We start from the raw sequence: 56,356 nt of genomic DNA, 5'->3' as shown, positions 1-56,356 counted from the left end.
CTGTCGCCGTTTTTGTAGTGATCCAGAAATCCGTGATAAAGATAGTAGATATCGGACGCCGCCGAGTTCAGCCCCTTGGCCCCGGTTGGCGGCACGATATGCGCCGCATCCCCGGCGAGAAACAGCTGACCATAGCGCATCGGCTCTGCCACAAAGCTGCGCAGCGGCGCGATGGATTTCTCAATCGAGGCCCCAGTTTGCAGCCCCTCGGCAACCTCTTTGGGCAGGCGCGCCTTCAGCTCTGTCCAGAAGGCCTCATCCGACCAGTCTTCGACCTTATCGGTCAGCGGCACCTGAATGTAATAGCGGCTCAGCACCTGGCTGCGCATGGAACACAGCGCAAAGCCACGCTCATGGCGGGCATAGACCAGCTCGGGCGAGGCGGGTTTGGTCTCGGACAAGACACCAAGCCAGCCAAAGGGGTACACCTTTTCATATTCGCGCAGCACATCCGCCGGGATCGACTTGCGGCTGACCCCGTGAAAGCCATCGGCACCAATAATAAAGTCACAGTCAATGCGGTGCTCTGCCCCGTCTTTTTCATAGGTTACATAAGGGGTTTGCGATTTCAGATCATGGGGCTGCACCTTGTCGGCCTGATGAATGACACTGCCCCCCATGGCATCGCGCGCCGCGTACAGATCGCGTGTCACCTCGGTCTGGCCATAGACCATCACCGTGGCACCATCCGCAGAGCCCGCCAGATCAATGCGGTCCATCCGCCCCTGATGCGCCAGATAGACCCCGTGATGTTCTTCGCCCTCGGCCTCCATACGTGCGGCGCAGCCGGCTTCACGCATCAGCTCGACAAAACCATGTTCAAGCACCCCGGCGCGAATACGCCCCAGCACATAGTCCCGCGTCTGCCGCTCCAGTACCACAGTATCAATGCCCTGACGGTGCAAAAGCTGTGACAAAAGCAGCCCAGAAGGCCCGCCGCCAATGATGGCAACCTGAGTGGTTGTTTGCGACATGAACACGTCTCCCTAAACATGCGGGGCTAGAGTTTGCCCGTGGATCTGCCATCTAATATGCATTGAGAAAATTACTTTGCGAATGGACTGACTGCGCAACTTCTTGTACATTTCACACATGCCCCATGCCTCCCACATCAGCAGCTACAACCTGTTTGGCGAAACCGAAGAACTGGCAGATGTGCTCCATGTCGAGACCATTCGCTCGCGCTCGGCCCTGCATGACTGGCAGCTAAAGGCCCATCGCCACGCCCGGCTGCACCAGCTATTATTCCTGACAGAGGGCAATGGCGCGGCCGAGATCGACGGCAAAACCCAGGCGATTCCAACCGCCAGTTTTGTCAATATTCCGCGCGGCGTGGTACATGGCTATGACTTTGCGCCAGAAACCCACGGCTGGGTGGTAACGCTGACCTCTGACCTGCTGGACCACTGCATCCAGGCCAGCGAGGGGGTGCGGGCACCGCTGGAACGGCCTGCGATCCTGCCGCTGCCCGGGGAGCTGGGCGAGTTGGCCGAACATCTGTTTGATGAATACCACCGACAGGATTTTGCCCGCGCCCAGGTGCTGCGCTCTTTGGCGGGCGCCCTGATCGCCCTGGCCGCCCGCGCCATTTTTGAGGCGGATAGCGCCAATCAGCATCGGGCGGGCAACCAGCTGTTCACCCGGTTTGAGGAAATGATCGAACGGGATTTTCGCACCCGCCGCCCCCTGGCCGGTTATGCCCGCGATCTGGCGATCTCTCCCACCCATCTGAACCGGATCACCCATCAATCTGCCGGACAGTCAGCCTCGCAACTGATCAACGACCGCATGCTGCGCGAGGCGCGCCGGATGTTGATCTATACCAATCTGACCGCAGCGCAGATCGCCTATGATCTGGGGTTTTCCGACCCGGCGCATTTCAGCCGGGTCTTTACCAAGGGCACCGGCACGCCGCCGAAACTGTTTCGCAAAAAGGTCAGCGAGGCCTAGCGCAGGGCTTTTCACCCAGGGGCAGGACCCCTTAATTCTGCGCCGTCATCCCAGACAGGACCAGCTGCAGAATTTGCTCTGCGATCTCACCCTGCGGCACCGGATCAGGCACCCGATTCCAATGGGGGATCCAATTCAAGGCGCCAAAAACCGCCGCCGCCACCAAGCGTGCATCGCAGGGGCGCAGGCTGCCCTCGGCCACCCCCTGGGTGATCAGGCTGCGCAGGTGAAAATCCACCTCGGCCTTGCTGGCGCGCAACGCGTGGCGCCGCTCGGGCGACAGGCTGTGTTCACGGACCATAGCAAGTGTCGCGCCCAGATCGGTGGAAACCCAGGCACAATAGCCCCGGATCAACAGGGCGATACGATCCACCACCGGCAGGGCTTCATCCTGGCTCTGCTGCATGGTTTCGCGCAGAAATTCCAACCCCAGCAGGTGACAGCCAAACAGGATGTCCTCTTTGCTTTGCACATAATAATAGATCGTGCGTTTGGTGATATTGAGCACCGCTGCAATATCCTCCAGCGAGGTTTGCTCATAGCCTTGATCGTTGAACAGGCAGGCGCCGGCCTGCAGCACCGCTTGCCGCTTGGCCTCTCGCTGGGCGTCACGGCTCGCCCCGGGTTTGATCCAGCTGTTATTGCCCATATTGCCGTTCTGCTCTCAACACATTGACCAAAATGCCACCGCCTGCCCGACCAGTTTTTCCCAGAGAACGCCAGCTGACAGCCAGGTGACGCCCGGTAATTACACTCATCAGTTACATGAAACTTGACCTCTTGCCCAGCCCCGGCAAACAGTACGCAAGAAGCAAAATTGCGTCGGTGCGCAACACCTGCGTCCAAAGCATCAGCAAGGAGAGAGACCAATGTCATCAGAGGTACTGGTTGCCGGAGTGGGCATGACCAAGTTTGCCAAACCCGGTCAAAACGCCCCCTATACCGAAATGGGAGCCGCCGCACTGCGCGACGCGCTCGCCGATGCAGGCCTGCCCTATGACGCGGTTGAACAGGCCTATGCGGGCTATGTCTACGGGGACAGCACCTGTGGTCAGGCCGTGCTATACAAAGTGGGCATGACCGGCATTCCGGTGATGAATGTGAACAACAACTGCTCGACCGGTTCGACCGCGCTGTTCATGGCGCGCCAGGCGGTGCAGTCCGGCGCGGTAGATGTGGCGCTGGCGCTGGGGTTTGAACATATGCAGCCCGGCGCCCTGACCTCCCATTGGGACGACCGCCCCAGCCCCTTTGATGCATTCGATTCGGAGACCGACGATCTGGTTGGCCGCCCCGAAATTCCGCTGGCGCTGCGCTATTTTGGCGGCGCCGGTAAATCCCACATGGAGAAACACGGCTCCTCCCTGACCGATCTGGCCCGCATTCGTGCCAAGGCCAGCCGCCACGCGGTGAACAACCCGCTGGCGCTGTTCCGGCAGGAATTGTCACCGCAGGACGTGCTGGACAGCCCGATGATCTGGGAGGGCGTGATGACCCGGCTGATGGCCTGCCCGCCCACCTGTGGCGCCGCCGCTGCCATCGTGGTGAGCGAGTCTTACGCCAAAAAACACGGGCTCAATCAGGCCGTGCGCATCAAGGGCCAGGCGATGACCACTGACTATGCCTCGACCTTTGAGGCCCATGACATGATGCAGCTGGTGGGCTACGACATGACCGCCGCCGCCGCCAAACAGGTACAGGAACAGACCGGCATCAGCATCGACGACGTGGATGTGGTCGAGCTGCACGACTGTTTTGCCCATAACGAGATGATCACCTACGAGGGTCTGGGTCTTTGCCCCGAAGGCGGCGCCAGCAAGTTCATCGCCGATGGAGACAATACCTACGGCGGTAAATATGTGACCAACCCCTCGGGCGGGCTCCTGTCCAAAGGCCATCCCCTGGGCGCCACCGGTCTGGCGCAGTGTTACGAGCTGACCCGGCAATTGCGCGGCACTGCCGGTCCTACTCAGGTCGCGGGCGCACGCACCGCCCTGCAGCATAATCTTGGTCTGGGTGGTGCCTGTGTCGTCACCCTGTACCAGGCAGCCTGAGGAGAACCACATGATCGACAGATCCTTCATTGGCCGCAGCTTTCCGCCGCTGCATGTAGATGTAGAGCCCTTTCAACTGCGCGCCTTTGCCCGCGCCACCGGCCAGCGTGACCCGATCTATTGGGACGAGGAGGCAGCACGGGCCGCAGGCTATCGCGCCCTGCCCGCGCCGTTGACCTTTCTGTTCACCCTGGATCAGGACCGCGAGGACCGGTTCTATTTCATTAACGCCATGGGCATTGAGCTGGGCCATGTGCTGCACGGCGAACAGGCCTTTACCTATGGCGCGCCGATCTGCGCCGGGGACCGCGTGACCCTCACCTGCACCTGCATGGACATCTACGACAAAAAGGGCGGCGCCATGGAGTTTGTTATCCTGAAAACCCAAGCCACAAACCAACTGGGCGAAGACCTGGGCGGCATGACCGGCACCATTGTTGTGAGGGATCCAAAATGAGCGCATTTGCACAGGGCGTAACCTATGCCGGGGTAGACGTGGGCGATAGCCTGCCCGCCGTGACCTCGAAACCCATCAGCCGCACCACCCTGGCGCTGTTTGCCGGCGCCTCTGGTGATCACAACCCGATCCATATCGACATTGATTTTGCCAAGGCCGCAGGCGTGCCGGATGTCTTTGCTCATGGCATGTTGGGCATGGCCTATCTGGGCCACCTGCTGACCGCCTGGGTGCCACAGCGCGCGGTACGGGAATTTTCCACCAGGTTTGTCTCTATCACCCAGGTCCATGCGGTGGTGACCTGCACCGGCCGGGTGGTGGAGAAACGCGAAGGCAATCTGGTCGCCCTGGAGATCCAGGCCGCAGATCAGCATGGCGACGTAAAACTGGCAGGCAAAGCCGTGGTGGAGCTGCCCTAGCGATAGCTGCAGCCCGTCCGCGGACGCAAGCGAAGCGCCCGCCCACGGGGCGGAGGGGCGCTACCCGGCCACAGGCCGGGTGGGCCTTCAACTGAGAATGAACTGGAACTTGAACTATGACCGAACTCACAGGAAAACTCACAGGCAAAACCGCCTATGTCACCGGCGCCGGACGCGGTATTGGCCGCTCCATCGCGCTGAAACTGGCGGAAGATGGTGCCAATGTAGTGCTCAATGACCTAGATGCGGAGCCCGCACAGGAGGTAGTGGCAGAGATTGAGGCCATGGGCGGCAAGGCCCTGGCCGTTGCGGGCTCGGTCACCGCGCCCGGCTTTGCCGATGGTTTCATCCAGGCAGGCATCGACAGGTTTGGCGGCGTCGATGTGATCGTCAACAATGCCGGCTACACCTGGGATGGTTTCATCGGCAAGATGAGCGACGAACAGTTCGACGCCATGATTGATGTGCACCTGAAAGCACCGTTTCAGATCCTGCGCGCGGCAGCCCCCTTTATTGCCGAACAGGTGGCGCAAGAGACCGCAGAAGGGCGCGAGGTGTTTCGCAAGGTGGTGAATATCTCCTCCATTTCCGGCACCGGCGGCAATGCAGGCCAGGCCAATTACTCAGCTGCCAAATCCGGCGTCATCGGGCTGACCAAAACCATGGCCAAGGAATGGGGGCGCTTCAAAGTAAACGTCAACGCCGTGGCCTTTGGCATGATCTCCACCCGGTTGACCGAAGCCACCGATGAAAAGAAATCCATCGAGGTCGAAGGCAACAAAGTTGCCATCGGCATCCCCAAGAAGCTGGTGCAGGGCATGGAAATGATGATCCCTCTGGGGCGCGCTGGCACCGCCGAAGAGGCCGCCGGTGGCGTCTATCTCTTCTGCATTCCCGAAAGCAACTATGTCTCGGGGCAGACACTGATCGTCGGCGGTGGCTACGGCGGCTTCTAAACAACCAGCCGGGGGAGGGGCTGACAGCGGCGCCTCCCCCCACATAGCCCGGCGAAAAACAGACCCAACAGGGAGGGCAGGATGCTCCAAGGGACACGCATTATCGAAGTGGAAGGCCTCGGCCCTGGCCCCTTTGCCGCCATGTGGCTGGCCGATATGGGCGCCGATGTGATCTGCGTCCATCGCAAGGGCGGTGGTGTCACCCCCGGCATGCCAGAACGCTCGGTGCTGGATCGGGGCAAGCGCTCTATTGCGCTGGACCTGAAAGACCCGGAGGACATCAAGACCTTCCTTGCCCTTGTGGCCACCGCAGACGGGCTGATCGAAGGGTTTCGCCCCGGTGTGATGGAACGCTTGGGCATCGGCCCCGAGGCCTGCCAGGCGGTGAACCCCGCGCTGGTCTTTGGCCGCATGACCGGCTGGGGGCAGGACAGTGCCCTGTCTGAGACAGCGGGGCACGATCTGAACTATATCTCGCTTTCCGGCGCGCTTTGGTATGCGTCTAACCCCGGCGACGCCCCCCTGACACCCGCCACGCTGGTCGGTGATATCGGCGGCGGTGCGATGTATCTGGTGGGTGGCATGCTGGCCGGGCTGTTGCGGGCAAAAACCAGCGGTGCCGGCACGGTGGTCGACGCCGCGATCTACGATGGCTCTGCCCATATGATGAACCTCTTGATGAGCATCCGCCAGGCCGGGGGCTTTGGCGAGACACGCGGGCAGAACCTGCTGGATGGCCCCCATTGGAGCCGCTCTTATGCCTGCGCCGATGGCGGCTATATGACGGTGCAATGTCTGGAACCCAAATTCTACGCCCAGTTTCTGTCGCTGCTTGAGCTCAGCGAGGACGCCGATTTCAAACAGCAGTTCGACAGCAACACATGGCCCGTCCTGACCGCGCGGCTGGCCGGGATCTTTGCCGCGCAGCCCCGCGCCCATTGGGCGGCGCTGTTTGACGGCACCGATGCCTGCGTTGCCCCGGTCCTGAGCCCCGATGAGGCCCTGCACCATCCGATGAATGCCCGTGGCGCTTGGGTGGAACATGACGGCGTGCTGCAGGCCGCCCCCGCCCCCCGCTTTGCTGATGCCTCCGCCGGACCGCAGGCGGCCTGGGCTCCGGCAGCCAGCCCCGAACGCGGGGCGCACAGCGCTGAAATTCTCGCCGAACTTGGCCTCAACAAGGATTGATCCACATGACTGCCCATATCTCACCCTGGATGGATGACGAGCTCACCATGTTGCAGGAGTCCTTGCGCGGCTTTTACGCCAAGGAAATGGTCCCACATGAGGACCGCTGGCAACAACAGGGCCATATCGACCGCGATTTCTGGAACAAGGCCGGGGATTTTGGCATTCTCTGCGCCTCGGTGCCGGAAGAATACGGCGGCATGGGCGGGGATTTTCGCCATGAGGCTGTGATTGCCACCGAACAATTCCGCGCCGCGGGGTTTTCAGGGTTTGGCAATTCGGTGCACAGCCAGATCTGCGCGGGCTATATTCTTGACTATGGCTCTGAGGCGCAGAAAAAGCGCTGGCTGCCCAAAATGGCCAGCGGCGAAATGGTCTGCGCCATTGCCATGACAGAGCCCGGCACCGGATCGGATCTGCAAAACATCAAGACCACAGCCCGGCTGGAGGGCAACGAATATGTGGTCAACGGCTCCAAGACCTTTATCACCAATGGCCAACAGGCGGACCTGATCATCGTGGTGGCCAAAACCGACCCGAGCCTCGGCTCCAAAGGTATTTCGCTGATCGTGGTCGAGGCCGCCGAAGCGCCGGGGTTTGCCCGCGGGCGCAATCTGGAAAAACTGGGCCTCAAAAGCCAGGACACCTCGGAGCTGTTCTTTGACAATGTGCGGGTGCCACCGGAGAACCTGCTGGGCGAAACTGAGGGCCAGGGGTTTTATCAGCTGATGAAATCCCTGCCACAGGAGCGCCTGGTGGTCGCCCTGGGCGGCGCTGCCGCGATGGAAAAGGCGCTGGAGGAAACGGTTGCCTATACAGCCGAGCGCATCGCCTTTGGCAAGCCGCTGCTGGAGATGCAAAACACCCGTTTCAAACTGGCTGAGGTCAAGACCATTGCCCATATTGCGCGGGTGTTTCTGGATGACTGCGTTGCCAAACATCTGCGCGGTGAACTGGATGCCACCACTGCCTCGATGGCGAAATGGTGGGTGACCCAGATGCAATGCGACACCATCGATGAATGCCTGCAACTGTTTGGCGGCTATGGCTATATGTCGGAGTATCCGATTTCGACCATGTATGCCGATGCCAGGGTGCAAAAGATCTATGGGGGATCAAACGAGATCATGAAGGAACTGATTGCCCGCAGCTTGACCGCCTGATCACCACCTCAGCGGCGACCTGGGTGACGACCTGGCGCAAGAGTGGAGCAAGGCCCCCTCCCCCGGGTGATGCGCCGGGTGATGCGCCGGGTGATGCGTGGGGGGGGGAGGCAGGCTCAAAGGCAGGCACTTCAGCCTTTGGCTTTGGCCTCGGCTGCGGCTTTCATCCGGGCCAGCAGCGCCGATTTGTCCGCCGTCTTGTCATAGGGATTTTTGCGGCTGCCCTTGGCGTTATGCTCGGCGTGGCGCGGAGCATTGCTGCCCTTTTTGGGGTTTCCGGTTTTTCCGTAGTCCATGGGGCTGCTTTCATATCAGATCATATACGGGATCGTATCTGTGGCGCTGATGCACCAAACCCCGGGTGTTTGCAAGGCAGGCGCGCTAAACGGGGCTCTGCCCCTCTTGGCCTAAAGGCCAATTCACCCCGAGGTATTTCAAGTAAGATGAAAAACGAAGGCCAGTGGTTACCGGGCCTTGGGGCAATAGGTCAGCAATGTGTTGGGGTAGCTCTGGGAGCCGAGGCAAAAGGCGGTCTCGCCGGTGATTTCAAATCTCATGCGCTGGTAAAAGCCGATTGCAGCGGTATTTTCTGAATTGGTGGTGAGCCAGGGCGCCGGAGCCGCTAAATCAGCGCAGCGCTGCAATCCGGCCTGCAACAGTGCCCGCCCCAGCCCCCGGCCATGATGGCGCGGCTGAACATAAAGGGTTGCGATCTCAACCGCCGAACCGAGGCCTGCAGGTGGTGATTGCCCCTCTGAGATGCGGATAAAGCCGTCGATACCCTCAACATTCTGCGAGACGATGAATGTCTCGCTCTTTTGCTGCAGCAGAGATTGGAACCGGGCGGGTGTCAGTTCAGAAAAAACATAGTCAGCAAACAGGCTGTTCACCCCATGGCGCAGGTAGGTGCTGAGCCAGACTTCGATCGACAAAGCCGCCAGGCTCGACGCGTCGTCAGGACGCGCCGGGCGCAGGGTCAGGCCATCTGGGCTGGGATCAGCCGCCACGGACCGTATCGATCATCAGCTGCACATTGTCCGGGTCCGCATCCGGGGTGATGCCATGGCCCAGGTTGAAGATATGGGGACCGTTCTTGAACGCCTGCACAATGGCGCGGGTTTCATCCACCAGATCCTGACCACCGGTCACCATATGGCGCGAGGCCAGGTTGCCCTGCACGCAGCCATCCACCTGCAGGTTCTGCGCCGCCCAAAGGGGATCAACCGAGTTGTCCAGTGCCAGGCAGTCAATTCCGGTTTCCTTGGCAAAGCCCAGGTATTTTTCGCCCGCTTCACGTGGAAAGCCGATGACAGGGATGCCGGGGTGGCGCTGTTTCAGCGCTGCGGTGATTTCGCGGCAGGGCTGAAGCGCATATTTGCGGAAATCGTCCCCTTTCAGCGAGCCTGCCCAGCTGTCAAAGATCTTGACCACTTCGGCACCGGCCTCGATCTGTTTTGACAGGTAGTCGATGGTTGCTTCGGTGATGCGGGCCAGCAGCGCCTCAAACAGGGGACGGTTTTCCTGTTTGAGGGCATGGGCCGGTCCCTGATCCGGAGTGCCGCGCCCGGCAATCATATAGGTGGCCACAGTCCAGGGCGCCCCGGCAAAGCCAATAAGCGTTGTTTCACTGGGCAATTCCCGCGACAGAATTTTCACCGTCTCGTAAATCGGGTTCAGGGTTTCGTGGATGTCCGACACCGGGCCCAGTTTGGCAAAATCCGCCTCGGTGGTGATGGTCGACAGGCGCGGGCCTTCGCCGGTGACAAACCACAGATCGGCGCCCAGCGCCTGGGGGATCAGCAGGATATCGGCAAACAGGATCGCAGCGTCAAATCCGTAGCGGCGGATTGGCTGCAGGGTGACCTCAGCCGCGAGTTCGGGATTGTAGCAGAGCTTGAGAAAATCCCCGGCCTGGGCGCGGGTGGCGCGGTATTCCGGCAGGTAGCGGCCCGCCTGGCGCATCATCCAGATCGGTGGCACGTCCTGTGTTTCCCCTGCCAATGCGCGCAGAATTTTCTTTTGTTCAGCCATGTCACCCTCGATTTCGCCTGCTCGTTTACGTCGCCCATGAGGTCGACCCAAAGCGGCAAATTGTCAAGGGTAGCCTGTGCAGTGCTTGCAACGGCAAATCGCCGCTACTAAAGGTTCTTACATGACACAGAACCTGCCCTCCCCCGCTTCTCCGCTGAAAATTGGCACCCGTGGATCGCCGCTGGCGCTGGCCCAGGCCTATGAGACCCGCCGCCGTCTGGCGGAGGCTTTTGATCTGGCCCCGGAGGCCTTTGAGATCGTGGTGATCAAGACCAGTGGTGACAACCAGGCTTTGATCGCAGCGGACAAGCCGCTCAAGGAGCTGGGTGGCAAGGGGCTGTTCACCAAGGAGATCGAAGAGGATCTGTTGTCGGGCGCCATCGATATCGCGGTGCACTCGATGAAGGACATGCCGGTGGCCCAGCCTGCGGGGCTGCTGCTGGATTGCTATCTGCCGCGCGAAGATGTGCGCGACGCCTTTGTGTCGCCAAAGTTTTCCCGGCTGCAGGATCTGGAGCCCGGCGCTGTTGTTGGCACCTCGTCGCTGCGCCGCCGTGCGCAATTGATAAACCGTCGCCCGGACCTGCAGGTGGTGGAGTTTCGCGGCAATGTGCAGACCCGGCTGAAAAAGCTGAACGAAGGTGTTGCCGAATGCACCTTTCTGGCGATGGCTGGCCTGAACCGGTTGGCGATGGAGGATGTGCCTGCCACCGCGATCGAAACCACTGACATGCTGCCTGCTGTGGCGCAGGGCGCAATTGGCATTGAGCGGCGGGGCGATGACAGCCGGGTGGCCGCGATGCTTGAGGCGATCCATGATGTCACCACCGGCCAGCGGCTGGCGGCAGAGCGCGCCTTTCTGGCCGCGCTGGATGGATCCTGCGAGACGCCCATTGCCGGCCTGGCTGAGTTAGACGGCGGCAGCCTGCGGCTGCGCGGCGAGGTGCTGCGCCCCGATGGCTCCGAAGCGATTGCCGATGCACAGACCTGTGCAATCGAGGACGGCGCTGACCTAGGGCGCGACATGGCGGCAAAATTGCTGGCCACAGCCGGTCCCGGATTTTTTGACTGGCGTCAGTAGCGCCCTAGCCCCGCAGCCACAGCTCCTGCAAAGTGCCGCCACGACATACGCAAAAGTATGACGTGGCGCCCCATTTGACCGCCTCCCCTGATACAGGCGATCCTGTGATCAGGAGGAGCACATCATGACACCCGGAAAATCCTATCTTAGCAGCGACGAGATCCGTCCCCTGGCCGAACGGTCCGATGCCATGGGCCTGTGGCTAGTGCTGCATTGCTGGGGGGTGATTGCCTGCGCGCTGGCGCTGTTTGCGCTCTGGCCCAATCCGCTGACCTTTGTTCTTGCTGTCATGGTGATCGGTTCGCGCCAATTGGGATTGGCGATCCTGATGCATGAGGCGGCGCATAACGCCCTGTTCAAGAGCCGCAAATGGAATGACATCGTTGGCGAATGGCTATGCGGGCGGCCGATTCTGGCCGAGCTTGCCGCCTATCGCCATTACCACCTGACCCATCATCGCTTTACCCAGACGGACAAAGACCCGGATCTGAAGCTCAGCGTCAAATTCCCCACCTCCAAGGCCTCGCTGAAACGCAAATTCACCCGCGACCTGACCGGCCAGACGGGCGGTAAACAGCTGCTGGGCCAAATCCTGATGAGCTTTCGCCTGGCAGGCGACGATGACGCCATCGAGGCGGCGACTTCGGATTTTGCCCAGAGCTTTAAGGCGCCGCATCTATGGAAATCCCTGCCGGTGTTTATTGGCGTCGCAGTGGTGATGAGCCTGATTGGCGACTGGTGGTGGGGGCTGGCCTTTTGGTTGCTGCCCTATCTCACCTGGTTTCAGTTTGTGCTGCGGGTGCGCAATATCGCCGAACACGGCGCGGTGGAGCAGTCGCAGAACCCGCTGCAAAACGTGCGCACCACCAAGGCAGGCCCCATCGCCCGGCTGTTTGTGGCGCCCTATTGGGTCAATTACCATCTGGAACATCACATGGTGATGCATGTGCCATGCTGGCAGCTGAAATCCATGCACAAGGCGCTGCTGGACAAGGGTATCGGCCCGGATATGCGGATTGCCTCCGGCTATGGTCAGGCGCTGGCCGAGGCCGGCTGGAAACGCGCCTAGAGCTGCCCCGACCAGCGCAGCCAGGATTCGGGGCTGTCGTGGAAGACGTTCAGATCCACATCCCCCTGAATACCCGGAACCACACCGGTGCCGGTATATTGCCACAACCGCCAAAAGGCGCCGGGATAGACCTGACGCGGATGCCCCGCGACCGAGCGCAACCAGAATTCGGTGCCATGCAAGCGGCCAATGCCGGTTTCGCGATAAAAATCCACTGTAGTATAGATCACCGGACGCTGACCGTAATGGGCCTCTAGCAGGGACAGGAATTTGCGCGCCTCGGCCCGCACCACCCGGCCATCGGGGCGTTTGGTACAGGTGCGCGAGTGTGGGTTCCATTCCATATCCAGCACCGGCGGCAGGGCATTGGCATCACGCGGCACATGTTTGATAAACCAGCGCGCCTGCTGTTCTGCGGGGCGACAGAAATAGAAATAGTGATAGGCGCCACGCGGCACTCCGGCCCGCGCTGCACCACGCCAGTTGTCGCTAAAGGCTGGATCGGCGACATCGCCGCCTTCGGTGGCCTTGAGATAGGCAAAGGACACCCCGGCCCGCCGCACCTGCGGCCAGTCGATTTCTCCCTGATAGCGCGACACATCAATCCCGTGGATCGCATAGCTGTTGGGGCCGCGCCCGCTCCATTCATGGGGATCGCTGTCGCCAAAGCGCGGATAGTTGCTGAGCTGCGCCAGCTGTGCCTCTGACGGGCGTTGCGTTGGGGCTGCATGTGCCTCGGGGGGAGGCGGGGCCTTGGGGCTGCAACTTGCCAGAACCATACTCGCCAAAACACCTAAAAACCTGCTGTGCATCTCAAACCCTAAACCCAAACACAAAAGAACCGGCGCCTGTGCAGCCGGTTCTTTTAGTCTCTATCGAAGAGCGCTGTTTTCCTAGGGCAAAGCCGCAAGTCACCTGAAATGAGCGCAAGATCGCAGGCCGCCAGACAGCATGCTTAGACCCATTTGGCCAGGGGTGGCAGGCTCATCAATACCGCATTGGCATCATGGCCGGTTTCCAAACCAAACTTGGTGCCGCGATCATAAACCAGATTGTATTCCGCATAGAGCCCCCGGTGCACCAGCTGCGCGTCCTTGTCAGCCTCCGAGAAGTCCTGCACCCGGCGTTTGTCCACCAGCGGCAGATAGGCCGGCAGGAAGGCGCGGCCAATATCCTGGGTCAGCGCAAAATCCGCAGCCCAGTCACCCGTGTTGTGATCATCCATAAAGATACCGCCAACGCCGCGCGCCCGATTGCGGTGGGGGATATAGAAATACTCATCCGCCCATTCCTTGAGCCGGGGATACAGATCAGCGCCATGGGGGTCGAGATGGGTCTTCTGAGTGGCGTGAAAATGCGCGGTGTCATCCTCGTATTCGATACAGGGGTTCAGATCCGAACCACCGCCAAACCACCAGGCATGGGGGGTCCAGAACATCCGCGTGTTCATATGCACCGCCGGCGCATGGGGGTTGCGCATATGCGCCACCAGGGAAATCCCCGAGGCCCAAAAGCGCGGATCTTCACGCATCCCCGGCAGGCCCTTGCGCGCCGCCATGGCGTTCTGCGCCCGCTCACCCAGAGTGCCGTAGACCTCTGAAATATTGACGCCGACCTTTTCAAACACCCGACCGCCGCGCATCACGCTCATCAAGCCGCCCCCGGCGTCAGAGCCATCCGCAGAGGCCCGCGTGGTTTCAGAGACCTCAAACCGGCCAGGTTCCTGATCCGCAAAAGGCCCGCTGTCATGGCGGTCTTCCAGCGCCTCAAAGGCGGCGACAATTTCATCGCGCAGCTGGCGGAACCAGGCGGCGGCCTGGGCTTTTTCTTCGGTCATTTCGGTCGGGAGGGCGGCGGTCATCACGGGATCTTTCTGCTTGGGGGCTTGGCCGGGGCTGGGGCTTGGCCGGGGCTGGGCGGAAACGGAAACGGCTGAGTTAGTGAACCGGCGCGGCAACGGGATCAAGCAGGGTGCGGCCCCCATCCAGGGTCAAGATCTGGCCGGTCATAAACCCAGCGGCATCCGAGGCCAGAAACTGCGCCGTTTCGGTCAGCTCGGTCGGGGAAGCAATCCGGCCCAGAGGCGTGTGTTCTTCGATGTCCTGACGGTAGCTGCGGTTGTCCTTGAGCGTGGAGCGCATTGAGGCGCTCATCACCGATCCAAAGGCAATGGAGTTCACCCGGATACGATGTGGCGACAGGGAGACCGACAGCGACCGCGTCAGCTGGTCCAGCGCCGCCGAGGCGACAGAATAGGCCATCAGCTCGGGGTGGGTGCGCCGCGCCGCAATGGAAGAGAGATTGACGATGGCCCCCAGTGGAGCCCCCGCGTCGCGGCCCTCGCCCTGTTTGATCATTCGGCGCGCCACCTGTTGCGACAGGCGCAGCGTCGGCAGCAGGTTCTCGGTCAACAACATCTCCAGCGATTCGTCGTTGGGATCCAAGGGATCGCTTTGCACCACCTGGCGCGCCCCGTTCACCAGGATGTCGATGTCATCAAAGGCGTCGATTGTCGCTGACAACAGATTGGCAATGGTCAACCGTTCACGCAAATTGCCGGCAAAGTAGCGAATATTGCTCTCGTCCGCCTGCTCGCCCAGCTCGCGCAGCAGTGCCGCCTCGTTGGTATCCGCAAACATGACATTGGCTCCGGCGGCCACAAACTGACGGCCAATGGCCAGACCAATACCTGACGAAGCACCGGTGACGATGGCAGTCTTGCCAGCGATGGAAAAGGACATGCGAGGCATACTCCTGTAGTTTGATTTTGGCTGCGAGCCTACCCCCCGTGCCCGCTTTTGGAAACGGCGAATGTGGACCGCGCGCGTGGGAAGTCAGAGGGAAGATATCAGCCTTTGGCGCGCCGTGGGCGTTGGGCGTGCAGGACCTTGAACCGGTTGTTCCCCGCAACTTCGCTTACGGCGGCAAAACGCTCTCCCAGCAGGGTCTCGTAGGGCAGGTGCCGGTTGGCCACCATCCACAGATGCCCCGAGGCCACCAGCATATTGGCCGCAGCCGAGATAAAGGCCTGCCCCAGCTCTGGCTCGGCACTGCGCCCCGCATGAAACGGCGGGTTCATCACCACCGTGTTGACCTGCTCTGGGGCCTGCCATTTGCGCGCATCGGCCCAGTGAAACTGCGCCCGTGCATCCGCAACATTCTGCCGGGCACAGCCCAGCGCCACATGGTCGGCCTCAACCAGATGCAGATGCTCGACCCCTGCGCGGGTCAGGATCTGCGCCGCCAAATAGCCCCAGCCCGCACCAAGATCAGCCACCCGGCGACCCAGTTTTTCTGGCAAGCACTCCGCCAGAAGCTGTGAGGCCGGATCAATTCCATCGGCAGAAAACACCCCCGGCGCAGTGACAAAACCGTCGACCTGGATGCCGTCAGCCGCGATCCAGTCGCTGAGCGCATTGTTTCCGCCCTGGAACCAGAAAATCTTACCATGTGCCTTTGACACCGGCGCCGATGTTTCGGTGAGTTTACGCAAGGCCTTGAGGACCGAATCGATCCCATCCGTTTTGGCCCCATCCACCAGCACCGGGCCTGTGGTCACAGCCGCCGCCTGGGCCACCAGTTGGCGGGCCTCGGCCTTGGCCCGCGGCAAGAACACCACCGCAGCGGCAAAGCGCTCTGGCGCGGGCAGATCCGCCACCTCGGGCAGACAGGTAAAACCAGCCGCCTCATAGGCTTCAAAATCTGGCCGCAGGCGCTGCAGGATCAGCACCCGGTCTTTGGGCAGGGCAGTGAGATCCACGCCAGCACGTGGCGCAAAGACGGCGATGCGCCCCTCTGGGGGCATGACACAGCCACCCGGTTCTAAGGCCAGGGACAGGCGCAGGGACATAGCATAGCCTCTTATATGTTGATATTATTCTTCTTTTTCCATCGTGCATTGCAGCGGATGCTGATGACGATTGGCAAAATCCATCACCTGACCAACCTTGGTCTCGGCGACTTCATGGGTAAAGACCCCAACCACCGCGACACCTTTTTTGTGCACGGTGAGCATGATTTCAAAGGACTGCGCATGGGTCATGCCAAAGAACCGCTCCAGCACCAGCACGACAAATTCCATTGGCGTGTAGTCGTCATTGAGCAACAGCACCTTGTAGCGCGGTGGGCGCTGTGTCTTTGGGCGCGTCTTGGTCAGCAGACCCAGATCGGTATCATCGTCATCCGAGAACTCGGACATCATCACAGGCAGCAGCGGCATCAGCTTAGTGTTCCAGTCATGCATGGAAATCTATATCCCGCTTATATAGCGTAATGACGGCTCAGGAAAAGGGGCAGGAAAAGGGATTAACGCAGCAACATGACAGGCAATTTAACAACCATAGGCTTTGATGCCGACGACACGCTTTGGCACAACGAGCGGTTTTTCCGGGTCACCCAGGACCGTTTTGCCGAACTGCTGCAGGATCACACCCCGCCCGATCTGGACCGCCCGGCGCTGGAGCGACGCTTGCTAGCAGCGGAGAAACGCAACCTTGGGCGCTATGGTTACGGGGTCAAAGGCTTTACCCTGTCGATGATCGAAACCGCCATCGAGGTGACCGATCAACAGGTGCCTGCTGCCGTCATCCAAGAGCTGATCGTGGCGGGGCAGATGATGCTCTCCTATCCCATTGACCTGCTGCCCCATGCCCAGGAGGCGGTGACGCAACTGGCGGCAAACCACCGGGTGGTGCTGATCACCAAGGGCGATTTGCTGGATCAGGAGCGCAAACTGGCGCAGTCCGGTCTGGGCGATTTGTTTGACGCGGTTGAAATCGTGTCGGAAAAGACCCCCGAGGTGTACCGGGAGATTTTCAACCGCCACGGCGACGGCATCGCGCGCGCCATGATGGTTGGCAACTCCATGCGCTCGGATGTGGTGCCGCCGATCACCGCAGGTGGCTGGGGAACCTATGTACCCCACGGCGAGATCTGGGAGCTGGAACATGCAGAGCCCCCGGAAGCCAGCCCTCGCTATAACGCCATCGCGGATCTCAGCCAGCTGCCACAGCTGGTGTCGCGGATTGAGAAAGACCGCGCAGCATTGTAAGCCCGCAGCAGACGCCATAGCAAAAGACCAACAGGAGCAGACAGCCGATGCCACATGCAGAGATCAAATACTCAAGTGACCTGCAGCTCGACAGCGCTGCGATTCTGGCTGAGATCGAGACCATCATCCTGCGTCACGACGGCGGTGCCGGCGCCTGCAAGGGGCGCGCCTACCCCACAGATGAATTCCACCACAGCCATGTCACCGTCAGCGTCTCACTGCTGGTGAAACCACATCGCGATGCTGCATTTTCAGCCGCTCTGCTCAGCGCCCTGGAACAGGCGGTCAGCGCTATGCTGCCCCGCCCCTGCGAGTTCTCCTTTGGGCTGCATTACTCTACGCCCCATTACGTCACCCGCAGTCTCAAAGCCTAGGGGCTCAGCGGCGCAGGTTGGGGCATCTCTGATCTCTGCCTCGCCGACACAGAAAAATCCCGCTGACCTGCGCAAACAAACTCAGCACCTGTTGCCCAGAGGTCGCACAGAAGGCGAATCGCACTGTGCCATGCCGGGGTCTGACAGGATTTAAGCCTGCGTTTCTGTTTACACTTCTTTAAGACAATCCCGATTTAGGCGAAACCCGCCGCCGGGCAACTAAATCTAGGGAAAGTCCTTTCTCAGCTGTGCTCACCCGCCTATCGCCAAGGTTTCTTCCGGCCATCTAATATGCTAGGCTTTCTGCATAGCAGGCAAAATCGTCAGCCGGAAAACCGGCGGCAAGAGGCAAAAATGGCAGATATCGTGCAGATCAGGTTTAACCACCTGGTTCGCGGGCAGCGGGCGTTGGCCCGGACTGTGCCGTGGATCATGGGTGTTCTTCTCTCTCTTGGGGTGGTGCTGATTCCCCCGACCCAGGTGCAGGCGGCGGCCTATGCCGCCGTGGTTGTTGACGCGCGCACCGGCGAAGTACTGCATTCGCGCAATGCCGATGCCCGGCTGCACCCCGCCTCTCTGACCAAGATGATGACCCTCTATATTGCCTTTGAAGCGGTCCGAAACGGCGAGATCTCGCTGGATCAAAAGGTGCTCATCAGCAGAAACGCCTCTTCCGAACCGCCCTCAAAACTGGGGTTAAAAACCGGACAGCGTATTGCCTTTCGCTATCTGATTCGGGCTTCCGCTGTAAAATCCGCCAATGATGCCGCCACCGCCATTGGGGAGGCCATTTCCGGATCCGAAGCCGCCTTTGCCCGTCGCATGACCCGCACCGCCAAAGCGCTCGGCATGACACGCACAACATTCAAAAACGCCCATGGGCTGACCGAGGCGGGGCATTTGTCCACCGCCCGCGACATGACAACCCTGGGTCGCCATATCCTGTATGACTACCCCGAGTATTATCACCTGTTTGCGCGCAGATCGATTGATGCGGGCGTCAAAACCGTTCCCAATACAAACCGACGCCTGCTGGCCTCCTACAAAGGTGCCGACGGCATCAAGACCGGCTATACCCGTGCTGCGGGCTCCAACCTGGTGGCCTCGGCCAAACGGGGCAATGAGCGCATCATCGCAACCGTTTTTGGCGGTAAATCCTCCACCTCGCGCAATGCCAAGGTTGCCGAACTGCTGGATCTCGGTTTTCGTCGCGCCCCCTCCCGGGCCCGCGTTCAGGCGCCGGGACGCCCCGCATATGTTGGCAATCGCGGCATTGGCGCCACAACCCAGGTTGCAGGCAACGGCGGCGCCGGTAAGACGGTCCGCGTCACTGGCCTGGTAAAAACCAGCCTTCGCCCCCTGGCCCGCCCCGGCCCAATTGTCGACCCGGACGTCATCGCCGAAGCGGTGCAGATTGCCACCGCCACGCAAGCCAAGACAACCGAAGCGCAGACCGCCGTGCCCCAGGAAGCCGCAGCACAGGCCGCGGCAGCGCAGGCGGATCCTTCCCCTGCGGAGACCGGCACCGGGATTGATCCCGATATTCTGCAGGCCAGCATCACCGCAGCCATTGCCGAGGCCAAGGTACTGCCAGCCTCTACCGGACCGGTTCCCAGCACATCAGAACAGACCGCTGGGGCTGCAACTGTAACCGCCGCCGTCGCGCAGTCCTCCGCCCCCGTCAGAGTGCAAGCCCGGCCCTTTACCGGGCTGCGGCCCATGGCGCGCCCGATCAAACTGGCCAATGCGGCGGCGCCCAGCCCCGAACAGCCCGTGGTGGTGACCCGGCTCTCGACCTCGGGCGGCAGATATTGGGGCATCAATGTCGGGCGCTACACCAGTGCCTATCAGGCGGAAAAAGTCCTGCTGCGCACTGCCCTCTCCGAAATGGAGACCCTGAACGGCACCCTGCGCAAGGTGGCAAAATCACGTCTGGGCTATGACGCCAATTTCCTCGGCATGACCAAAGAACAGGCCGACCTCGCCTGCCGCCGCTTGAGCGCCCGCAATGTTGCCTGCGACACGCTAGGCCCCTCGTCCTAAGGCCCCCTATCCAAGCGACCATGGGCTTACCTCTCGTATCAGGTCGCAAACAAAAGGCCCCTCCAAAGAGGGGCCTTTTGAGTGTTTAACAGTGCCCGCTTAGAGCCCGAATGGTCCTGGGGATACTAGTTTCGGCACAACACGAGGGCTGGGCAAATGCGCCCAGGAACATCCGAGATCTCTTTCCCCATGGTAACGCTGAGATCCGGCCCAACCGTGACATCGGCGTGATAGTATTCGGTCAGTTTCCCGGTCCTGGTGGAACTGCGACCGCAATGTCGACAGGTAACCGTCTTGGTAAATTTACGTGGTTCCCGTGTGGGAAGCGTCAGCACTATGCGCGGGTAAACCTCGTCTGGTGTCGCCACCTCTTTGACCGAAGCGGTGCGCCCTTCCAGAAAACATGAAATGTCCAGATGGGATACTTCGGCTTCCGAAACGGGATCATGCAGCGCAAGCGCGATGTTGCCATCGCGACAAGGTGTGTTCGACAAGGACGCCCGGTACAGTATCAGACCGGCAACAAGGATTTCGGAATCCGTCGAGAGCATTCGGATCGCATCGCCACTGTCACTGTCAACAATCCAATGCTCGCCGCGCAGTAGGGCCAGCCTGTATGCGCCATCGAACATGGGCTCGCGCCCCTGCGGCTGGCTGTCCGGATTTGTACCCTCGGCTCGGTAGCCACGCACAGCCGGCCCTGCCGCCCTCTGGATCAAATCGGCATCAGCGACAGCCTGTTCATAGGGGCCGTGATTATCACCAGCGCGAAGCTCTTCGGGCAAACTGGATAGCTTTATCAATACCTGTTCAAGCTTGCGTACTCGCTCTTCCCATACTTTGGAACTATCGATCGACCCGGAGTTCTCGGCCACAAAATAAGCGTCCGTCCAGCCACCAGAGATTCCGCTCGCATCGACGCCGTAGCTCCGCTGCAGACCATCAAGTACACGCTTGTAAGCAGTCCCTAGCACCCGATACTCTTCGCGTGCGCCGTAGAGCCGGACATAGTCTTCGTGCAAGTGATACAGGCTGATCGTCGCGTCCTCTAACACGACAGAAACCAGACTCAACCCATTTTGGACCGCTGTTTTTGCAGTGTTTTCTGAAACAAAAGCATCCTGGCCGTGAACCCGAAAAAGCCGCTCCCAATCCGGACTTCCCGGCACGTTAAACGACCATTGGCCGGGAGGCCCGGTCACTCCCACATCGGCAACGTGATCAAGCAGGCTTACCCCATCGCTGAACGTCATTCTAAGTTTCACATCGAGCAGCCGTGGATGTTGGCGCAGATCCACCGGGAGCTGCGTCAAATGCACGGGACGATAGGACCGCCCGCTTGGCGTCAATTGCGGTAGGGTCACTATTCCGATCGGATCCGCCCAAATAAAACGCACAGAAACCACAGGCTCTCCCATGAGAAGCCCAAGTCGGATCTCCGCCTTCCAATCGAAACTGAGCGTAGCCCCCTTTGTAGTGTCCCGATCGCCATCCAGGCGGGCGTTGCCATCAATCGCTTCCTCCACGACAGCTGCGGAGAAAGCGGGGCTCGAAAGGATGAGGAAAAGAGCGGCGGCCAGAATCCTGATCACTTCAGCCACTCCGCGATCATCGCCTGGCGCTCTTTACTCAGCTCCTGCCTGACGCCGGTGTCCACCGCGTCAAGGCTCTGCAAAGACAAGTTCTCCAGAGCCTCGCCTTGAGCTGTAGATGCGCGCTCAAGGTGCTCTCGGGACAGCGCTTTTAGGACATCGGGCGTTCCTGCCCCCACGAGCTCAAACCCCCGCGCTGCATTTACTTTGACAAACTCTTCGATGTTTGCGTTGCCGTGGAGGTTGCCGCCTCCACCATAGGCAATCAGCTCAATCGTTTTTTGCTCAGAGAGTTCACAGATCACCACGGGGCGCGACAGAGCATCGGCAGGCCAATCCGGCGTATAGACGCTATCGCGGCATTTCTGCCCATACCGCATTTCGCGGTGCTCTTCCCATTGGGCTCCGACGTCCTCATCAGGGACCATTCCCTGACTTTGCGACAAGGTTAAGTAGTCGTAACCGCGCGCCGGCTCCGCAACACCGGGTGGCCAATAGAGATGGCGCTCTTTTATGCCAAAGGAACCGGTGCCTCCTCCGCCGGAAAAATAGACAATTTCGTACTGACCGTCACCGTCGATGTCTTTCGCGAGCACATCGCGAACGCACCAATCGTCCGACGTCCAGCCGACACCCCCTTCGTCCGACTCGCGAAAGAGCGCAAGGCCGAACCCATTGGCGCAGAAAAAGGCAAAGTGGGTATCAAGCTCTGGAAGGTAGCCCTGCTCCCTTGGGGTGCCATAGCGCGTAATGAACTCTGCGAAATAGTCATTTGCGCCCGCGGAAAATGTCGCGGAAGACGCCTCGAGGTAACGGGCACTTGCCCAACCAGTGATCGATGGGTTGTCAGCCAGTGAAAGCCTGGCCCAACCTTCCCGGCGTGCCAAGATTTTTACCAGTGTCCCCTGATGCATCTTATGGATTACGGGGTTGGATGTGCTCGGCCCGCTGCGGAGATTCAATTGTTCAGTCACGACTTGCGCGGTTTTTCCCAGCTCTTGGGCGCGCACCATTGAAAAGCACCCTAAAGAAAGAATGAGCGTAACCAGTAAAACGGGAACCTTGCTAAAAAACACCAATTCCCTCAGGCGGGTACGCGTTTCATTGTCGTCGAGCAGCAATTTTTCTACCTCCAAATAACGCACTCAAAAATCAATTTCATCCACAGAACGCGCTAAATCCAGACCATGGGACCACGTACTGCAACGATCAGCGTAAGATTTTTAGCATTGGATGCAATGGATTCAAAATGCACACGGCGTCCTGAAGGGGCACGGGATTCAGAACGCACGCCCAATGAAGGGCGGTTGCAACAACCTGCTGTCAAAAAGGAAAACCTCCGTGCGCCTAATGTGAATCACAAGTATGGGACAGATCTGCCGAAAATCGCGCCGTGCGGCCTCGACCTTTGCCAAACGGAGCTTTCTGCGCTTGGCCCGCCCTCGAGCGAGGAGCAACATCGCCGCAGCAGTTTGGGTCGGCTTTAAAGTGAGCGACCCGCAAGGCCTTCGCTCTGGCACAAGTGTTTAGCCGCCCAGGCCCAACACTTGTGCCAGGGTTGGAAGCCGTCGTTGTTTCCCGTCTCACAGACCGCAGTTTTGTCCAGCATAGGAACCCTTGGGCCGTCCCAGCGGTTTTGCCGCCAGGTGTCTTTGTCTCAGAACAGTGCTCAGGGTTTGGGGTGATCGTCCCATTCTTCGCTGAGGATGCGGCGCGAGTCGCCTTCGGGGTCGTCATATTGGTTTGAGCGCACCGTGTAGACAAACGCCGCCAAAGCGCCGCCACCCAGCAGCAGCGAAATGGGGATGAGATAGGCAAGGACGCTCATGGCAAGGACACTTTTGTCGGGCGCGGCGCGGGTTACTTCAGGCGCAGCGCATTTAGGGATACGGTAATGGAAGAACTAGACATCGCCAGCGCCGCGATCAAGGGGGTGGCAAAACCAGCAATGGCCAGGGGCACCGCGATCACATTGTAGAGTGTGGCAATGCGGAAGTTTTCGCGGATGCGTTTGGTCGCCTTGCTGGCCACCACACAGGCCTCGGCGATGGGTTCCAGATCCTGCCCCAGCAGCACAATGTCAGAGGCCACGCGGGCGGCATCCAAGGCAGAGGCCGGCGAGATTGAGACATGCGCCGCCGTCAGCGCTGCGGTGTCATTCAGCCCGTCGCCCACCATCAGCACCTTGCGGCCCTGATCAGACAGGGCCTGGACCCGTGCGGCTTTGTCCTGCGGCAGCGCCTCGGCCAGCCATTTCTGGATGCCCAGACGATGGGCCAGATCCTCCACCGCAGCGGTGGTATCGCCAGAGATCAGCAGCACCTCTTTGCCCGCTGCATGCAGCTGCGCCACGGCCTCTGCTGCACCGGGGCGCAGGGCGTCGTGGAACAAAAAACCACGCGGGGCTGTGCCGTCGCCGGTGTCCAGCCAGGCCGCCGTTTGGCTGCCCTGATCGGCGCCCAGCCAGGCGGCGCGCCCCAGGCGCACTGTGCGGCCCTGATACTGGCCTTCGGTGCCAAATCCGGGGCGTTCCTGCAGCTCTGTGACCTCAGCAGGAGCAATGCCCGCAGCACGGGCCGCAGCGGTCAGGGACCGTGACAGGGGATGCGATGACCCCTCGGCCAGGGCCAGGGCAATTGCCAGCTCGGCGCGGCTAAAGGCGTCGAGGTTTTCCAGCTGCGGCGTGCCCGCAGTCAGGGTGCCGGTCTTGTCAAACACCACGGTATCCACCCCGGCCAGACGCTCCAGCGCGGTGGAGTGTTTGATCAACATGCCCTTCTTGAACAACCGCCCCGAGGCGGCGGTGGTCACTGCGGGCACCGCAAGACCCAGCGCACAGGGGCAGGTGATGATCAGCACCGCAGCGGCAATATTCAGCGCCATGCGCAGATCATAGGTGTAGAGATACCAGCCAATAAAGGCCAAGGCCGAGAGGATATGCACACCAGGGGCATAGAGCTTGGCGGCACTATCGGCCAGCGAGGTATAGCGCGAGCGACCAGATTCAGCGATGGCAACCAGATCCGCCATCCGGTGCAGCGAGGTATCTTCGCCCACCGCTTCGGCGCGGACCACCAGCGGGCCGGTCAGATTGACCTCCCCTGCAGAAACCTGGGTGCCCGGTTCGGCAAAGACAGGCAGGGTTTCACCCGTAAGCAGCGAGCGGTCCAGTTCGGACTGGCCGGTGGCGATGACCCCATCAACGGGCATCCGCCCCCCGGGGCGCACCAGGATAAGATCGCCAATGGCAAGCTCCGAGACCGCAACCTCAACCTCCCTGTTGCCTTCCTCCATGCGGATGGCGCGGGGCACTTCAAGCGCGGCGAGCTCCTCGGCGGCAGATCGCGCCACGGCACGGGTGCGATAGTCCAGATAGCGCCCGGCCAGCAAAAAGAAGGTCAGCGTCAGAGCCGCGTCAAAATAGGCATGTTCCCCCGACAGGCTGGTCTCCCACAGGGAGGTGATCAGCGCCAGCGCCAGTGCCAGAACAATCGGCACATCCATGTTGAGCCGCCCCACACGCAGGGCGCTCCAGGCATTAAAAAAGAAGGGCTTGCCAGCAAAGATCACCGCCGGAAAGGCAATTGCCGCCGAAATCCAGTGGAACATATCGCGGGTTGCATCCGATGCCCCGGACCAGACCGAGATCGACAAGAGCATTACATTCATCGAGGCAAAGCCGGCAACCGCCAGCCGCATCAGCAGATCCCGCCCGGCCCGGTCGCTTTGGGTGGCGGCAAGCGTCGCCAGATCCAGCTCATGCGCCTCAAATCCCAGACCTTCGAGCACCGGGATCAGATCATCTGCGCGCACCTCAGGGTCGGCTTCGATCAGGGCGCGTTTCAGGGTCAGATTGACCCGCGCTGAATGAATGCCGGGATGGGCGTTCAGCCCGCGCTCGACCTTGGAAATACAGGCCTGACAGTGGATTGTCGGCAGCGACAGCGCCAGACGCGCCTCTGTTGGGGCGGTGTCCACCGCCTCGCTTGGGGCGGCAACGCAGCCGGGGCATACGGCCATGGCAGGGCGCATCTGGGCAGTCATATCTGGTCTAGCCTCTTACGTGCAGGATCACCCGCTGGGTGAACTCAACGCCATTTTTGGCTCGTGCCACCATGCGGATGTTCCAGTTGCCCGGCCCCAGATCAGCCGGGGCCACATAGGCGGTCCCGTTGAATTTGAACTCTGGCTTCTGATCATCCTTCACATGGGTCGCCCGGCCCAGTATCGCGCTCAGCTTTGCCACCTCAACAGGGTTTCCCTCGGCGTCAGAAATCTCCAGCGTGACCTGGTTTTCCTGGGCTGAGGCATAGACCGACCAGCCAAGCGACTGCTGCGCATCGCGGCGCAGGTCGAATTCCTGGCTGGCCACATAGGAGTTCTTTACCTCCAGGCCGGGGAAGGTTTTGACCGCATTATAGGCCAGCGCCAGATTGACGCTGATGATCACCCCAAATGCGCCGCACAGGACCATCAGCATATGACGACCGGTAAATTCCCGCGTGCCCTTTGCCATGATCAGTTTCCTTTTCCGTTAAAGTTGGTGTCTTTATAGGCCCGCTCACCATTGGTGAGATCTTCGACCCAGATACGAACCGGCGTCGATTCCGCCTCCGAAGCCGCAGCGTCTTTGGGTGTCACGATATAGACCCTTTGAAGATAGGCGGTATCGGCCGGAACCTCAACCGAGGCATAGGGCGTGCCCTCAAGCTGCACCCGCATGGCCGGATCGCCTTTGAGCGACAGTTTGAACGGGCGCGGCTCCCCATGTTTGTTGCGCAGACGCACATCATAGGTGTTGCGCACAGAGCCATCCGACAGGGTGACAAAAGTGGGGTTACGCACCGGCGCCACGGTCAGATCGATATCAGAACGGATGAACAGGGCAAAAACCAGCGCCAGGCCCACAAATCCCCACATCGAGGTATACATGATGGTGCGCGGACGCAGGATGTGTTTCCAGATGTTTTTTGGCGGCTGGCCAGCGCGTTCATGGGCCTCATCCGACAGTGCCATATAGTCGATCAGACCACGTGGCTTGCCGATCTTGTCCATCACATCATCGCAGGCATCAATACAGAGCGCGCAGGTGATGCATTCCAGCTGCTGGCCATCGCGGATATCAATCCCCACAGGGCAAACATTGACGCAGGCCATACAGTCGATGCAGTCGCCTGCTGGCGGATCAGCGACCTCAGCCTGGCCCTTTTTCTTATGCAGCTTGCCGCGCGGCTCACCGCGCCAGTCGCGGTATCCCACCACCAGGGTGTCTTCGTCCATCATCGCGGCCTGAATACGGGGCCAGGGACAGGCGTAGATACAGATCTGTTCGCGGGCAATACCGCCAAAGAAGAAGGTCGTCGCAGTCAGCACCAGCATCGTGGTATAGGCAATGGGGTGAGCCTGACCAGTGACCAGATCCACCAACAGTGTTGGCGCATCGGCAAAATAGAACACCCAAGCACCACCGGTGGCCAGACCAATCAACATCCACACGGTCCATTTGGTCAGCCGCAAACGGGCTTTGCGGAAATCCATCTTCTTTTGCCGGTGCAGGCGCAGACGGGCGTTGCGATCGCCCTCGATCCATCGCTCCACCAGAATAAACAAATCGGTCCAGACCGTCTGCGGGCAGGCATAGCCGCACCAGACCCGCCCCAAAGCAGAGGTGAACAGGAACAGCCCCAGGCCCGCCATGATCAAGAGGCCGGCAACAAAGTAGAACTCATGGGGCCAGATTTCGATCCAGAAAAAGTAGAACCGCCGATTGGCCAGATCCAGCAGAACCGCCTGATCCGGCAGCGATGGTCCGCGATCCCAGCGAATCCAGGGAGTTATGTAGTAAATCCCCAAAGTGATCGCCAAAATGTACCATTTCAGGTTGCGGAATACGCCCGATACGCGCCGTGGAAAAACGGGTTCCCTGGCGGCGTAAAGGCTGGGGGCGGGATCGGAATCACTCACGGACTCACTCCACTGAATTTGTGTCTCTCTAGCTTGGTTCTTTCAAATCTCTACGTCTCGCTCTTTGACGTGGATCAAAAAGAGCATTGCACAAGCATCTTTATCTATCACGTTCTAGATCTTTGGCTTTTCGGTGTCGTCGCAGCCAGGAGACAAACCGCCGCGCCTGCACACGCTGCACGCCGGGGCGGGTGACGATGTGATAGCCACGCCCCTCGCTGCCGGTGAACAGCTCGACCAGACGACCGGCCTCCAGATCTTCGCTGACAAAGTCCCGCACGCTCACCGCGACCCCCTGCCCCTCGCGGACCGCCTGCATCAAAAGGTTGCCGGGCAATTTCAGACTGGCGCCGCGAATAACCTCGGCCACCCCACGTGAGCGCAGCCAATGCGCCGCCTCTGTGGTGCCCAGCTCTTCGAGCCAGGGCAGATCCAAAAGATCCTCCGGCGCCTGTACGGAGCGATCCTGCAAAAGACTGGGATTTGCCACCACCACCATGGGCGAACACAGCAGGATCTCAACCTCCAGCCCGGCCCAGTTGCCATCTCCGTAGCGCAAGGCGATATCGACGCCGCCGGGCTGCAGCGCGACAACTTCGCCGCGCGGATCAATCACCAGGTCAATTTCCGGGTGTTGCATGCGAAACTCTGCCAGACGCGGCATCAGCCAGTTGGCGGCAAACATCGGTGTGCAGCTGATATGTAAGGGACGCGCCGCACCCTGGGCGTTCAGATCCTGCACCGCCGACTGGATCGCCCCGAATCCCAACAGCACCGCCTGCGCCAGATGCTTGCCGTCCTCGGTCAGCTCCAGCGCCCGGCCACTGCGGTCCAGCAACGGCGTGCCCAGGTAGTCCTCCAGGCTGCGCAGCTGCTGGCTGATGGCAGCATGGCTCACATTCAACGCCGCCCCTGCTTTGGCAAGATTTCCATGTTCCGCATAGGCAGAAAAGGCCCGCAAGGCAGCAAGAGGGGGCAGGGAGAGCCAGTCCATATGTAATCCTGACTTACATAATTGAATTTTTCCTGAGTCGCATCTTGCGCCCTTTGCAGCGACAGTCAAAGGCAGAAACACCAGCACAGGAGATTTCAACATGCTGATCAATATCTACGCCCGCTCCATGATGACCGCAGCCCGCCAGCCCTGTGTGCTGGTTCGTGACATCCCACCAGCCACAGTCACCGCCGCTGAACCCGATACAAACGCCACCCCAGGTTGGTTTGCCAAGATGCTGCGCCTGTTCAAACTGCGGGCTACGAAAGCACGCCAGGCGCGACAGCCCCTGCGCTGCGTCGATCTGCAAAACCTGTAACCAAAGCGCCAAAGCGCTGCGGCTAGATATAAAATTCTGGGACAAATCAGCAGAGACTTATGGGCGTCGGTTTTCCAGGAAACGCGCGAACAGATCGAAAATCCGACGCCCAATCCCCACGACCTAGCACGTCAGGCAGTGGGAATTCTGTGCTGGCCCAGATCCTCTTCCCCCAAAGAACGTAAAAGGATCTGCCAGCCTATCTCTGTCTTTGGGTATTGGAGCAGCCTTTGGCCTGGCACGCCTTGACCCTAATCAAACTGGCAAAGAAATGACCGCAGCAGGTCAAGAAAATTGGGCTGACATAGGGGCTGATCTGACATCAGATTGGTTCCCGTGCCTGCGCCCGTGCCAATACAAATGCCCATGGCCTGAACAAAAAAAGGGCCACCCCGATGGGGCAGCCCTTTGTTTTGAGATGCGAAACAAAAGGTGGCTTATTCGCCGCCGCCCAATTGGTGCACATAAGACGCAACCGCACGGATCTGCGCCTCGGTGAGGCGGGTGTTCCAGGCCGGCATCACACCGTAACGGGCATTGTTAACGGTCTCGCTGATGGCGGCGTAGTCTCCACCATACAGCCAGATTGCATCCGCAAGGTTTGGCGCCCCCTGGCTGCGATCACCAGTGCCGTCGTCCATGTGGCAAGAGGCACAGTTGTCTTCAAAGACCACAGCACCGGCTTCCACTTTGGTGGCATCCTCTGCGTCACCGGACAAAGACATGACATAGTTTACAACCTGGTCGATCTCTTCTTTTTCCAGCAGCTCGTCACGACCAAAGGCAGGCATCTCGGAGTAGCGCGCATCGTCGCTGTCCTCGTTACGGATACCGTGGGAGATCGTCATATGGATGTCTTCGACGGAACCGCCCCAGAGCCAGTCATCGTCCAGCAGGTTGGGATAGCCTTTTGCGCCAGCGGCACCAGAGCCATGGCACTGTGCACACCAGGTCTTGAATACAGCGGAGCCCGAAGACACAGCGTAAGATCCAAGCTCGGCATCGCCCGCAATTGCTGTCAGCTCGGCGGCTTCCAGTTTGGCATTCATTGGCGCGTTGGCTTCTTCAACCGCTGCGATCTCATTTGCCACATCACCCCGTGTTGACCACCCGAGGATCCCTGCAGTGGCAGAGTTCACCATGGGCCAGGCCGGATACATGATGGTGTAGCCAATCGCCCAGACGATGGTGGCATAGAGGGTCCAGAGCCACCAACGGGGCATCGGGTTATCGAATTCTTCGATCCCATCCCAAGAGTGGCCAGTGGTGTTTGGGTCGTCGTCGTACTTTTTGACGGGTTTGCTCATGTCCTCGCCTCCTTGTCTGCGGCGGGTGTCGCCTCGCCCTCAACAGGGGCGGGGGCGTCTACGTGGCGAAAGGGAATGCTGGCTGTGTCTTCATAGACCTTGGAGCTGCCGGGCCGAAAGGCCCAAGCAACAATAGCCATAAAAAACACGAACAGAAACAACAACATCCAGCTGTCTGCAAATTCGCGCAGGAGCGTATAGATTTCCATCTGTTCCTCTCCTTAGCGGTTTGCGTCGGGTGTGAAGGTCGAGAAATCAACCAGCGTACCCATCATTTGCAGATAAGAGATCAGCGCGTCGGCCTCGGAAACACCGGGTTGACCGTCAAAGTTACTGACGCTGACGCTTTCACCATAGCGTTCCAGCAGCCCGTCATAGTCGCTGTCAGGGTCTGCCTGGGCCTTAAAGTCAGCCTGGGCACTTGCCAGCATGTCCTCTGAGTAGGGCGTGCCAAGCATAGCGTTCACCGCCATGACGTCACCGATGTATTTGCCATCGATCATCTTGCGCTCAAGGAAGCCATATTTCGGCATCACCGATTCCGGCACCACAGACTGCGGGTCACGCAGGTGGTCGACGTGCCATTCGTTCGAATAGCGGCCACCCACACGGGCCAGGTCAGGCCCGGTACGCTTGGACCCCCACTGGAACGGATGGTCGTACATCGATTCTGCCGCCAGCGAGTAGTGGCCATAGCGTTCGACCTCATCGCGCATCGGGCGGATCATCTGGCTGTGACAGACGTAGCAGCCTTCACGAATGTAGACTTCACGGCCCGCCAGTTCGAGAGGGGTGTAAGGGCGCATGCCCTCCACCTTCTCGATGGTGTTTTCCAGCCAGAACAGAGGAGCGATCTGAACCAAGCCACCAATAGACACAACCAGGAAACTGCAGATCAGCAACAGGGTCGCATTGGTCTCGAGGATTTTATGTTTGTCGAGAATTGCCATTTGCCATTCCCTCCTTATTCAGCCGGAACCGCGACAGTAAGGCTCGACTCTTTGGCCGGAGCTTTACGGACGGTCATCCACAGGTTGTAGCACATGACAAGCGCACCGGAGAGGAACATAACGCCACCCAGACCACGTACCACATACATCGGGAACTTCGCTGCCACGGTATCGGCAAAGGAGTTCACCAAGAAGCCATTGGCGTCAACTTCGCGCCACATCAAGCCTTCCATGATCCCGGTCACCCACATCGACGCGGCATAAAGAATGATGCCGATAGTGGCGAGCCAGAAGTGCCAGGACACCAGGCTGAGGCTGTACAGACGCTCACGCTTCCACAGAACCGGAACCAGGAAGTAGAGCGCACCAAAGGTGATCATCCCGTTCCAGCCCAGCGCACCAGAGTGCACGTGACCAATGGTCCAGTCAGTGTAGTGGCTCAGCGAGTTTACCGCGCGGATCGACATCATCGGACCTTCAAAGGTCGACATGCCGTAAAAGCCGATCGAGATAACCATCATCCGGATAACCGGGTCGGTCCGCAGCTTGTCCCAGGCGCCAGACAGCGTCATCAGACCGTTGATCATACCACCCCAGGACGGCATCCACAGCACGATCGAGAACACCATGCCAAGGGTCGAAGCCCAGTCCGGCAGAGCAGTGTAATGCAGGTGGTGAGGACCAGCCCAGATATAGAGGAAGATCAGCGCCCAGAAGTGGATGATCGACAGTTTATAGCTGAACACCGGACGTTCGGCCTGCTTTGGCACAAAGTAGTACATCATGCCGAGGAAGCCCGCCGTCAGGAAGAAGCCCACGGCATTGTGGCCATACCACCACTGCACCATGGCATCCTGCACACCGGACCAGACGATGACCGATTTGGATCCCCAGATGGACACAGGAATGGTCATGTTGTTGACCAGGTGCAGCATCGCAACGGTAACGATAAAGGCCAGGTAGAACCAGTTGGCAACATAGATATGTGGCTCTTTGCGTTTGATCACGGTGCCGAGGAAGACCGCCAGATAGGCCACCCAGACAATGGTCAACCACAGGTCAACATGCCATTCGGGCTCTGCGTATTCTTTCGACTGAGTGCTGCCAAACAGGTAGCCGGTTGCCGCCAGAACGATAAACAGCTGGTAGCCCCAGAACACGAACCAGGCGAGGTTGCCGCCCCAGAGGCGGGCGGCGCTGGTGCGCTGTACCACATAGAAAGAGGTCGCAATCAAAGCGTTGCCGCCAAAGGCAAAAATCACCGCCGAGGTATGCAGCGGACGCAGGCGGCCAAAGTTGGCAAAACCCTGGGCCCACTCAAAGTTCAGCGCTGGAAAGGCCAGCTGAAAAGCGATGAACGTCCCGACGAGAAACCCCACAACACCCCAAAAGGCTGTGGCAACCACGCCAGCGCGCACAACGCTGTCAAAATATTCATTTTGCAGGCTGCCAGCAGCCGGCTTTGCCTCGCCTGTACGGCGCAGCGTGTATAGAAAAAGACCACCAGCAACGAGCATGACGATTATCGCATGCACCTGGTAAGCCAGATCCCGCGCATAATTGGTCCCGATCATCGCAAAAAGCGTGACCAAACCAAGCGCTATCAGCTTGATATAATTAGACATATTGCGTCCCTTCACCATGTCCCCCGCGATTCTTAGCGTCGCGAAAAACCCATTTATTCCTCGAACTAGATGCAAAACATGCGCTCCGAGCGCATTGATCTGCATCAAGACACATACCAAACAACTGTGACAGACCAAGCAGAGTGCGGCTACACTAACAGGCGTTCTTGTTAGAGCTCTGAATTCTTTTTACCACATGAGGTGAAACATGACTTACAAGACCATTCTCACGGTCCTGACCTCGCAGGACACGGCCGAAACTCCTTTGTCACAGGCAGCCTCAATGGCCGGATCCTTTGACGGCCATACCGATGTTCTGTGCCTGGGCGTTGATCGCACCCAGACCGGGTATTATTATGCCGGCGCAAACGCCATGGTTCTGCAAGAAACCATGACCCGCGCCAAGGAAGACGCCACTGCGCTGCAGTCTTATGCAGATGAGTATCTGAAAAAAGCCGGCGTCCAGTTTTCAACCGATGCAGGTATTGCGCAAATTGCCGACATGGGACGTCACGTGGCGCGACTGGCACGGTTTTCTGATCTGGTGGTTCTGGGCCAGCCCTATGGCAAAGGCAAAGGTGTCGAAGCCGAACCAGTGGTCGAGGCCGCGCTTTTTGAGGGCCGCACGCCGGTTCTGGTTGTTCCTGACGATGCCAAGCCCGTCGGCCGGCCCAAAACCGTCCTGGTCGCCTGGAACGAAAGCATCGAGGCGATGACCTCCATTCGCAAGGCCATGCCGTTCCTCACCGCTGCCGACCTGGTGCGCATTGTGGTGATCGACCCGCCGCAGCACGGGCCAGAGCGCTCGGACCCCGGTGGTATGCTGGCGCAGATGCTGGCCCGCCAAGGGGTCAAATGTGAGATTGATGTGCTCAGCAAAACCATGCCGCGGGTCTCTGATATCCTGATCCGCCATGCCGCCGATACAGATGCCGGCATGATCGTGATGGGGGCCTATGGGCATTCCCGCTTCCGCGAGGCGATCCTGGGCGGAGCGACCCGCAACATGCTGGAAAATGCAACCGTGCCAATCTTCCTGGCCCACTGATCGCAGCTTGGGCTGATCCAGCTTGATCCTGAAAGTTTACCCCGCCCAGCTGCAACCAGCCGGGTGGGGTTTCTTATTTGACCGATTGGCAAACAGCCGACCAAAAAGATCTGTTTCCGCCTCAGTTGCGGACGTACTGCAGGCCCTGGAACCGCGCCCGCATCTGGGCGGTTTCTTGCGCCACCCTTTCGGGATCATTGCTGGTCAGCCCGGCGGCGATCAATCTGGCCAGCTCAGCAGCCTCCGCAGGGGTGACGCCCCGGCGCACCAGCTCAGGTGTGCCAATGCGCAGCCCGTTCATATCGCCCTCCACCGGATCAATCGGCAGGCCAATGCCGCAGGCCAGAAACCCGGCCCGGCGCAGTTTCTTTGAGGCCGCCTGGCCACCGCCAAACCACGCCGCCTCGATGGCAAATTGATGCGAGCTTGTCGCCTGCCCGCCCGCGGCCCCCTTTGGCTTAAACACCGGCATCCCCAGCGCTTCCAGTTCATCGGCCAGCGCCTGCGCCAGGGTGATCATCGCCTGGGCATAGGCCGGACCGTGGTCGACCCAGTCCAGCAGGCTCAGCGCCAAAGAGGCGGATTTTGCCGCGTCAAAATTGGCCGTCATACCGGGAAAGGCAATGGCATCTAGGCGTTCGGCGATCTCGGCGTCATTGCTGACAATCAATCCCCCCGCCGGACCGCCGAGGCTCTTGTAGGTGCTCATGGTCATCACATGCGCCCCCTCGCTCAGCGGGTTGGCCCAGGCCTGCCCGGCGATGATGCCGCACTGATGCGCCGCATCAAACAGCACCTTGGCCCCGACCTCATCCGCAATGGCGCGAATCTCACGTACCGGATGGGCAAAGAGGTTGAGACTGCCACCGATGGTGATCAGTTTGGGACGCTCCCGCAGCGCCAGGAGCCGCAGGGCCTCCAAATCCACCGTATAGCCATCGGCATTCACCGGCGCCGGGTGAGAAATCAAACCATAGAGCCCGGCACAGCCATCCGCATGATGGGTCACATGGCCCCCAATCGCAGCAGGCGGCGCGATGATGCAATCGCCGGGTTTGGTCAGCGCCATGAACCCATAGAGATTGGCCAGCGCGCCAGATGCCACCCGGATCTCGGCATATTTGGCGCCAAAGACCTGCGCCGCCAGCTCGGCGGCCATGACCTCGATTTCCTCGATGGCCTCCAGTCCCATTTCGTATTTGTCCCCCGGATAGCCCAGCGACGGCCGACTGCCCAGCCCGCGTGCCAGCACCGCCTCGGCGGCCGGGTTCATCACATTGGTCGCCGGGTTGAGGTTGAAACACTCCTCGTCGTGGATCGCGCTGTTGCGCTGTATCAGCGCCTCAATCCGATCCGCTGCCGCTGCCGGAGCCATGTCAGCTGTCGCCGCAGCAATCGTCTGAACCCGGGTTTCGCAACAGGCAGGCACCCAGGGGCGGCTGGCAAGATGGGGCATGGTAGAACTCCTATAGAGCTTGGCTTAGGGCCGATTTTCGATCGCAACTTTGACCCAGTTGATCCCGGGCCAAGCTTGCGCGCAAATCAGTTTTCTGAAAATCTAGGGTTAGAAAAAGTGAGTCTAACCATGGCCGTTTCGCCCCCCCGTCCAAAATCCTTTGCCATGACCGCCCTGCGCGCGTTTGAGGCCGCCGCCCGCTTGGGCGGGTTTTCAGCAGCGGCCACTGAGCTGGGCGTGACACCTGGTGCCATCTCCGCCCAGATCAAATCGCTGGAGGCAGAGCTTGGCGCGCCGCTGTTTCAACGCACCGCAAAGGGCGTGGTGCTAACGCCGCTTGGCGCCCAATCGCTGCCAGCCTTTGGTCAGGCCTTTGATCAGCTGGGGGAGGCCGTGCAACGGATGCGCGATGCTGCGGCGCCTCGGGTCGTCCATATCGCAACCCTGCCAGCCATCGCCCAGTTCTGGCTATCGCCGCGCCTGCCGCGCCTGCGCGCAGAAATGCCCGGCACCGAAATCTCCATCACCGCACTGGAGCAGCCGCCAAACCTCAAGCGGACCTCCTATGATCTCTGCCTGTTTTTTTCTGATACCGACGGCACGGTCCTAGCAGAGGATGTCATCTTTCCTGTCTGCGCCCCTGCCCTGGCAGAGCGGCTGGAATCCCCGTTGGATCTGCTGACGGTCCCCTGTCTCTATGACACCAGTTGGGAAGAGGACTGGGAGCATTGGCTGGCCCAGGCCGCCCAGCCACACCATATCGCGCCGCGTGGTCCGGTCTATTCGCTCTATGCCCTGGCGGTGGAAGAGGCGCTCAACGGAGCCGGGGTCTTGATCGGCCATGAGGCGCTTTTGGCCCCCTATCTGGCCAGGGGGCAGCTGGTGGCGCCCTTTCGACAAAAGGCCACCCTTGCACGGGCGCTGAGGCTGTGGAGCATGCCTGGGCGCAGCGCTGGCTCCGCCAGTCATCAGGTGTTCAGATGGCTGACACAGGCAGGATAAGCGCTGCCACACCCAGCCTAAGCCCTCTCAAATACTGGCATGAACCGCGGTAAAATTTCGATAATTCCGGGGCTTATCAGCGCCCTAGCTCATAAATCCGCCATCGCTGTCGTCGCCCGCTTCTTCGAACAGCCGCCCCATATCAGGCACGGATACCCGGCGCTTACCCTCCAGCGAAATCACCCCGTCCCGTTTCAACGCCGACATCTGGCGGCTGACGGTCTCCAGTGTGAGGCCAAGATAATCCGCCATGGCTTCGCGGGTGAGTGGCAGATCAAAGGTCATGGAATTGACCGCCCCACGCGGCGTCAGCGAGGCATCGCGCCGGGCAATGATGGTCAGCAGGCTGGCAATTTTTTCCCGCGCAGTCTTGCGCCCCAGAACCAACATCCACTCGCGGGCGGCATCCAGTTCATCCAGGGTCATCTCCAGCAGGCGGTGGGCAATATGCGGCGTTTGCGCCATCAGCTCTTCAAAGGGCTTTTTGCGGAAACAGCACATCACCATATCGGTGGTCGCAACCACATTATAGGCCGCGCCATCGCGCCCCGGGCGACCGACAAAATCGCTTGGCAACAACAGGCCAACCATCTGCGTGCGGCCATCCTCCATCGTCTGCGTCAGCGTCGCGATACCCGAAACCACAGACCCGACAAAGTTCATCACATCGCCGGACCAGATAATGGGCTGCCCCGCTTCGTAGCTGCGATAGTATTTGATGGCATCCAACGCCTCCAGCTCGTCGGACTCGCAGCGCGCGCAAACAGCACGGTGGCGGATGGGACAATCAGCGCAGCTGATATGGGAAATGGTTGGGGCGTTCATGGGCAGTCCCGTTTGATCCAGGTCAAAGTTCGTTCGTGCGAATACTGGCTAGGATAATGATATGTGTCAGAAATCACAATTGGCGAAGCTCGGTTTATTCGATGCCAAAGTGCCGCGCTATACCAGTTACCCGACGGTGCCGCATTTTGCGCCGCACATTGGGGCGGCGCATTTCCAATCCTGGTTGGCGCAAATTCCAGCAGGAAGCCAGATCTCCCTTTATGTGCACGTCCCCTTTTGCCGCAGCCTCTGCTGGTTTTGCATGTGCCGCACCCAGGGGACCAGATCTGATGCCCCTATCGTTGCCTATGTTGCGGCGTTGAAACAGGAAATCTCGTTACTCAAATCCCATTTGCCCAAGGATGTCTCCCTGTCGCGGATCCATTGGGGCGGCGGCACGCCGACCATTTTGCCCCCAGACATGATTCGCGATCTCGCTGCTGCGCTGCTGGATATGGCGCCGCTTGCTGCGGGCGCAGAGTTCTCGGTTGAGATCGATCCAAACGAATTCGACCAAGCCCGTTGCCAGGCCTTGATTGACGCTGGCCTCACGCGCGCCTCGATTGGAGTGCAGGGATTCGACGACACAACCCAGCAGGCCATTGGCCGCAGTTTAACCTTTGACAGGGTGGCTCAGGTGGTTGCCATGCTGCGCCAGGGCGGTGTGCAGGATCTGAGCACCGATCTGCTTTTTGGCCTGCCGCACCAGACGCTTGCCCAGATCCGTCACAGCACCCGCCAATTGCTGTCGCTGACACCGGACCGGGTGGCGCTTTATGGCTACAAACATCTCCCCGCGATGGTCCGCCGCCAGACGATGATCCCGTCGGAAACCCTGCCCAAACCAGAGGACCGTCTGGAGCTGTTCAGCGCCGCCAGGGCCATCTGCCTGCAACAGGGCTACCAGCAGATCGGTCTCGACAGTTTTGCCCGCCCCGGCGACAGCCTGAGTGCTGCCCGCGCGACTCAGAGCCTCAAACGGGGGTTCCAAGGCTATAGCGACGATCCGGCAGAGGTTCTGATTGGCCTCGGCGCCTCGGCCATTTCGCGCTTCCCCCAGGGGTATGCGCAAAACGCCCCCAGTACCGCGCGATACATGGCTACTGTCCAGGGCGGGAGCAAAGGCGGGCGTTTTGCCGCCGCGCGCGGCCATGCCTTTGAGGGCGAAGACCAGCTGCGCGAGCATATCATCAAGGCGCTGCTCTGCGGGTTTTCGATTCCCAGCGACCAAATCCTGCGCCATTTCCCGGATCAGAAAGCACGGTTTGACACCCTGGTCAGCCAGGCCTGTGCTGCCTTTCCCGGTATTCTGGTGCAAACCTCAAATGGCGCTGTCGTGACAGAAAGCGCCCGCGCCATAACCCGGGTTGTTGCACGCCATTTCGACACCTATGAGGCCGCAGGCGCCGACAACCTCCCGATCACAGCGCCAGACACGCGGGCCTCCTCGGCCTGAGCCCCCCCCCTGGCCAGATAGAGCTGCAGCGCCGCGACAGCGGCGCCACCCCCAAGGGTGTGCCTTTGCCTTTGGCAAATGCTAAGCGGGCGGGAGCCCCCCCTTTGTGGCCTATCGGGCGGCGGCCAGCAGCTCGCGGGTGTAGGCCTCTTTTGGGTGTTCAAACAGCGCCTCGGCGGCGCCGGCCTCCACGATATCGCCCTGTTTCATCACCACCACCTGATGCGACATCGCCCGCACCACATTCAGGTCATGGCTGATGAACAGATAGGCCAGCCCATAGCGCTTTTGCAGATCCCGCAGCAGCTCGACGATCTGCACCTGCACCGTCATATCCAGCGCCGAGGTCGGCTCATCCAGCACCACCAGTTTGGGCCGCAGCACCATGGCCCGGGCAATGGCGATGCGCTGACGCTGGCCACCGGAGAACTCATGCGGGTAGCGATCCATCGTCGCCGGGTCCAGACCGACCTCGACCATCACCTCCGCCACCAGTTCGCGCGGGGCGCGGTGCTGGTCGACCCGGTGAATGGCCAGCCCTTCGGCAATGATCTGGGCGCAGGTCATCCGCGGGCTGAGCGAGCCAAAGGGATCCTGAAACACGATCTGCATATCCTTGCGCAGGCTGCGCAGCTCCCCCGTGGACCACTGCCGCAGATCGTCGCCGCAAAACCGCACTTCGCCCTCAGATGCAATCAAGCGCATGATCGCCAGCGCCATGGTGGTCTTGCCAGAGCCGCTTTCGCCGACAATGCCCAGAGTTTCGCCTGCCCGCACGGAAATCGAGGTCGGATTGACCGCCTTCACATGGCCGACGGTGCGTTTCAACAGCCCCTTCTGGATCGGAAACCAGACTTTCAAATCCCGGGTTCGGATCATCTCCGGCGCGTCAGCCGCCACTGGCTCCGGGATGCCAGAAGGCTCTGCCGCCAGCAGTTTTTGCGTATAGGCATGTTGCGGATTATCAAAAACCGCCGCTGCCGGACCTTCCTCGACAATCTCGCCGCCCTTCATCACGCAGACCCGATCAGCGATGCGGCGCACCACGTTCAGATCATGGGTGATGAACAACAGCCCCATGCCCTCAGATTTCTTCAGCTCTGCCAGCAGCTCGAGAATCTGCGCCTGGATGGTCACATCCAGCGCCGTTGTGGGTTCATCCGCAATCAGCACCTCTGGCTTATTGGCCAGGGCCATGGCGATCATCACCCGCTGGCGCTGACCACCAGACAGCTCGTGGGGGTAGGCGCTCAGGCGGCTTTCGGCGTCGCGAATGCCAACCTTCTGCATCAGTTCCAAAATGCGCCCCCGCGCCGCCTGCCCCTGCAATCCCTGATGCAGCGCCAGCGATTCCGCCAGCTGCTTTTCGATGGTGTGCAGCGGGTTGAGCGAGGTCATCGGCTCCTGAAAGATAAAGCTGATGTCATTGCCACGCACCTGCATCAGGTGCTTTTCCGAAGCGCCGACCATTTCAACCCCGTCATAGGTAACCGAGCCCTCCACAATGGCGCTGTCGCCCAGCAGTGACACGGTGGACAGCGCCGAGACGGATTTGCCAGAGCCGGACTCGCCCACCAGGGCCACGGTCTCACCACGTGCAACCGAAAACGAGACACCTTTAACGGCTTCGGAGATCTTGCCATCCTGACGGAACGACACACGCAGATCGCGGACCTCTAGTACGGCACTCATGAAAAGGTCTTTCTTGGATCAAAGGCGTCGCGGATACCTTCAAAGATAAAAATCAGCAGCGACAGCATCAGAGCAAAGGTGACAAAGGCGGTGAAGGCCAGCCAGGGCGCCTCAAGGTTTTGTTTTGCCTGCAATGTCAGCTCCCCCAATGAGGGCGCCGAGGACGGCAGGCCAAAGCCGAGAAAATCCAGGCTCGCCAAGCCGCCAATGGTGCCGGTGATGATAAAGGGCAGCATGGTCAGGGTCGCCACCATGGCATTGGGCAGCATGTGGCGCAGCATGATGGTCATATTGCCCACTCCCAGGGCCTTGGCCGCGCGGACATATTCCAGATTGCGCGCCCGCAGGAATTCCGCCCGCACCACGCCCACCAGCGAGGTCCAGCTGAACAGGATCATCAGCCCCACCAAGAGCCAGAAACTGCGGCCTAAGATGGCAAACATGATGATGATGACATAGAGCGAATTCACCGAGCCCCAGACCTCGATCACCCGCTGGAACACCAGATCCAGCCAGCCGCCAAAATAGCCCTGCACCGCACCGGCAAGAATACCAATCACCGTGGCCGCGCCCGTCACCATCAGGGTAAAGACAATCGACAACCGAAAGCCATGAATGACCCGCGCCAGCACATCACGTTTGGCGTCATCTGTGCCCAGAAGGTTTTGCCCATTGGGTGGCAGTGGTGCAGCCCCAGGGCGGTCCACATTGGTTTTGTAGGAATAGGGAATAAGCGGCCAAATCGTCCAGCCCTTGTAGAACCCTTCAGCCGCGTAGCTGCCGGCCGCGATCTCTTCGATGACCGCCTCCGGCTCGTCAAAGCAATCCTCAACCCCGCCGGATTGGATCAGGCATTCCACCTCAGAATCGCGATAGCTTGCCTCAGTTTTGAAATCACCGCCAAAACTGGTTTCGGGGTAAAACTTGAAGATTGGCGTATAGAGCTCGCCGCGATAGCTCACCAGGATGGGTTTGTCATTGGCCAGGAACTCAGCAAAGAGCGACAGGCCAAAAAGCACCGCAAAAATCCACAGGGACCAATAGGCGCGTTTGTTGCGGCGGAAGGTGTTCCAACGACGTTGATTAAGCGGGGAGAGTGCCATTGTCTCAGCCCTCCCGCTTTTCAAAGTCAATGCGGGGATCAACCAGCACATACATCAGATCGGAGATGATCCCGACCACCAGGGACATCAGACCAAAGATATACATGGAGCCAAACATCACCGGGTAATCCCGCGCCACCGCGGCCTCAAACCCCAGGCGGCCCAGACCATCCAGCGAGAAAATTGTCTCAATGATCAGGCTGCCGGAAAAGAATATGCTGATGAACACCGCCGGGAAACCGGCAATCACAATCAGCATGGCATTGCGGAACACATGGCCATAGAGCACCCGGTTCTCAGACAGCCCCTTGGCCCGTGCGGTGATGACATATTGTTTTTTGATCTCATCCAAAAAGGAGTTCTTGGTCAAAAGCGTCAAGGTGGCAAAGGAGGCAATGGTTGAGGCAATCACCGGCAGCGCGATGTGCCAGGCGTAATCGTAGATCTTGCCAAACAGGCTGAGGCTTTCCCAGTTGTCAGAGGTCAGGCCGCGCAGGGGAAAGATCTGCCAGTAGGAGCCACCCGCGAACAGAACCAGCAGCATGATTGCAAACAGAAATCCAGGGATGGCATAGGCAGCGATGATGATGCCGCTGGTCCAGGTATCAAAACGCGAGCCATCGCGCAGCGCCTTGCGAATCCCTAGGGGGATCGAAATCAAATAGGCAATCAGTGTCGACCACAGCCCCAGAGAAATCGACACCGGCATCTTTTCCAACACCAGCTCTGTCACGTCGATCTTGCGAAAATAGCTCTCACCAAAGTCAAACCGCATGTAGTTGACCAGCATCAGGCCAAACCGCTCCAGCGGTGGCTTGTCCAGGCCAAACTGCTCTTTCAGCTCCTCGATGAGTTCGGGCGGCAGGCCCTGACGGCCTGCGTAGCTGTCATTGGCTTCGATCACCGATGATCCACCAGAGTCCCCGCCGCCACCGGCAAAGCCCTCAAACACATCACCGCCGCCCTGCAGCTGCGCGATCACCTGTTCCACCGGACCGCCGGGGACAAATTGCACCAGAGTAAAGTTCACCACCATGATGCCAAACAGGGTTGGGATCACCAGCAGTAAACGTCTAAGGATATAGGCTGCCATGTCGCGCCCTTACCGCAAGGCGCCCGAGGCTTTCAATTCAGCCTCGCGCGCGGCATCCACCCACCACAGGTCCAGCAATCCGGTGTCATAGGGGGGCAGGTTTGCAGGGTAGGCATATTGTTTCCAATGGGCGATCCAGCTGACGTCCAGATACCAGGTTGGCACCATGAACCGTTTTGCCCGCAGCACCCGGTCCAGCGCACGGGCATTGGAGTAGAGCTCTTCCTGAGTTTTGGCGTCAACAACGTTGTCAATCAGGGCGTCCACTGCCGGATCCGCCAGACCTGCCGGATTAAAGACCGAGAACTTATGCGCCTCGGCCCCAAAGAACTGATACAGGCCGGTCGATGGTTCCAGTGACATTGGATAGGCAAAGGAGACCATGTCAAAATCCTTTTCCCGGCGGCGGCTGGTGTATTGCGCGTAATCCACCCGATTGAGCACCGCGTCGATGCCCATTGCCTGCAGGTTCGACACATAGGGGCCGACGATACGTTCCAAGGTCGGGCTATCAAGCAGGAATTCGATCTTCAGAACCTCGCCCGCCGCGTTCTGGCGCATGCCCTCGCTGTTCACTTCCCAGCCTGCCTCATCCAGCAGCTTCATGGCGCGGCGCAGGTTGCGACGATCATTGGGGCGTTTGGGTTTCGAGGCATGGGCCATCACCGGCTCAGAGGTCAGGATCGCCGGATCGATCTGGTCGCCCAGCGCGGTCAGCACCTCCAGTTCGCGCCCCGTCGGCACGCCCTTGGCCTCCAGATCGCTATCCTGCCAGAAAGAGCTGCGATGGCGGAACAGCCCGTATTGCAGGCTCTCATTGGTCCATTCAAAGTTGAAGGCCAGCTGCAGGGCCTCGCGCACACGAATATCCTGGAACTTGGGCCGCAGCAGGTTCATCACAAAGCCATTGGCCACAGGCACATTGCCGTCCGGGATCTCGTTCTTGATCACATCGCCACGCGCAACCGCGTCAAAATCATAGGAGGTCGCCCAGCTTTTTGAGTTATTTTCTGGCCGCACCGTATAGACGCCGGCCTTGAACCCCTCCATGGCGGCAATAGCGTCGCCAAAATACTCAACCCGGATGGCATCATAGTTATGGCGACCGATGTTGACGTTCAGATCCTTGCCCCAATAGTCGGGGTTTCTGCGGTAGGTGATGCGCTGGTTGATCTCGGCCTTGTCCAGAATATAGGGGCCAGATCCAATGCCCGGATCCAGGCGGGGTTCATCCAGGCGGCGATTTTCGGGATCGGCCTCAAACCAGGCCTTCGAGAAAACCGGAGTGCCCCCGACCTGGGTGATCATGGCCCGGCGGGGAAAATCCGGGGAGAAATAGAATTTCACCTGATGCGGGGCCAGCGCTTCGGCCTTGGGGATGCGTTTGCGCACCGCTTCGGCGTAGGATTGCAGGCCCTGATCCAGCAAAAGGTTATGGGAAAACACCACATCTTCCGCCGTCACCGCAGAACCATCCGAGAACCGCGCCTCGGGGCGCAGGTTAAAAATCACCCAATCCTGGCTTTCGGGATACTCTAGGCTTTCGGCAATCAAGCCATAATAGGACCCCGGTTCATCATAGGATTCCACCAGCAGACTTTCAAAATGTGATGAGGCCAAGGCGCCGGCACGTCCCTTGCGGGTAAAGGGGTTCATGCTGTCAAAGGTGCCCACCGCCGAAATCGACAGCTCGCCACCCTTTGGCGCCTCTGGGTTCACATAGTCAAAATGGGCAAAGCCTTCGGGGTATTTCAACGCGCCAAACTCGGCAAAGCCATGGCTTGTGATCACCTCCTGCGCGGAGCCCCGTTGTGGCAGGGCAAGACACAAGGCCAGTGCCAACCCCAGAAGCAACAGGTAAACTGCGTTTGCAGGGCCAGATTTTGCAGGGGCTGATGGCGCCACCTGTACCTGCGCCTGTACCTGCGCCTGTGCAAAGCTTTGGGCGCCGCCGCGTCGTGTCACCTGATTACCTGCTATCCGGGATGTCATCCGTCACAACCTCCATTGCCCGGCCTTGTACTGGTCCGGTGTTTTCCTGTCTCTCAAGCTAAAACCCGCAGGCGGTAACATTCAAGCTGAGATTACCTGATCCCCGCACTCATCAGATCGCAAGCGCGTGATCCTGCCATGAGAACAGGGCATTCCGCGCCCGCTGCATAAGCAAAAGGCCGCAGCATCCGCCACGGCCCTTTGAAATCTGTGTGCTGGTTCAGGAAACCAGGCCCGGATCAGTCGTCGAGACTGTCCAGATAGGCAATGAGGTTTACCCGGTCTTTTTCTTTCTTCAGACCAGAGAACGACATTGAGGTGCCGGAAGCATAGGCCGAAGGCTTTGCAAGGAAGGCGCTCAGCTCTTCTGCTGTCCAGGTCCCGCCCAGTGCGGTCAGGGCGCCGGAATAGCCAAAGCCATCCATGCCGGCCTGGGCGCGGCCAACAACACCATAAAGCGAAGGACCGGTGCCGTTCACACCCTCTTCGAGTTTGTGGCATGCAGAACATTTTTTGAAGACCTTGGCGCCTTTGCCAGCGTCCGCTGAGGCCATTAGCTCTTCAAAGCTGACCTCAACAACATCTTCATCGGCGGCGCTCGCATCCGCCACTTCAATTACATAAGATTGCTCACCATGCGCGTCTGACGCATAGAGTACATCCGCGGCCCAGTGGCCCAGAAGAAGCACCAGGAACGATCCGCAAACGCCTGCGGTCGCTTTGGTTAGGGTCATCGTGTCAAACATGAATCGCGTGTCCGTTTTAGCTGTCTGCGTCGTTGTCTAAGGCTTCCACTCGTCAGTGGCAAGGTATAGACAACGCGACGAAATGCCCGTTTGCTGAAGTTTTGCAGGAAAGTCGCACTGATGACCGGAAAAATTGCCATTCAGGGGGAGCTCGGCTCTTATAGTCACGAGGCGTGCCGCAACGCCCGGCACGATATGGAGGTGCTTCCCTGTAGCACATTCGAAGACGTCATCGAGGCGGTGCGCTCAGGCGCGGCGGACCAGGCGATGCTGCCGGTCGAGAATTCCACCTACGGGCGGGTTGCCGATAGCCACCGGCTGCTGCCCCACAGCGGTCTGCATATCATCGACGAGGCCTTTGTGCGGGTGCACATCAATCTCTTGGCCGTGCCCGGCGCCAAACTGGAAGACATCCGCGAGGCGAAATCGCATCTGGTCCTGCTGCCACAATGCGGGGAATTTTTGCGCAAAAACAATATTATGGGACGGGTCAGCCCGGACAATGCCCGCGCCGCCCGCGATGTGGCAGCGGCCGGCGATATCCACACCGCCGCCCTGGCCAGCGAATTGGCGGGCGAGATCTACGGGTTGGACGTGCTGGAGAAAAAGATCGAGGATCGCGGTGACAATACCACCCGTTTTCTGATCATGTCGCGTGAGCCCGACGCCACCCGTCGCGGCGCCCATGGGATGATCACCAGTTTTGTCTTTCAGGTCCGCAACATTCCTGCGGCGCTCTACAAGGCCATGGGCGGCTTTGCCACCAATGGCATCAACATGACCAAACTGGAAAGCTATATGGTCGATGGCTCCTTCACCGCGACGCAGTTCTACGCAGATATCGACGGCCATCCAGATGATGCAAACGTGCAACTGGCAATGGACGAACTGTCTTATTTCACCACCAATGTGGAAATTCTCGGCGTCTACCCTGCCGACAATGGCCGCTTTTAAGCGGCCCCGCCTCTCTGAACCTGCCAGACAGCGCTACTCTGGCGGATCGTACAGCGGCGCGCAGGCGCTGACGTATAGGAACCCAGGCACCACTGGGTCCCGCCCCTAGACTCTCCACCGCATCCTTCTTATCGCTGGAGCACCCCCTGCGCGAGTCCACCATGACAGCTACACCACAAGCCACAACCTACCCCAGCGCCAATCCCGCCCATCGCCGCGCTGATATCATGGTGCATGCGATTGGTCTGACCCTGATTCTGACCGCCGCTGCAGCCCTGATTAACAAGGCCAGCGCCGGTCTCGATGTTTCACTGATCGCCGCCCTTGGCGTCTATGTCCTCTCGCTGCTGGCCTCTAATATCGCGTCAAGCCTGTACCACTTTGGCCCCTGGCATCACCGCCGTGTTTTGCTGCGCCGCATCGACCATGCAGCGATCTATCCCAGCATCACCGGCACCTTCACGCCCTTTTTTGTGCAGGCAGGCACCGTCTGGACCTGGACACTCTTGTATCTGTGCTGGGGGCTGACCGCGCTGGCGATCTGGAACAAGATTACCAATAAAAACGTCAAGTCCCGCTGGTCGACGGCCTCTTACCTTGGGCTGGGCGCGCTGGGACTGTGCGCGTTGCCGGATCTGACCATGGTGCCGGACACCAGCCTGTGGTGCATCCTGTCTGGCGTCACCAGTTTTGTAATCGGGATCGGGTTTTACGCCCGCAAGAGCCTGCCGTTTCGCTATTCAATCTGGCACGCATGGGTCAATACTGGCGGCATTCTCATGTTTACGGGTATCTGGATCGCTCTGTTCTGATCTCGGCGCCCCTGCACCCTGGTGCAGCACTGGCCAAGCACAGAGCCCCAGCAGCCCAACAGCCAGCTGATATCGGCGCAGAGCGCACCAGTGCCGCCAGAGCTCGGCTGCGGCCTTTCAATTTGATTGACAGTCTCAAGATTGAACTCATACATGGCCTAGATGGTTTTTACCGGGGTCACTCCGGAAAAATGAAAAGGGAATACGGTGTGGAGTAGCCAATAGGCGCCAAATCCGTGACTGCCCCCGCAACTGTGAGCGGAGAGCACTGCTGCAACACGCCACTGCCCCCTGGGGTGGGAAGGCGCGGCAAGGCCTCGACCCGCAAGTCAGGAGACCTGCCATCCATTTGTTCACTCAACCCAGGGCGGGGAGTCCTGAAGGAGGCTTAGATGGCACAGAAAAACTGGCGACCCAGGACCGGCACCTGCTCTCTTCGTGCGTTTACCAGCGAGGCGGGACATGACCAACACCAGTGATCATTCCATATTGATTTGCGCCACCTGCAAAGGGCCGGGAGCAGCACGCGAACTCCGGGCAGCATTGGCTGAACGTGTGTCAAATCGGTTCGCGTTGCGGGCTGTCGACTGCATGGCGGGCTGCGAACGCCCCATCGCAGTCGGACTGCAGGGGCCGGGCAAGACGCAGTATCTGTTTGGCGAGATCGAAGCGCAGGCAGATATCGAGGCGATCGCCTGTTTTGCCCGGCAATTTTTGGCAAGCGGCACCGGCTGGAGCACAGCTTCGGAGCGGCCAGAGCGGTTGTACGACAAAACTCTGGCACGGCTTCCCGCCTACAGGCCGGAGGTCAAGACATGACCGGTTCCCCTCCTTTATCCCAACCTTTTCTCTGCGTGCGCGACCTAGAGTATTTTGCCCTGAACGGGGATGCGCTGGTCTCGGGAGTTTCCTTTGAGTTGCAGCAGGGATCAATCCTCGCCATCGCCGGGCCAAATGGGGCGGGCAAATCGACCCTGCTGAACCTGCTTTCAGGATGTGAACCGCTGGCGGTCGGAGAAGTTTTTATAGGTGGTGCCAGCCTGCGCCAGATGAAAGCACAGGACCGGGCGGGACGCATTGCCCTTGTCAGCCAGCAAAGCTCGCCGGATGGGCGGCTGCGCCTTCAGGACTATGTGGCCCTTGGCCAATTGCCAATCGCGGCGCGCCGGTCAACAGATCAAAACACCAAAGCCGTTGAGGCCATTCTGGATCTTACAGGGCTTTCGCGGATGGCGCGCAAGCCCATGGCACAGCTGTCAGGAGGGGAGCGCCAACGGGCCCATATCGCCCGCGCCCTCGCCCAGGAGCCCGAGCTATTGTTTCTCGATGAGCCGACCAACCACCTGGACCCGGATGCCAAAGGCCGCATTCTGTCCCTGGTTGCCTCGCTGGGGATCACCGTTGTCATGGTGGTGCATGATCTGGTGATGATCCCGGAGTTTGCCACCCATGCCGCCTTGATGAAATCAACGCGACTGGTGGCCTTTGGTCCCGCCGCCGAGGTGCTCACCCCTGAAAATGTCCAGGCGACCTTTGGGGTCAGCTATCTGAGCTTTCCCCATGAGGGCCGGATGATCCCGGCTCTGGATATTCGCAAAACAGACTTTCAAAATCCGAAGGAAAATTCACAATGAAAACGCTCTGGTCTGCTGCTCTCCTGCTGAGTGCTGCAAGTAGTGCCGCCGCATATGACGTCAGCGTCGACAATTGCGGCACGCCGCTGGTTTTTGAAACCATGCCGGAACGGCTGGTTGTGCATGACATCAACATGTCCGAAATGGCGTTTGCACTTGGCCTGCAGGACAAGATGGTCGGCGTCACCGGCATCAGCGGATGGTATAAAACAAGCCCCGAATTCGACAAGGCTCGCGGCGACATCCCTGAACTTGCCCCCAAATATCCAAGCGTCGAAAATCTGGTTTCGGCCTCTGCGGATCTGTTTATTGCCGGGTGGTACTACGGCATGAAACCCGGCGGGGATGTGACCCCGGACACGCTGGTGCCTTTTGGTATCAAAACCATGATCCTGACCGAAAGCTGCGTGCATCTGGACAAGGATCGCCCAGAAGCCAGCATGGAGCTGTTGTTCAATGATGTGCTGCGCCTTGGGAAAGTCATGCAGGTGGAGGACAAGGCAGCAGAGCTGGTGGCAGGCTGGCAGCAGCAGCTGGCCGAGATTGAAGCCAAAACCGCAGAACAGCCCAAACCGCGTGTTTTCCTGTTGGACGGCCCGGCGGATGCGCCGTTCACTGCAGGCAGGTTTGCCATCCCCGACGCCATGATCGCGGCCGCAGGGGGCGCCAGCGTCACCCATGATCTGGACACCAGCTGGGGGCGCACCTCTTGGGAAGCGGTCGCGGCCGCCAATCCAGAATTTCTGGTGTTGCTGGATTACCAAAACGGCAATGGCGCCGAAGACACCTTCAAGTTCCTGCAGGAACACCCGGTTATGGCCCACACGGATGCGGTTAAAAACCAACGCTGGGTGGGCCTGCGCTACGAAGAGCTGACCCCTGGACCGGCAAATATTGCCGCCATCGAGAAAATGGCCAAGGCCATGCATCCGGGTCTCAACTGATATGGGCCGTTTTGGCCTTTCGCTGATATTGGGGGCGGCCGTTTTGGTCGCCCTGCTTTTACTCTCCGTCCTCTATGGGTCCACCGATGTGCCGGTGGCCGAGGTCTTTGCCGCCATCTCTTCGGGATTGGGGTTCAGCAGCCTGGAGCCAGAGCCCATACATCGGATCATTTTTGACCTGCGCCTGCCGCGGGCGCTGTTTGCCGCCCTGATCGGTGCCGGATTAGGTCTGGTCGGCGTGGTACTTCAAACCACAACCCGCAACGACCTGGCGGATCCGTTTTTGTTCGGCCTGTCCTCTGGTGCCGCCGCCGGCGCGGTTCTGGTCATCACCGTCACCGGCGATTTTCTGGGGCTTTGGACCCTGCCCCTTGCCGCCTTTAGCGGTGGGCTTGTGGCCTCTGGTATCGTGCTGCTGCTGGTGCGAACTCTGCAAAGCAGCGCTCCGGAGAAGCTTATCCTGGCCGGGCTGGCCGTCTCGTTTCTGTTTGCAGCAATCACCAATTATTTGATCTTTTCTGGCGATACCCGCGCGGCCCATTCGGTGATTTTCTGGATGCTTGGCGGGCTTGGCCTTGCCCGCTGGGAGACCCTGCCTTTGGTTGCTGCCGGATTGGCGCTCATCGCGACCTATGCCGTTTGGCGCAGCCGCTGGCTGGACGCGCTCCTGACGGGGGACACTACTGCGAGCAGCCTTGGCGTACCGGTTGGCGCGCTGCGCACCCGCATGTTTCTGATCTGCGCCCTGGCCACCGCCGCCTTTGTTTCCGTCGCCGGCGTTATCGGCTTTGTCGGCCTAATGGTGCCCCATATCGCCCGTGGGCTTGCCGGGCCGATGCATGGGCGCCTGTTGCCCATGGCCGCCATAATCGGCGCGGTTCTGCTGACCGCTTCCGATATCGTGTCGCGCTTGCTGCTGGCGCCGCAAGAATTGCCCGTAGGGATCGTCACCACATCGGTTGGGGCGGCTTTTGTCTTTCTTTTGCTCCTGGGTACAAATCGGCGGGCGGCCTGAAACAGACGCGTCGATCCAACCCGTCGCCTGTGCCAAAGCAGCCCGTGAAAAAGCAGCCTGCCGCAAGGCCGCTGAGATAGACAGCAGATCTCGCTGGAAATTTAGCATCGACATTTTAGGGGGGATAAGGTGAGAGGTTGGACATCGACCCAAGCGGGGCTCGTTGTGGCTGCTTCCTTCCGGATCTGACCAGGTTGGCGAGGCGCCTGCCCGCGCCAACCTCTCGAATCCCGATATAGGCAGAGTTTGCCCCGATGACAAGAGCGATGCGGTCATGTCCCGCAGCAAACATAAGCCCCCTGGCGGGTTTGCAGCAGCTCAACTCCTCAGCTCACTTGCTTTCAAATAAACCCAACAGCAGGCTTGGCCAGAGCGGGCAGTGTTAAAGGCTCAGCCGGAGCTTTAGAAACCCATTTGGCGTCACCCCGCGGTCTTCAACCAGACCTTCGGGCAACTCAGCCAGGTAATTGCGCGCGACCGGCCCGGTATAGACGTCCACCCGCGTCTCTGGAAGCCGACTGAGCCGCCAGGGGTAGTCGGCCTGAGCCAGGGCATCTTTGGGCAGGCGTCCTGATACGTAATCGCAGATCGCATCGCGGATTTTAATCCGGGGCAGGTTCAGTTTCTCTGCCTCCTGCACCATTTTGAAGTTGCCGCCGCCACTGGCCCGATAGCTGTTTGTCGCAACAGAAAACTGCTGCGTGCCGGTAACAGGTGCCCCGTTCCAGCGCAGATTTCGGATCCTGTGCGAATCCGGGTTGATCACCAGACCAGAAGACGAAAATCGCGGTGGCTGCGAGACATCAATTTCGTACTCCAGGCCAAATATCACATCAAAATTATGCCCAGCGCGCTCCAGGTTGATCAGCTCAGTGTCGCGACTTTCCGGGGTGACCTGATTGAACATGCCAGCAGACATTTCCAGCCAATCCCGCAGCTGATCCCCCGTGACGGTCACGCCCCAGATGGCATTGGGGAACACCTGCAAATCCACAACATTGCGCATGCAGAGATCCCCCGCCGCAATATCCGTGTAGTTTTCCGGCCCTGAGCGACCGCCAAATTTGCCCGGTGACACCGCTGACAAAAGCGGCAGATCCCCCGCCCGGGAACCAGCCAGCAAAGGGCGCATCGCTGCCATCTGCGCGCAGGCCGTCAGGGCCAGACCATGGTCCTGACCAAAGAAAATGAAATACGAATGCAGCGCGTCGGAACTATAGCCAACCGGTTCTTTCATCCGGGCCTGGGTCTGCGCGTTCGCCTCTGCCAGGATCTCGACCAGGGCGGGGTCCTCCTCCACCAGAGGCGTCAGCCTGCCCCAGGCATCCCGGCGGGAAATCGGCAGGGCACTGGCCTGCCAGGTCTCCATCTGCCAGCCGTCAGGCCCATACCGCAGGTGCAGGTCGATCTGCCCCAGGTGGGAGCCATGTGCCCCGGGCATCACCACGGGTTTTGCAAAGGCATGTTCCGGGTCAGGCAAAACCAGGTGCGTATGGCCACCAATCACCGCATCGATGCCAGCCGTTGCCACAATCGGACGCAGGGCGTTTTCCATATTCGGAACAGAAAGCTCCCCGCCAACCCCGGTGTGCGCCAAGGCAACGACCAGATCACAGCCCGCCGCCCGCAGCTCTGCGGCGCTGGCTGCGGCAGCCTGTACCATGTCTTGGACCTGAACCTCGCCTTCCAGCAAATCCGCATCCCAAATCATCGTCTGCGGAGGCAGCACCGACAGAATTCCGATCCGCAGACCTGGCGCCTCGGGCAGCGAGGCCAGATGCCGTTCGATAATCTTTGTTTTTACGAAGGGAAGCGCACGACCGGGCGAAACCGCAGACATGTTGGAGCATACCACCGCACAGGGTGCATCTTTCAATACATCCTCAAGCACCGGCAGGCCAAAATTGAAATCATGGTTGCCCAGCCCCAAGGCATCATAGTTCAATGCCGCAAAGGCTGACATCAAAGGATGCACGGCAGCGCTGCAGGGGGCGGAGCTTTCTGGGTCGAGCTTCAGGGCGGTTTCCCCAATCGGCGAGCCCTGCAAAGCGTCCCCATTGTCCAGCAAGAGGCTCGCCCCCCCCTGGGTCTGGACCTCGTTGCGGGCGTCCGAAATGAGACTGGCCAGGCGCGACAGGCCAACGCCCGGGTCCTCGCGGTCCGCGTAGTAATCTCGGCTGAGAAGGTTACAGTGCAGATCCGTTGTCGCAAGAATGCGCAACACGCCGGAGGCTTCTGATTTGGAAGAGGCCAAATCTGTCATTGTGCTGATATCACAGCTGTCACTGCTTGGTCCAATCTCTTGCTTCACCAGCCCCCCTTCTGAGAACCGCCACCCATTTGAAACAGCGTTTCACAAATTTGCAAAGCCTTCAAACACATCATCTTTAAGAAAAATTAACCAAGTTGCAGGGGAGCTAGCCCCAGCGCAACCAAAGTCAAGACAACACTCCGACAGCCCCTGAGGCGCAATAAATCAGAGATACTCTGGTATTTCGTGCGCCAAGGCGTCATCACTTTGGAGAAATGCGCCAGATCGCGGGATAGGCCCCCGTGTCTCTGGCATCACAGTCAATGCGGGGAGCGGTGGATGAAACGAGCAGAACAGGTAACCTTTGGCGGTGGTGGCGGTTTGGATCGCAAAGCGCAGCTGCGAGAAGATCCCGCCGCACTGGAGACCGCCTGGGCCGCCCCGGAAACGCAGGTTCTGATGACTTGGCGCGGCAAGGTTCTCAGCCAGCGCTCTGACCCGGATCGCGGGCCGGATAGTCTGGCCTGGATTGCGTCCAGCCACCCCGTGGCCATGGAACACCGCAGCGCGGCGCTCTATCTTGGCGCCAGCCCTGACGGGGCAGAACGATTTGCCTGCGACCTTGGCGCCTGGCAGCCGGATGCCCTGGATGAAATGGCCCTGGCCAGTTTCGCCGATACCAGCGAACAACAGCACCCGGACCTGCCGGCAGGCTATGCCTTTGCCGAGCTGCGCCGCATCATGGCGCGCCTGTCGCCGCTGGAGGCTGAGCTGGCTGCCACCGCCAAGGCCCTGCTGTCCTGGCATCAGTCACACCAGTTCTGTGCCCGCTGCGGCAGTCAAAGCCTGGTCACGCAGGCCGGCTGGCAGCGCCAATGCCCCAGCTGCAAAGCGCTGCATTTCCCCCGCACCGACCCGGTTGTCATCATGCTGATCACCCATGGCGATGACGTCCTGATGGGGCGATCCCCTGGCTGGCCAGAGGGCATGTATTCGCTGCTGGCTGGCTTTGTGGAACCCGGAGAAACACTGGAGGCTGCCGTGCGGCGGGAAGTATTTGAAGAGACAGGCGTTTCTGTGGCTGAGGTTGGCTATCTCTCCAGTCAGCCCTGGCCCTTTCCCATGTCACTGATGTTTGGCTGCAGCGGTCGGGCCACCAGCCGCGACATCACCATCGACCCCAAGGAAATCGAAGATGCAATCTGGGTCAGTCGTCAGGATATGATGACTGTCTTTGCAGGCGAACACCCTGTCATCAAACCGGCGCGAAAAGGAGCAATTGCACATTTTCTTCTGGAAAACTGGCTTGCGGACACCTTGGATTAAGGAGATTATTCTATCACCAAATCCTACACTACTCTCTAAGGGCTGACGACAGGTCAGGCGGCATATCATGGAATTAACGAGTAAAGAGGACGTCGACACGCCTCTGGCTGAAGTCTTTGAAGCAATTTCCGATTTTGCCAGCTTTGAACGGTCGGCAATCCGGCGCGGCATCGAGGTACAGCGGCTGAGCGATGATCCGACCCCTCAGGTTGGCATGGCTTGGGATATCCAGACTGAGTTTCGCGGCAAACCGCGTAAATTGCACCTGAAGCTTTCCAGCTATGAGCCCACAACCTTGATTGGGTTTGATGGCGAGAGCCCCAGCCTGTCAGGCAAGGGCCAGATTGAGCTCCTGGCGCTCTCTCCGCGGCGGACCCGTCTTTCGGTGAAGGTCAATCTGCAGGCCAAAACCCTGTCCGGGCGGCTGTTGTTGCAATCGCTCAAACTGGCGCGCTCCAAGATCAACACCCGTTTCAAGCAACGAGTGGCAGAGTTTGCCAGCCTGACCGAAGACCGGGCAAACCGCAGCGCCTGATCCCGGTTGCAGCCTGCCAGACAGTGTCCCCTGACCAGCAGCAGGCCAGCCTATGCCTGCACCTACGTGCTTGCTTCTGCTTGCTGGTTTCTCTGTGTCAGTTTCTGTGTGCCGATATCGGCCGTCCTGACCAGGCGCTCAATTCGTGATTGACGACTCATATCTGTCAGCGATAGCGATTAGGGGATGGTTTCTGCGATGCATAACCTTGTGTCCAGGATGAAAAGGGAACGCGGTGCGGCCAGGCTTTTGCAGCCCTGCCAACTCCGCGACTGCCCCCGCAACTGTAAGCGGTGAGCGCTTCGGGTGAACCACTGGTACAGGGATGCAATCCCGGCCGGGAAGGACCGAAACCGTATCGACCCGCAAGTCAGGAGACCTGCCATCACCAATGTAACTCGAAACTGGACGGGGAGTCCGGGCGGGTGCATGAGGTGGTTGCGGGTAACGCCCCCGGTCTCATGCCTGCGCCTGTCAATTTCCCCGCCAGCGCGCGGAGGGCGCATCATGACACCGATGGACCAGACAACGACCAAAGAAACACATCACTTTTCCCAAAGCATCTGTATGCACCTGGGCAAGCCCTGCCCTGCTCTGACCCGCATGCTCACAGCGCTTGCCGGGGCATTGGATAAGGCCCGCCCGGTGACATCCGCTGAATTTGAGCTCTGCGGAGACAGTCTGCTGGATGGCTGCGCCCGTCATTGCCCAGCCCGGTTCATTGCCAGCCATGACCGCATTCGGGTGTTTTGTGACGTCAGCGAAGCAGCTGATACAGCAACCCTGGATCTGTTTGCTGATACCCTGTTCCAACCAGACAGCCGGGCGTTTTCTACCACCAAACTGCATCAGCCCCCCTGTGCCATGGGTGAGGCTCTGCCAAAACCCCTGCCTCAACAGACCACAGCGCAAACCGTCCACCCTGCCCTGTAGCCCCGGCATCGTCGAAGCCATTAAGGAGGGCGTCTCGCCCTTCTATTTGTTTCTGGCTTTCCGTGTCCCGGCGCGTTTTGCAGCTGCCAGCGCCCAGGTCATCTGCTCCTCGGTCTCGACCGCGCAGGCGCGCACAGCACGCAGTCGGCGCAGGGCCTTATCGGGGTCTTCCCCGGCCTCGATCATCAGGCGTAACACCACCATACCAGAGCGCCCGCAGCCTCCCTTGCAATGCACCAGCACCCGGCCGCCGCCGCGCAGCGCCTGCAACGCCAGCGCGCTGACCTCGGGCCATTGCGCCAACATGGCCTTGGTCGGAGCAGAGAAATCCGGCAAGGGAAGGTGAATCCAACGCGACCCCATGGCCTGAAAATCCTGCCCCAAAGGCGCGGCACCCGCACCCACATGTTCGACTTCGGTTGTCATCGAGATCACCAGCCCTGGCTGCCAATCATGCAGGTGATCCATGTCCCCCCTATAGTCGCCGCCGCTGCCCGGCAGCGGGCACAGTGCCAGAATGCCATCCGCCACGCTCAAGGCATGCAGGGTCAGGGATCGCACGGATTGGTCAGTGCGATGATCATCCATACAGCCCCCTTTCCCACTGGTAAGCAACGCAGGTAAGCGGCCCCAAGCGGCGCCTGCGAAACCCGGTATTTTCAAACAACCCGGTGTTTTTAGACATTGGCATACTCATACTGAAACATCCCAGGAAGCACGGGCCCTGAACCCTGATCAAAAATACTGGTTGAAAACAGGGGCCACAAAATCCGTAAAATCGCCCCCAGACGGGCGCCCACCCAGTGCCAAATCCGGCACTGTCTCCAAAGTCTGACCCGTGGAGCCCCAGTTGGTCAACAGCGGTGGACGAAGCCCGCCAGCCCGCGTACCTTGCGCGGACGCGATCCCGCCTTCCGAATCCGGCAAGAGACCCATGAACGACAGCACAAGCG

General features: G+C 59.8%; 56 protein-coding genes, 1 other RNA gene and 2 riboswitches (2 of these 59 cut by a window edge). Of the genes, 26 read left to right on the top strand and 31 right to left on the bottom strand.

The window, feature by feature from the left end:
- Positions 1-974, bottom strand: partial view of a 4-hydroxybenzoate 3-monooxygenase gene (gene pobA / locus N1037_03885; GenBank protein ID UWS80179.1) — the 5' portion only. It extends 208 nt beyond the left edge of the window; only the first 974 of its 1,182 coding nucleotides appear in the window; the start codon lies at positions 972-974; its stop codon lies off the left edge, out of view.
- Between the two features lie 118 nt (positions 975-1,092).
- Here pobA and N1037_03880 point away from each other — a divergent pair, with 118 nt between their 5' ends.
- Complete coding sequence (locus N1037_03880) at positions 1,093-1,950, top strand: helix-turn-helix domain-containing protein (GenBank protein UWS80178.1); 858 nt, start codon at positions 1,093-1,095, stop codon at positions 1,948-1,950.
- 31 nt (positions 1,951-1,981) lie between these two features.
- Here N1037_03880 and N1037_03875 read toward each other — a convergent pair whose 3' ends face one another.
- Positions 1,982-2,599 (bottom strand): TetR/AcrR family transcriptional regulator, encoded by a 618-nt coding sequence (locus tag N1037_03875; protein UWS80177.1) that lies wholly within the window; start codon positions 2,597-2,599, stop codon positions 1,982-1,984.
- 220 nt (positions 2,600-2,819) lie between these two features.
- On the opposite strand from N1037_03875, the gene N1037_03870 reads away from it, so the two are divergent.
- The 6 genes from N1037_03870 to N1037_03845 all read left to right on the top strand — a co-directional run bounded on the left by N1037_03870 (position 2,820) and on the right by N1037_03845 (position 8,187).
- A complete protein-coding gene (locus N1037_03870) occupies positions 2,820-4,004 on the top strand; it encodes a lipid-transfer protein (protein UWS80176.1) in 1,185 nt (394 codons plus the stop codon).
- Between the two features lie 10 nt (positions 4,005-4,014).
- The gene (locus tag N1037_03865; protein ID UWS80175.1) at positions 4,015-4,461 is read left to right on the top strand and encodes a MaoC family dehydratase N-terminal domain-containing protein; all 447 of its coding nucleotides are present in this window, start codon (positions 4,015-4,017) and stop codon (positions 4,459-4,461) included.
- Entirely contained in the window at positions 4,458-4,880 is a 423-nt protein-coding gene (locus N1037_03860; GenBank protein ID UWS80174.1) for a MaoC family dehydratase, read from the top strand. Before N1037_03865 ends, N1037_03860 begins: the two co-directional genes overlap by 4 nt.
- 116 nt (positions 4,881-4,996) lie before the next feature.
- Positions 4,997-5,836 carry an SDR family oxidoreductase gene (locus N1037_03855; protein ID UWS80173.1) on the top strand — a complete coding sequence of 280 codons (840 nt, stop codon included), beginning with the start codon at positions 4,997-4,999 and terminating at the stop codon, positions 5,834-5,836.
- Between the two features lie 81 nt (positions 5,837-5,917).
- Positions 5,918-7,024 carry a CoA transferase gene (locus N1037_03850; protein ID UWS80172.1) on the top strand — a complete coding sequence of 369 codons (1,107 nt, stop codon included), beginning with the start codon at positions 5,918-5,920 and terminating at the stop codon, positions 7,022-7,024.
- Positions 7,025-7,029: 5 nt separating this feature from the next.
- Complete coding sequence (locus N1037_03845) at positions 7,030-8,187, top strand: acyl-CoA dehydrogenase family protein (protein UWS80171.1); 1,158 nt, start codon at positions 7,030-7,032, stop codon at positions 8,185-8,187.
- Between the two features lie 131 nt (positions 8,188-8,318).
- On the opposite strand, the gene N1037_03840 is transcribed toward N1037_03845, so the two are convergent.
- The 3 genes from N1037_03840 to hemE form a co-directional block, all read right to left on the bottom strand.
- Positions 8,319-8,483 (bottom strand): hypothetical protein, encoded by a 165-nt coding sequence (locus tag N1037_03840; protein UWS80170.1) that lies wholly within the window; start codon positions 8,481-8,483, stop codon positions 8,319-8,321.
- Positions 8,484-8,651: 168 nt separating this feature from the next.
- Positions 8,652-9,194, bottom strand: a complete 543-nt coding sequence (locus N1037_03835; GenBank protein ID UWS80169.1) for a GNAT family N-acetyltransferase — start codon at positions 9,192-9,194, stop codon at positions 8,652-8,654.
- Positions 9,184-10,218: a uroporphyrinogen decarboxylase gene (gene hemE, locus N1037_03830; GenBank protein UWS80168.1), complete on the bottom strand. Its 1,035-nt coding sequence runs from the start codon at positions 10,216-10,218 to the stop codon at positions 9,184-9,186. Before hemE ends, N1037_03835 begins: the two co-directional genes overlap by 11 nt.
- Positions 10,219-10,339: 121 nt before the next feature.
- Here hemE and hemC point away from each other — a divergent pair, with 121 nt between their 5' ends.
- Together hemC and N1037_03820 are read left to right on the top strand one after the other, a co-directional pair.
- Entirely contained in the window at positions 10,340-11,299 is a 960-nt protein-coding gene (hemC, locus tag N1037_03825; protein UWS80167.1) for a hydroxymethylbilane synthase, read from the top strand.
- A gap of 124 nt (positions 11,300-11,423) precedes the next feature.
- Complete coding sequence (locus tag N1037_03820; GenBank protein ID UWS80166.1) at positions 11,424-12,368, top strand: fatty acid desaturase family protein; 945 nt, start codon at positions 11,424-11,426, stop codon at positions 12,366-12,368.
- On the opposite strand, the gene N1037_03815 is transcribed toward N1037_03820, so the two are convergent.
- The 5 genes from N1037_03815 to clpS all read right to left on the bottom strand — a co-directional run bounded on the left by N1037_03815 (position 12,365) and on the right by clpS (position 16,611).
- A complete protein-coding gene (locus tag N1037_03815) occupies positions 12,365-13,147 on the bottom strand; it encodes a glycoside hydrolase family 25 protein (GenBank protein ID UWS80165.1) in 783 nt (260 codons plus the stop codon). The genes N1037_03820 and N1037_03815 overlap by 4 nt on opposite strands.
- Before the next feature lie 176 nt (positions 13,148-13,323).
- The gene (gene hemF, locus N1037_03810) at positions 13,324-14,229 is read right to left on the bottom strand and encodes an oxygen-dependent coproporphyrinogen oxidase (GenBank protein ID UWS80164.1); all 906 of its coding nucleotides are present in this window, start codon (positions 14,227-14,229) and stop codon (positions 13,324-13,326) included.
- A gap of 76 nt (positions 14,230-14,305) precedes the next feature.
- Positions 14,306-15,109, bottom strand: coding sequence for an SDR family oxidoreductase (locus N1037_03805; GenBank protein ID UWS80163.1), 804 nt, complete (start codon positions 15,107-15,109; stop codon positions 14,306-14,308).
- Positions 15,110-15,216: 107 nt separating this feature from the next.
- The gene (locus tag N1037_03800; protein ID UWS80162.1) at positions 15,217-16,218 is read right to left on the bottom strand and encodes a class I SAM-dependent methyltransferase; all 1,002 of its coding nucleotides are present in this window, start codon (positions 16,216-16,218) and stop codon (positions 15,217-15,219) included.
- A gap of 24 nt (positions 16,219-16,242) precedes the next feature.
- On the bottom strand, positions 16,243-16,611 hold the full coding sequence (clpS, locus tag N1037_03795) for an ATP-dependent Clp protease adapter ClpS (GenBank protein UWS80161.1): 369 nt from the start codon (positions 16,609-16,611) through the stop codon (positions 16,243-16,245).
- A 75-nt stretch (positions 16,612-16,686) separates the two neighbouring features.
- On the opposite strand from clpS, the gene N1037_03790 reads away from it, so the two are divergent.
- From N1037_03790 to N1037_03780, 3 genes are all read left to right on the top strand, one after another.
- Complete coding sequence (locus N1037_03790; protein ID UWS80160.1) at positions 16,687-17,418, top strand: HAD family hydrolase; 732 nt, start codon at positions 16,687-16,689, stop codon at positions 17,416-17,418.
- 47 nt (positions 17,419-17,465) lie between these two features.
- Positions 17,466-17,792: a hypothetical protein gene (locus N1037_03785; GenBank protein ID UWS80159.1), complete on the top strand. Its 327-nt coding sequence runs from the start codon at positions 17,466-17,468 to the stop codon at positions 17,790-17,792.
- Between the two features lie 354 nt (positions 17,793-18,146).
- Positions 18,147-19,835: a D-alanyl-D-alanine carboxypeptidase gene (locus N1037_03780; protein UWS80158.1), complete on the top strand. Its 1,689-nt coding sequence runs from the start codon at positions 18,147-18,149 to the stop codon at positions 19,833-19,835.
- A 125-nt stretch (positions 19,836-19,960) separates the two neighbouring features.
- Here N1037_03780 and N1037_03775 read toward each other — a convergent pair whose 3' ends face one another.
- From N1037_03775 to N1037_03745, 7 genes are all read right to left on the bottom strand, one after another.
- On the bottom strand, positions 19,961-21,436 hold the full coding sequence (locus tag N1037_03775) for a hypothetical protein (protein UWS80157.1): 1,476 nt from the start codon (positions 21,434-21,436) through the stop codon (positions 19,961-19,963).
- Positions 21,424-22,572: an SH3 domain-containing protein gene (locus N1037_03770; protein ID UWS80156.1), complete on the bottom strand. Its 1,149-nt coding sequence runs from the start codon at positions 22,570-22,572 to the stop codon at positions 21,424-21,426. Before N1037_03770 ends, N1037_03775 begins: the two co-directional genes overlap by 13 nt.
- 524 nt (positions 22,573-23,096) lie before the next feature.
- A complete protein-coding gene (gene ccoS, locus N1037_03765) occupies positions 23,097-23,255 on the bottom strand; it encodes a cbb3-type cytochrome oxidase assembly protein CcoS (GenBank protein UWS80155.1) in 159 nt (52 codons plus the stop codon).
- A 32-nt stretch (positions 23,256-23,287) separates the two neighbouring features.
- The gene (locus tag N1037_03760; GenBank protein ID UWS80154.1) at positions 23,288-25,471 is read right to left on the bottom strand and encodes a heavy metal translocating P-type ATPase; all 2,184 of its coding nucleotides are present in this window, start codon (positions 25,469-25,471) and stop codon (positions 23,288-23,290) included.
- A 7-nt stretch (positions 25,472-25,478) separates the two neighbouring features.
- Positions 25,479-25,943 carry a FixH family protein gene (locus tag N1037_03755; protein ID UWS80153.1) on the bottom strand — a complete coding sequence of 155 codons (465 nt, stop codon included), beginning with the start codon at positions 25,941-25,943 and terminating at the stop codon, positions 25,479-25,481.
- Between the two features lie 2 nt (positions 25,944-25,945).
- The gene (gene ccoG, locus N1037_03750) at positions 25,946-27,391 is read right to left on the bottom strand and encodes a cytochrome c oxidase accessory protein CcoG (GenBank protein ID UWS80152.1); all 1,446 of its coding nucleotides are present in this window, start codon (positions 27,389-27,391) and stop codon (positions 25,946-25,948) included.
- Between the two features lie 100 nt (positions 27,392-27,491).
- Positions 27,492-28,385 carry a LysR family transcriptional regulator gene (locus N1037_03745; GenBank protein UWS80151.1) on the bottom strand — a complete coding sequence of 298 codons (894 nt, stop codon included), beginning with the start codon at positions 28,383-28,385 and terminating at the stop codon, positions 27,492-27,494.
- 100 nt (positions 28,386-28,485) lie between these two features.
- Here N1037_03745 and N1037_03740 point away from each other — a divergent pair, with 100 nt between their 5' ends.
- Positions 28,486-28,704: a hypothetical protein gene (locus N1037_03740; GenBank protein ID UWS80150.1), complete on the top strand. Its 219-nt coding sequence runs from the start codon at positions 28,486-28,488 to the stop codon at positions 28,702-28,704.
- Positions 28,705-29,141: 437 nt separating this feature from the next.
- Here N1037_03740 and ccoP read toward each other — a convergent pair whose 3' ends face one another.
- From ccoP to ccoN, 4 genes are read right to left on the bottom strand one after another with little or no spacing between them, the layout of a single operon-like run.
- Complete coding sequence (ccoP, locus tag N1037_03735; protein UWS80149.1) at positions 29,142-30,011, bottom strand: cytochrome-c oxidase, cbb3-type subunit III; 870 nt, start codon at positions 30,009-30,011, stop codon at positions 29,142-29,144.
- On the bottom strand, positions 30,008-30,220 hold the full coding sequence (locus N1037_03730) for a cbb3-type cytochrome c oxidase subunit 3 (GenBank protein ID UWS80148.1): 213 nt from the start codon (positions 30,218-30,220) through the stop codon (positions 30,008-30,010). Before N1037_03730 ends, ccoP begins: the two co-directional genes overlap by 4 nt.
- A 12-nt stretch (positions 30,221-30,232) precedes the next feature.
- Entirely contained in the window at positions 30,233-30,961 is a 729-nt protein-coding gene (ccoO, locus tag N1037_03725; GenBank protein ID UWS80147.1) for a cytochrome-c oxidase, cbb3-type subunit II, read from the bottom strand.
- 14 nt (positions 30,962-30,975) lie between these two features.
- Entirely contained in the window at positions 30,976-32,586 is a 1,611-nt protein-coding gene (gene ccoN, locus N1037_03720) for a cytochrome-c oxidase, cbb3-type subunit I (GenBank protein ID UWS80146.1), read from the bottom strand.
- A 208-nt stretch (positions 32,587-32,794) separates the two neighbouring features.
- On the opposite strand from ccoN, the gene N1037_03715 reads away from it, so the two are divergent.
- Positions 32,795-33,634, top strand: a complete 840-nt coding sequence (locus N1037_03715; GenBank protein UWS80145.1) for a universal stress protein — start codon at positions 32,795-32,797, stop codon at positions 33,632-33,634.
- Between the two features lie 121 nt (positions 33,635-33,755).
- On the opposite strand, the gene N1037_03710 is transcribed toward N1037_03715, so the two are convergent.
- Entirely contained in the window at positions 33,756-35,090 is a 1,335-nt protein-coding gene (locus N1037_03710) for an aminotransferase class I/II-fold pyridoxal phosphate-dependent enzyme (protein UWS80144.1), read from the bottom strand.
- 129 nt (positions 35,091-35,219) lie between these two features.
- Here N1037_03710 and N1037_03705 point away from each other — a divergent pair, with 129 nt between their 5' ends.
- Positions 35,220-36,092, top strand: a complete 873-nt coding sequence (locus N1037_03705; GenBank protein ID UWS80143.1) for a LysR family transcriptional regulator — start codon at positions 35,220-35,222, stop codon at positions 36,090-36,092.
- A gap of 84 nt (positions 36,093-36,176) precedes the next feature.
- On the opposite strand, the gene N1037_03700 is transcribed toward N1037_03705, so the two are convergent.
- Positions 36,177-36,923 (bottom strand): Crp/Fnr family transcriptional regulator, encoded by a 747-nt coding sequence (locus N1037_03700; protein UWS81302.1) that lies wholly within the window; start codon positions 36,921-36,923, stop codon positions 36,177-36,179.
- Positions 36,924-36,978: 55 nt separating this feature from the next.
- Between N1037_03700 and N1037_03695 the strand changes: the two genes are divergently transcribed.
- Complete coding sequence (locus N1037_03695; protein UWS80142.1) at positions 36,979-38,373, top strand: radical SAM protein; 1,395 nt, start codon at positions 36,979-36,981, stop codon at positions 38,371-38,373.
- A 111-nt stretch (positions 38,374-38,484) separates the two neighbouring features.
- Here the strand turns inward: N1037_03695 and N1037_03690 are convergent, their stop codons facing one another.
- The 5 genes from N1037_03690 to N1037_03670 all read right to left on the bottom strand — a co-directional run bounded on the left by N1037_03690 (position 38,485) and on the right by N1037_03670 (position 44,999).
- A complete protein-coding gene (locus N1037_03690; GenBank protein ID UWS80141.1) occupies positions 38,485-40,065 on the bottom strand; it encodes an ABC transporter ATP-binding protein in 1,581 nt (526 codons plus the stop codon).
- Positions 40,062-41,168: an ABC transporter permease gene (locus N1037_03685; protein UWS80140.1), complete on the bottom strand. Its 1,107-nt coding sequence runs from the start codon at positions 41,166-41,168 to the stop codon at positions 40,062-40,064. Before N1037_03685 ends, N1037_03690 begins: the two co-directional genes overlap by 4 nt.
- Positions 41,169-41,172: 4 nt before the next feature.
- Complete coding sequence (locus tag N1037_03680) at positions 41,173-42,261, bottom strand: microcin C ABC transporter permease YejB (GenBank protein UWS80139.1); 1,089 nt, start codon at positions 42,259-42,261, stop codon at positions 41,173-41,175.
- 9 nt (positions 42,262-42,270) lie between these two features.
- Positions 42,271-44,253, bottom strand: coding sequence for an extracellular solute-binding protein (locus N1037_03675; protein ID UWS80138.1), 1,983 nt, complete (start codon positions 44,251-44,253; stop codon positions 42,271-42,273).
- A 239-nt stretch (positions 44,254-44,492) separates the two neighbouring features.
- Positions 44,493-44,999 carry a cytochrome c family protein gene (locus N1037_03670; GenBank protein ID UWS80137.1) on the bottom strand — a complete coding sequence of 169 codons (507 nt, stop codon included), beginning with the start codon at positions 44,997-44,999 and terminating at the stop codon, positions 44,493-44,495.
- A 120-nt stretch (positions 45,000-45,119) separates the two neighbouring features.
- On the opposite strand from N1037_03670, the gene N1037_03665 reads away from it, so the two are divergent.
- From N1037_03665 to N1037_03640, 6 genes are all read left to right on the top strand, one after another.
- Complete coding sequence (locus N1037_03665; protein ID UWS80136.1) at positions 45,120-45,953, top strand: prephenate dehydratase; 834 nt, start codon at positions 45,120-45,122, stop codon at positions 45,951-45,953.
- 161 nt (positions 45,954-46,114) lie between these two features.
- A complete protein-coding gene (locus tag N1037_03660; protein UWS80135.1) occupies positions 46,115-46,765 on the top strand; it encodes a hemolysin III family protein in 651 nt (216 codons plus the stop codon).
- A 146-nt stretch (positions 46,766-46,911) separates the two neighbouring features.
- A riboswitch (cobalamin riboswitch) is annotated at positions 46,912-47,126 on the top strand.
- A gap of 101 nt (positions 47,127-47,227) precedes the next feature.
- Positions 47,228-47,584 carry a DUF1636 domain-containing protein gene (locus tag N1037_03655; GenBank protein UWS80134.1) on the top strand — a complete coding sequence of 119 codons (357 nt, stop codon included), beginning with the start codon at positions 47,228-47,230 and terminating at the stop codon, positions 47,582-47,584.
- Positions 47,581-48,399: an ABC transporter ATP-binding protein gene (locus N1037_03650; protein UWS80133.1), complete on the top strand. Its 819-nt coding sequence runs from the start codon at positions 47,581-47,583 to the stop codon at positions 48,397-48,399. The genes N1037_03655 and N1037_03650 overlap by 4 nt, the downstream gene beginning before the upstream one ends.
- The gene (locus N1037_03645; GenBank protein ID UWS80132.1) at positions 48,396-49,343 is read left to right on the top strand and encodes an ABC transporter substrate-binding protein; all 948 of its coding nucleotides are present in this window, start codon (positions 48,396-48,398) and stop codon (positions 49,341-49,343) included. The genes N1037_03650 and N1037_03645 overlap by 4 nt, the downstream gene beginning before the upstream one ends.
- Before the next feature lies 1 nt (position 49,344).
- Complete coding sequence (locus tag N1037_03640; GenBank protein ID UWS80131.1) at positions 49,345-50,358, top strand: iron ABC transporter permease; 1,014 nt, start codon at positions 49,345-49,347, stop codon at positions 50,356-50,358.
- Positions 50,359-50,485: 127 nt separating this feature from the next.
- Here the strand turns inward: N1037_03640 and ffs are convergent.
- Positions 50,486-50,584, bottom strand: an RNA gene (ffs, locus tag N1037_03635) — signal recognition particle sRNA small type.
- 156 nt (positions 50,585-50,740) lie between these two features.
- Positions 50,741-52,621, bottom strand: a complete 1,881-nt coding sequence (locus N1037_03630) for a 5'-nucleotidase C-terminal domain-containing protein (protein ID UWS80130.1) — start codon at positions 52,619-52,621, stop codon at positions 50,741-50,743.
- Positions 52,622-52,948: 327 nt separating this feature from the next.
- Here N1037_03630 and nudC point away from each other — a divergent pair, with 327 nt between their 5' ends.
- The 3 genes from nudC to N1037_03615 all read left to right on the top strand — a co-directional run bounded on the left by nudC (position 52,949) and on the right by N1037_03615 (position 55,403).
- Complete coding sequence (gene nudC, locus N1037_03625) at positions 52,949-53,935, top strand: NAD(+) diphosphatase (GenBank protein ID UWS80129.1); 987 nt, start codon at positions 52,949-52,951, stop codon at positions 53,933-53,935.
- A gap of 67 nt (positions 53,936-54,002) precedes the next feature.
- Positions 54,003-54,470, top strand: a complete 468-nt coding sequence (locus tag N1037_03620; protein ID UWS80128.1) for an SRPBCC family protein — start codon at positions 54,003-54,005, stop codon at positions 54,468-54,470.
- Positions 54,471-54,640: 170 nt separating this feature from the next.
- A riboswitch (cobalamin riboswitch) is annotated at positions 54,641-54,872 on the top strand.
- A gap of 105 nt (positions 54,873-54,977) precedes the next feature.
- A complete protein-coding gene (locus N1037_03615; protein UWS80127.1) occupies positions 54,978-55,403 on the top strand; it encodes a hypothetical protein in 426 nt (141 codons plus the stop codon).
- 42 nt (positions 55,404-55,445) lie between these two features.
- Here N1037_03615 and N1037_03610 read toward each other — a convergent pair whose 3' ends face one another.
- Positions 55,446-55,991 (bottom strand): protein phosphatase, encoded by a 546-nt coding sequence (locus tag N1037_03610; protein ID UWS80126.1) that lies wholly within the window; start codon positions 55,989-55,991, stop codon positions 55,446-55,448.
- 346 nt (positions 55,992-56,337) lie between these two features.
- Here N1037_03610 and N1037_03605 point away from each other — a divergent pair, with 346 nt between their 5' ends.
- Positions 56,338-56,356 carry the beginning of a DNA polymerase III subunit gamma/tau gene (locus N1037_03605; GenBank protein ID UWS80125.1) on the top strand. 1,829 nt of this gene lie beyond the right edge of the window, so 19 of the gene's 1,848 nt are visible here — the first part of the coding sequence; its start codon is at positions 56,338-56,340; the stop codon falls past the right edge of the window.

The sequence above is a fragment of the Phaeobacter sp. G2 genome, assembly GCA_025163595.1.
GTDB lineage: Bacteria > Pseudomonadota > Alphaproteobacteria > Rhodobacterales > Rhodobacteraceae > Pseudophaeobacter.
Note: the sequence above shows the minus strand (reverse complement) of the source record. Positions and strands in the feature narration are given on the sequence as shown.

Excerpts from the sequence above, each read along its gene's own strand:
- N1037_03880 (UWS80178.1), top strand. The coding sequence starts at position 1,093 with ATGCCCCATGCCTCCCACATCAGCAGCTACAACCTGTTTGGCGAAACC.
- N1037_03875 (UWS80177.1), bottom strand. The coding sequence starts at position 2,599 with ATGGGCAATAACAGCTGGATCAAACCCGGGGCGAGCCGTGACGCCCAG.
- N1037_03870 (UWS80176.1), top strand. The coding sequence starts at position 2,820 with ATGTCATCAGAGGTACTGGTTGCCGGAGTGGGCATGACCAAGTTTGCC.
- N1037_03865 (UWS80175.1), top strand. The coding sequence starts at position 4,015 with ATGATCGACAGATCCTTCATTGGCCGCAGCTTTCCGCCGCTGCATGTA.
- N1037_03860 (UWS80174.1), top strand. The coding sequence starts at position 4,458 with ATGAGCGCATTTGCACAGGGCGTAACCTATGCCGGGGTAGACGTGGGC.
- N1037_03855 (UWS80173.1), top strand. The coding sequence starts at position 4,997 with ATGACCGAACTCACAGGAAAACTCACAGGCAAAACCGCCTATGTCACC.
- N1037_03850 (UWS80172.1), top strand. The coding sequence starts at position 5,918 with ATGCTCCAAGGGACACGCATTATCGAAGTGGAAGGCCTCGGCCCTGGC.
- N1037_03845 (UWS80171.1), top strand. The coding sequence starts at position 7,030 with ATGACTGCCCATATCTCACCCTGGATGGATGACGAGCTCACCATGTTG.
- N1037_03840 (UWS80170.1), bottom strand. The coding sequence starts at position 8,483 with ATGGACTACGGAAAAACCGGAAACCCCAAAAAGGGCAGCAATGCTCCG.
- hemE (UWS80168.1), bottom strand. The coding sequence starts at position 10,218 with ATGGCTGAACAAAAGAAAATTCTGCGCGCATTGGCAGGGGAAACACAG.
- hemC (UWS80167.1), top strand. The coding sequence starts at position 10,340 with ATGACACAGAACCTGCCCTCCCCCGCTTCTCCGCTGAAAATTGGCACC.
- N1037_03820 (UWS80166.1), top strand. The coding sequence starts at position 11,424 with ATGACACCCGGAAAATCCTATCTTAGCAGCGACGAGATCCGTCCCCTG.
- N1037_03815 (UWS80165.1), bottom strand. The coding sequence starts at position 13,147 with ATGGTTCTGGCAAGTTGCAGCCCCAAGGCCCCGCCTCCCCCCGAGGCA.
- hemF (UWS80164.1), bottom strand. The coding sequence starts at position 14,229 with ATGACCGCCGCCCTCCCGACCGAAATGACCGAAGAAAAAGCCCAGGCC.
- N1037_03805 (UWS80163.1), bottom strand. The coding sequence starts at position 15,109 with ATGTCCTTTTCCATCGCTGGCAAGACTGCCATCGTCACCGGTGCTTCG.
- N1037_03800 (UWS80162.1), bottom strand. The coding sequence starts at position 16,218 with ATGTCCCTGCGCCTGTCCCTGGCCTTAGAACCGGGTGGCTGTGTCATG.
- clpS (UWS80161.1), bottom strand. The coding sequence starts at position 16,611 with ATGCATGACTGGAACACTAAGCTGATGCCGCTGCTGCCTGTGATGATG.
- N1037_03790 (UWS80160.1), top strand. The coding sequence starts at position 16,687 with ATGACAGGCAATTTAACAACCATAGGCTTTGATGCCGACGACACGCTT.
- N1037_03785 (UWS80159.1), top strand. The coding sequence starts at position 17,466 with ATGCCACATGCAGAGATCAAATACTCAAGTGACCTGCAGCTCGACAGC.
- N1037_03780 (UWS80158.1), top strand. The coding sequence starts at position 18,147 with ATGGCAGATATCGTGCAGATCAGGTTTAACCACCTGGTTCGCGGGCAG.
- ccoS (UWS80155.1), bottom strand. The coding sequence starts at position 23,255 with ATGAGCGTCCTTGCCTATCTCATCCCCATTTCGCTGCTGCTGGGTGGC.
- N1037_03760 (UWS80154.1), bottom strand. The coding sequence starts at position 25,471 with ATGACTGCCCAGATGCGCCCTGCCATGGCCGTATGCCCCGGCTGCGTT.
- N1037_03755 (UWS80153.1), bottom strand. The coding sequence starts at position 25,943 with ATGGCAAAGGGCACGCGGGAATTTACCGGTCGTCATATGCTGATGGTC.
- N1037_03745 (UWS80151.1), bottom strand. The coding sequence starts at position 28,385 with ATGGACTGGCTCTCCCTGCCCCCTCTTGCTGCCTTGCGGGCCTTTTCT.
- N1037_03740 (UWS80150.1), top strand. The coding sequence starts at position 28,486 with ATGCTGATCAATATCTACGCCCGCTCCATGATGACCGCAGCCCGCCAG.
- ccoP (UWS80149.1), bottom strand. The coding sequence starts at position 30,011 with ATGAGCAAACCCGTCAAAAAGTACGACGACGACCCAAACACCACTGGC.
- N1037_03730 (UWS80148.1), bottom strand. The coding sequence starts at position 30,220 with ATGGAAATCTATACGCTCCTGCGCGAATTTGCAGACAGCTGGATGTTG.
- ccoO (UWS80147.1), bottom strand. The coding sequence starts at position 30,961 with ATGGCAATTCTCGACAAACATAAAATCCTCGAGACCAATGCGACCCTG.
- ccoN (UWS80146.1), bottom strand. The coding sequence starts at position 32,586 with ATGTCTAATTATATCAAGCTGATAGCGCTTGGTTTGGTCACGCTTTTT.
- N1037_03715 (UWS80145.1), top strand. The coding sequence starts at position 32,795 with ATGACTTACAAGACCATTCTCACGGTCCTGACCTCGCAGGACACGGCC.
- N1037_03710 (UWS80144.1), bottom strand. The coding sequence starts at position 35,090 with ATGCCCCATCTTGCCAGCCGCCCCTGGGTGCCTGCCTGTTGCGAAACC.
- N1037_03705 (UWS80143.1), top strand. The coding sequence starts at position 35,220 with ATGGCCGTTTCGCCCCCCCGTCCAAAATCCTTTGCCATGACCGCCCTG.
- N1037_03695 (UWS80142.1), top strand. The coding sequence starts at position 36,979 with ATGTGTCAGAAATCACAATTGGCGAAGCTCGGTTTATTCGATGCCAAA.
- N1037_03690 (UWS80141.1), bottom strand. The coding sequence starts at position 40,065 with ATGAGTGCCGTACTAGAGGTCCGCGATCTGCGTGTGTCGTTCCGTCAG.
- N1037_03685 (UWS80140.1), bottom strand. The coding sequence starts at position 41,168 with ATGGCACTCTCCCCGCTTAATCAACGTCGTTGGAACACCTTCCGCCGC.
- N1037_03680 (UWS80139.1), bottom strand. The coding sequence starts at position 42,261 with ATGGCAGCCTATATCCTTAGACGTTTACTGCTGGTGATCCCAACCCTG.
- N1037_03675 (UWS80138.1), bottom strand. The coding sequence starts at position 44,253 with ATGACATCCCGGATAGCAGGTAATCAGGTGACACGACGCGGCGGCGCC.
- N1037_03670 (UWS80137.1), bottom strand. The coding sequence starts at position 44,999 with ATGTTTGACACGATGACCCTAACCAAAGCGACCGCAGGCGTTTGCGGA.
- N1037_03665 (UWS80136.1), top strand. The coding sequence starts at position 45,120 with ATGACCGGAAAAATTGCCATTCAGGGGGAGCTCGGCTCTTATAGTCAC.
- N1037_03660 (UWS80135.1), top strand. The coding sequence starts at position 46,115 with ATGACAGCTACACCACAAGCCACAACCTACCCCAGCGCCAATCCCGCC.
- N1037_03655 (UWS80134.1), top strand. The coding sequence starts at position 47,228 with ATGACCAACACCAGTGATCATTCCATATTGATTTGCGCCACCTGCAAA.
- N1037_03650 (UWS80133.1), top strand. The coding sequence starts at position 47,581 with ATGACCGGTTCCCCTCCTTTATCCCAACCTTTTCTCTGCGTGCGCGAC.
- N1037_03645 (UWS80132.1), top strand. The coding sequence starts at position 48,396 with ATGAAAACGCTCTGGTCTGCTGCTCTCCTGCTGAGTGCTGCAAGTAGT.
- N1037_03640 (UWS80131.1), top strand. The coding sequence starts at position 49,345 with ATGGGCCGTTTTGGCCTTTCGCTGATATTGGGGGCGGCCGTTTTGGTC.
- N1037_03630 (UWS80130.1), bottom strand. The coding sequence starts at position 52,621 with ATGACAGATTTGGCCTCTTCCAAATCAGAAGCCTCCGGCGTGTTGCGC.
- nudC (UWS80129.1), top strand. The coding sequence starts at position 52,949 with ATGAAACGAGCAGAACAGGTAACCTTTGGCGGTGGTGGCGGTTTGGAT.
- N1037_03620 (UWS80128.1), top strand. The coding sequence starts at position 54,003 with ATGGAATTAACGAGTAAAGAGGACGTCGACACGCCTCTGGCTGAAGTC.
- N1037_03615 (UWS80127.1), top strand. The coding sequence starts at position 54,978 with ATGACACCGATGGACCAGACAACGACCAAAGAAACACATCACTTTTCC.
- N1037_03610 (UWS80126.1), bottom strand. The coding sequence starts at position 55,991 with ATGGATGATCATCGCACTGACCAATCCGTGCGATCCCTGACCCTGCAT.